Origin of the sequence: Microvirga vignae, assembly GCF_001017175.1 — a bacterium.
Classification (GTDB): Bacteria; Pseudomonadota; Alphaproteobacteria; order Rhizobiales; family Beijerinckiaceae; genus Microvirga; species Microvirga vignae.
Map to the genome: position 1 here is coordinate 1 of NZ_LCYG01000018.1, position 55,757 is coordinate 55,757.

The following is a 55,757-nucleotide window of genomic DNA, read 5'->3' on the forward strand; positions in this document are numbered from 1 at the left end:
CTGGACCCCTGAGATCCGTCAGAGCGTGTTCGGTTCGTATGCGAGCGTCGAGTACGGCGCTGGCATCACCGACGCGGACTTCAATGAGTGGCGCGTCGGCACGAACGTGATCTGGTCGCCGGTCTCCGGTCTCGACATCGGTGTTGAGGTTCTCTACTCGAACGTCGACCTGGATGTTGCCGGGACGGACAACGACGACGCTTGGGAAGGCCGTCTGCGCGTTCAGCGCGACTTCTAATCGGCTCATCCCGATCGGATAAGGAAACCCCGGTGGAAAAACCGGGGTTTTCTTTTGTCAGGTGCATGGCCCAGGCACATCATCCCCAGCTTGATGAAGGCTCCGCGGCTGGCATGCCGTCAAATTGCCAAGCTGACTGGCTTATCTTTCAGGTATATCGGGGCGTCGCCCTGGAAACCGTCATCACCCGGGGCTGAGCGATGCCTAAGTGTCTTGCCCATAAGTGTCTTGCCCATCTGTCGAAATCCGGTCTGAAGATTGGGGTTCTGGGGCTCGGATTGAGTGCCGGGCTCGCCGGGTGCTCGACCTCGGCTGATGTGTCTTACGGCGAATATCGCTTCGGCCCTGGCTACGAAGCTGGGCACGTCTATGAGAACCGCGTCCATGGCGATACGCAACGAGGCTTTGGAAGCGAGAACTGCCGGACGGTTCTCAGGAGGGAAGTGGATGCCTATGGGCGAGCTTCTTCCGTAGAGGAGACGGTCTGCGACTAGAGCATCGTGCGCTGCCGCTCCTACGAAGCCGATCGCAGCCCAAGGGAACGAACGCTCACCGTGGCGGTTGCCATAGCGTGAATGCTTCGTCAGGAGAACATTATCATGAACAACATCATTTGGCTCATCGGCGCTATCGTCGTCGTCATCGCGATCCTGTCTTTCCTGGGTCTTCGCTAAGACGGGCCCCTTGCGCTTGCAGGGCAGTCTGATGCTGCCCTGCAGCCTTTCCCATTTCCAGTCATTCCCGTCATCGCTTGAGGTCTGATCGCAGCATCTTATTGGATCAGGGCCATAACGGCGGATGCAACATTCACCAGGGCCAGTGCACCGACCAAAGCCGGAACGAGCGGCAGGTGCAGGCGGGGACGCCGGTCATCCTCTCGGAAATTCTTGCCGTGCAATGAAAAGTGAGAGCGCCGGGCAACCATTGCTCTACTCCTTACTAGCTCCTTCAAGAATGGCTGAACCATGAACTTAAAAGCCCCTAACGGGAGGTGCGCTTTCGCACACCGCGCCTTCAAAGCCCTAAATTTCAGCCATTTAATGCCGTGTCGCGGTCTTCTGAATCTGGAGAAGTTGACCTTCGATCGCACGCATTCTCGTCATTAAGCGATCGAGTTCGCCGAGAAGGAGCTTCTCATCCTGCTTGGCCTTTTCCACGAGGTCGGCGGAGGTGCCGTGGCGGATCCGGTGCAGAGCATCGGCCAGTTGCATGTCCAGGACCCGCATGGCTTTCTCCAGATCCAGGAACTCCTGGTGTAACTGACTCTCCTTGAACACGACAGGGCCCCTGCATGCGAAGCAGACAATGTTGAGTTTAGGCTACAGGCTATAAGCCGGTTCCTCTAGGTAGAAATTAGGCGAGACAGCGATTTTATCAGCGGCCAAGCTGAAACAGTCCGTCTTCATCCTCGTTCTGCAACGAGGGTCCTCAGTGCAGGCGGCGCATCGTTTTGCCTGAGGATCTTTCGTGCTGCCTCCGCCAGTGATGCGTAAGGGGAGAAGCGGCAATCGGCTGTAGCAAACTTGCCTGTTCCAAACGCGCTGTCCGCTGGGCGGGGCTGAATGGAATTTGCGGCCTCGCAAAAAGGCTGAGTTGCTGCGGGTACCAAAAACGGAGCGGACAGAGGAGACGCCGCATGGGACAAAAGATCGAGCCGAGTCGCATTGCATTGATCGTCGAGGATGATTTCGAGGTGAGGGGCTTGGCCGCCGCTCTTCTGGAAGAAACGGATCTGCGAGTGGTCGAGACAGCCAGTGCCGAAGAAGCCTTGGATTATCTGCGCAGTCATGCGGAGGATGTTGCTTTTCTCTTTGCCGATGTTCGGTTGCCATGCCTCATGAATGGTGTTGACCTTGCCCGGACCGTTCGTCTCAAATGGCCCTGGGTTCGCACGGTTCTGACCTCGGGACTTTCCCCAGAAGACGAGCTCAGAGACGTGCCGCGGGATGTGCGCTTCATGCCCAAGCCATGGAGAGCCCTCGAGGTGTTGATAGAGGCCGAAAGAGCGGTGCAGGCGCCCCGACCACACTAAAGGGTGCTCAGTTCCTCGGAACCTTGGCGCTCGTCGAGAATTGCCGTCAGCAGATCAAGGAGGATTTTGCTGATGCCGCAGACGACCGTCGCTACCGGAACATTCCCGTCCCGCAAGGCCGCCGATCAGGCTGTCCAGCGGCTCGTTTCCAGCGGCTTCGCCCGCAACAGCATCGAGCTTCATCGCCATGATGAAGACGAGGGTTACGATCTGGAGATTCATACCCGCGCCGAGAACGTCAAGCGGGCTCAGCGCCTCATCCGTGCGTCCGTGCCGATGTCTGCGATGAGCATGCGAAGCATGGGCCAAATGGCATCGGGTGCGGTTCAGACGGCTCGGTCTCATCCCCTCATTCTGCTGGGCGCAGGTTTCCTCGCAGGATTTGTGATCTACAATCTGATCCCTCGCGCCTCGCAGGAACAGGCGCGAGGGAATTCGCCGTCACGCTCCGGACAGCGGTCGAAACGTGCACGCCATCGCTAAGGAGGGGAGATTGGGCTGGATCAGGATAGGCGCGAGCGAGTGAAAGCCTACAGATCCTCTTGGTCGTCGGCAGCCTGATTGCTGCGCGCTTCAAGCCTTTCAAGCAACTCTCTGATCCGGTCAGGGGCTGGCTCTTTCAGGACATCCTGATAATCGGACTGGAGCTGCCGTCCGATCTGCTTGAGCAGTTCATTTTGGCCAGCCGCAGTCAGCCCGTTGGCATTGATGCTCCAACTGGCATGTCTACCCATGGAATAGGGCGGTCCATCAGCTTGCTGGAACCGCTTTGGCATTCTTGCCTCCCATCTTGTTGACGCGTCTCGAGCCAAAGAACGGTCAAAGGCGTCAGGAGTTGCAGCTAAGTTTTTGGAAAAAATGCTATTTTTGACTACTCGGAGGTAGCCGAATTGTCTCAGGTTGAAAGGCCTCGCAAGGACCGGGGACAGCTTGATGCCTCCTGACGTGAGGCAAGGCGACCGCCGGTCGCATTGGTTTCATCTCGCCCCTGGTTCACAAGCTCGACTTTAACAACAAGGGCTGGGGCTCGAAGAGTGCGCGAAGTAATAATGGTCTATTTGTGCGGGGTCATCCTGCTTCTGGCCGTGTCCACTACCATCGACAGCGAGGAGGAGGTCGGGTTCGACCACATCATGATTGCTGCGTTCGGATGGCCTGTCTTTACATCGATCCTTGCACTGAAGGCCTGGAACAACCGCTGATCCCGTGAACGTTGACTGAGAGGGGCTTTTCTCGCTCCTTGAGCCTCTTTTCCAAGGAGAAGACGCTCTCCATAACTCGCCAACGGATATCGGCTCGCGGTGACGGGGAGCTTGCGGAGGCTTGCAAACGGGACAGGCTCAACAGGGGTTTCATGAATAGCACCGCGCCAGTGCCTGAAGGAAAATCTCTCGCACCAAGCCGATCGCCAGGATATCGAAAGCGCCTATCGCTGCGCTCCCATCTGGCTCTCATGTGTGTGGGCTTGGCGCTGCCGATTCTCGTCTTTGTCGGCTACATTCTCTGGCAGTTCGCTAGTGCTGAACGAGCGCGGTTGGAGGAAAATGCTCTTGATACCGCCCATGTCATCGCAGCGGATGTCGACCGAGAACTGACCGGTCTGCGTTCGGCTTTGAGCGTTCTCGTCTATTCGCAATTCCTGCAAAACGGCGATATCGACAACTTCAATCATCAGGTAACGCGAGCCAACCTGTCGAACGGCGTCAATATCGTGTTGCGCACGCCAGATGGGCAGCAACTGGTGAACACGCGCGTGCCACGCGGCGAGCCCTTGCCTAGAACCTTCCTACCCAGCGATCAGGCTGCCATCGATCTCAAGAAGCCTGTCGTGACGGACTTATTCACAGGGAGCGTATCGGGAACACCGCTCTTCGGCATCACGATGCCGGTGATCCGCAACGGCCAGATCGTTTATCTGCTCTCTGTCAGCGGCCCCGTTGAACGACTTCAGAAGCTCACCAGTCGCGAAGGTGTTCCGAAGGGATGGACGGTTGCCGTGATCGACCGCGGGGGCCGCATTCTGGCACGCAACACGCGGCATGAAGAGTTCGTCGGCAAGCCCGCAACACGCGACCTGCAAGAGAACACCGTTGGTCCTGCAGGAACATGGAATGGCTTCACGATCGATGGCCAGCCCGTTCTAGGTGCTTACGCCCGCTCTCAATTGTCGGATTGGCGCGTTGCAGTCGGAGTGCGAGATGCAGAACTCGCAGCTCCGTTGCGGCAATCGCTCTGGTATCTAGGCTGGCTCGGAGCAGGACTTGCCGCATTGTCGGCGTGTATGGCTTGGCTCTTCGGACGGCATATTACGGCCCCAATGGAGATGCTTGCCGCTCAGGCGATGGCGCTTGGTCGTGGCCAGACGGTCGCGCGATCGCACCTTCCAGTCCGTGAGGTCGCTAAAGTTAGCGATGCCCTTGCGGTTGCCTCGGCGGATTTGCGTCAGCGTGAACGGGAGCGAGATGCGGCTGAAGCGGCTTTGCGCGAGAGCGAGGAGCGTTTACGTTTTGCCTTCGAAGCTGCCGGTGGAGCTGGCAGTTGGGACTGGGATGTCGCGAACGATCGTATCTATGCGAACGAAACCTTTGCTTCGTTCTTCGGGGTTGACCCCGAACGCACAGCTGATGGTGCGCCTCTGTCGGCGTTCGTTGCTGGCATGCATCCAGAGGATCGAGTGACTGCTGGTGCCGAGATCGAGAATGCTATCGCCAAGGGAACGGATTTTTCTGCCGAGTACCGGGTAATCGGCTCCGATGGCGTGACGCGCTGGATCGCTGCCCGCGGCCGCTGTTATCACGACGAAACGGGCAAGCCCTTGCGTTTCCCCGGCATTGCCATCGACATCACCGAGCGCAAGCGCACGGAGGAGGCGCTTGCGGCGAGCGAGCGTCGCCTACAGGCCATTCTCGATACGATTCCCGTAGGCATCGTCATCGCCGAGGCGCCTTCGGGGCGCGTCATCGGTGGGAATGCTCAGGTCGAGCGTATCTTCGGGCATCCGATTCTGCCGTCTCAGGATGTGGAGAGCTATCGTGATTGGATCGGCTTCCATCCTGATGGGCGTCAGGTCCGGGCTGCGGAATACCCTATGGCGCGCGTGCTGCGTGGCGAGGAAGAGCGCGCCGAACTGGAGCTGCTCTACCAGCACGGCGATGGTCGCAATGCTTGGCTCCGTCTGATGGCAGCGCCGATCCGCGATGAGGTGGGCCGGATCGTTGCCGGTGTCGTGGCCTGTCTCGATGTGGATCGCGAGAAGCAGGCGGAGGCGGCTCTACGCTCGCTCAACGCCACGCTCGAGCAGCGTATCGCTGAAGCAATCGCCGAGCGCGAGAAGGCAGAGGCGCAGCTGCGGCAGGCGCAGAAGATGGAGGCGGTAGGACGTCTCACCGGCGGTGTCGCCCATGACTTCAATAATCTGCTCACGGTCATCACCGGCAATCTCGACATGCTCCGCCGCAAGGTGGAAAACTCAGGCGACCCGCGCCTCGTGCGCAATGTCGACAACGCAGTGGAGGGTGCCAAACGGGCCGCGCAGCTTACGCATCGTTTGCTCGCCTTCTCGCGCCAGTCACCGCTCCAGCCTGAAGTCGTGGATCTCAACAGGATCGTCACGGGCATGTCTGAGCTGTTCCGGCGCACCATCGGCGAAAACATTGCCATTGAGACTGTGCTCGCCGGCGGCCTTTGGCGTACGGAAGCCGATCCGAACCAGCTCGAGAGCGCAATTCTCAACCTTGCCGTCAACGCGCGCGATGCGATGCCGGAAGGCGGCAAGCTGACACTCGAGACAGCCAACACCTATTTGGACGAGGCATATTCCGTAAGCACAGGCGGTGAGATCAAAGCCGGGCAATATGTGATGGTGAGCGTGTCCGACACAGGGTCGGGCATGACGCCGGATGTGCAGGCGAAGGTGTTCGAGCCTTTCTTCACCACCAAGCCGGTTGGAAAGGGCACGGGCTTAGGATTGGCCCAAGTCTACGGTTTCACACGTCAGTCGGGCGGTCATGCTGCGATCTATTCCGAACCGGGCCAAGGCACGACGGTTAAACTCTATTTCCCACGCATGACGCAGCCTGGGGACAGGATGCGGTCTATCGAGGAAATACCCGCACCTGCACCAGCGCTTGTGGATGGCGAGACGATCCTCGTCGTCGAAGACGAGGATATGGTGCGGGATTTCTCCGTGTCAGTGCTGGAGGATGCCGGTTATCGCGTGCTTGCAGCAGAAGATGGGCAGGCAGCTCTGAGGCTCCTCCAGGTCCATCGGGACGAGATTGCCCTTCTCTTTACGGATGTCGTCCTGACCGGCCCAATGAACGGCCGTAAAGTTGCCGACGAGGCGCTGAAGATCCGCCCTGATCTGAAGGTGCTCTTCACCACAGGCTACACGCGTAACGCCATCGTTCACCACGGGCGGCTCGATGAGGGCATTCAGCTGATTACTAAGCCCTTTGCGGCGGTTAGCCTCGTGGAGCGGGTCAGGAAAATCCTGGACGAGGAGGGCTCTCGAGGATGAAAGCTATGCTTCTCTGGGCTGTGAAGAATGTAGCAGTAGACAACGCCGTGTCCTCCGGTGGATGATGATGCTATGTCAATTGTTCTGCCCCTCGGGAGCGATGGGAACTCTCATCCGGTCGATCTCGCTAGCCTGATTATTGAGAATGCGGCAGACTCCATTTTCGTGATGGATCTTGAAGGGCGCACGGTGCTGGCCAACGCCGCCGCAGAGCAGACCTTCGGCTGGACGAAGGAGGAACTGTTCGGGAAGGTTCTGCACGACATCGTGCATCACCAGCATCCGGATGGACGGCCCTTTCCTATTGCGGAATGCCCGCTCGGACACGTCTTCGAGTCACGCCGGGTTGTGAAGAAGCATGAGGACGTCTTCTTTCATCGGGACGGCACACCCGTTCATGTTGCCTGCTCCAATGCTCCCGTGATGCGAAACGGCGAGATGGTCGGCGCAGTGCTGATTGCGGTCGATATCACGGAGCGCAAGCGCGCGGAGGAGCATCAGCGGCTCCTGATGCATGAGCTCAATCACCGGGTGAAGAATACACTGGCGACCGTCCAGGCGCTTGTCGCCCAAACGCTGCGCACGTCATCGTCCAATTCGGAGGCCAGGGCAGCAATCGATGCACGCCTGACGGCTTTGTCGCGGGCGCACGATGTACTCACCCGTGAGCGTTGGGACGGTGCGGACCTGCATGAGATCTTGGCGCGAACCGTCGAGCCTTTTGCCTTTGCCAGATTTCACCTCGCGGGCCCCGAAGTTCGGCTTGCTCCCAGCAAGGCTCTTGCAATGGCCATGGCGCTGCAGGAGCTTGCGACGAATGCAACGAAGTATGGCAGCCTCTCCACTACCTCAGGACAGATCTTTCTGTCGTGGAGAATCGAGGGGGCACCAAGCGTTCCATGCCTTCATTTTTCCTGGCAGGAGAAGGGAGGTCCGCCCGTCGTCCCGCCATCCAGACGTGGCTTCGGGACACGTTTGATCGAGCGCAGCCTGGCTCAGGAACTCGAAGGTAAGGTGGCGATCACCTTCGAGCCAGATGGGGTGATCTGTTCCATTGAGGTGCCACTAGGGTGAGCAGCCCTAAAGAAAAGCGCCCTGTAAGAGGGCGCTCAAGTTGCGATCCGTAGGGGCAAAGATTGGATCGGTCCTTGTAGGTAATAATTCTAGGGAAGAATATCTACAGGATACTTCAATATCAGAAGTATTACTCCCAAAGTTCAATCTCTTTCGGATATTTGGATCATGTTTCAGAGTTGATCACAAAGGGCCAAATCAGATACTGCTGCGTTTGCCGTAGGGGCACTACGGACTGGAGGGGCCGCGACCTGGACCATAAACAAACTCAGGCGCGGCTCCCTTTTCTTCAAGTATTATTATGGCAACGTTGCTCATTCTAAATCTTCGGCCACTCTTGATACGAGAAAAGCCGCACTCAAACCTGATTTGACTGCGGCATTATCCATGTCTTATTGCGACGCCGAAGGTCTCGTTGAACGATAACTATGTAATGGAAATTATAGATGCCTCTACGAACAGAATCTGTTTAGATTCCCTCCGCCGGAGGGGCAATTAGACTAAATGGTCTATTTCGCTAAACTGCTCTTTCAACGAGATGCAAACGGCGCTCCTAGTCCTTCACGGCTTGAAATCAGGTTCAGGAAAACCGCTCTACAAAAATTTGCCCAAATCATTGCAAACAAAAGGACTAGCTCGGAAGAAGAGTTAGCCGCCAAGCGCTCCTAACGGAGAGTTCTCGTGATGGAGGGCGTCTCAACCTCTCTAAGCTCAGAAACAGAGATGAGTGATTCTTAGCGGGACATTGAGCGCAGATGGCAGGGGACCCTCTGTGACCTGGCGTACACAGAGGGCTAGGCCTCCCGGGGTGCTCGTGTCTGAACGGAAATGTTAGTGCCTTGGGCTCTTCCCAGCGGCGAGAATGAACGGACTACCCGTTTTTGAAGCCGCACCGGCTTCGCTACCTCTTCGCCCGGGTCGCAGGCAAAGCTGCTGTTGAGTGGATGTGGATTCCAGGTTTCTTCAGGTGAGGGAACTGCTTTGAGCGTTCCCGACCAGCGCAACTTGAAATGCTCGGCGGTTTGTCGATCCTTGAGGCCGACAAGGCCCCAACCGCCAAGCAGATGATAGAAATCCCAGGCAGTATCCTGTTTGTTAAGCCAATTGTAGACGCTAGGCTTCAAGTCTTTCCTGTTCTCATTCCAGACATCCCAATCATTGACGAAGAAAACGAAGGGCCAAAGTCTGGAATAAGCCTCGACACCCCAGCAGGCCGATGACGACAGTTCCTCGTCACGCCATGTGTCGGCGATAAGCTGTTTCAGCTCTTCCATGTCCGTCATGATGCACCCCACGTTGTGCGCCCAGGCGCGTGACCGTCGTTTCATCGACAGCGCGGCACGCCGAATCTGCGACTTCGCCGGTACCACGAAGGTGAGTTAACCCCTTAGTGGCAACGCAATCACCAACAGATGGGTTTTCTGTTTGGCAATCTAGGCTTGGCACATTTCAGGCTATACCGGGGCTCTAATGCCATTGGATAGGACATATGGGCCTTTGTGGGTAGGGTTTAAAGCGTCGCGCCAGTTGGTTCTGCAACGGATCAAGCCAAAAAGCTCCTATGCTCAGCGCCAAGGAGTTGACGGGGCTCCACCTGCAACGGAGGCGGCTGGCGAGCGCGTCCGATCGGACTGACTGCAGGGCCGACGAGGAACTTGACCAAGCGAGGTGAGGTGAGGGCGGTAGTTCAAGGCTGGAATGGTGCGGGCGGCGGGGAACCGCCACTGCACTAAGTACCAATTGAAAATACTAAGGTTTCTCTGTGGCCAATCCGCGCCTTTGTAGGGTCTTTGTAGCGGCTGGCAAGTGACCGATCTATTCACCTGTTTTAGGGAAGGTGACGCCGCTTTAATGCCAAGGTTTCCAATCAGCTTTCAATCGCTGACCCTTGGGAACCCTGCGCCATGCGGTTACTCAACCTCACACTCGCGTTCCTGCTAGCAGCCATTGTTCTGGTTCCGGCCGTAACCCTGCTAGTCTATCGAGCAACAGTGTTGATACCCGCACTGATCGAGTTGTGAGTCCTACTGACAGCCTTATCGCCTTGGCCGAGATAGCTCAGTAGTCAGCTTTGGAAGGTCTTGGGTCAACCACGCGACCACCTCATCGTTCGTCCTGAGGTGATCCGGCATGGGGATAAATGACGTATCAATGTCGTGGATAGCAGCTTGGTCCTTGACCCCCAAGATCGGATCAACACGGCTCATGATCGTCGGATCGGTGGTTCTGCGGCTGACCCAGAAGGGCACAAGGAAGAGCCCAGCGGCACCGAGACAGGCCAGCAGCACGGCCGCGGTAAAGTCCATGAGAACGGTCTCTCTGAAACAAATCACTGCTGTCAGCTTGCCACGCTGAGCTGCTTAATCAACGCAATATGAAGCTAGGCAGCAGACAACTAATGTCTGAAGCCAAACATAACAGCCAATCTGGAACTCTGCTCAAGCTGGAGATTGCTGGTCAAAAACAAACGCCCTAGCCAGGGAGGGGGCTTCCCTCGGCTAGGGCGCTGCGGTGTCTGAGCATACCGCGCCGAGCTGATACGCAACTCGCTCGTGGGGGTGATCTGAAACTGCCAAGGTTAATATTCAGTTCCGAGGATTGTGATCACTCATTGACGTCTGAAGATGCAGTGCGGTGCTGGGCACGTAGCTCCTCAACGGCATTTTGGAGAGGCAGTCGCCTTTCCTGGTGGCGAGACAGGATGTCCTGCCTGACGAACTCTTTGAGGTCCTCCTCAGCGCCACTCCTGTCGAGCACTTCTAGTTCGCGAGCGGTTCGCGCATTCATGCATTCAAGAGCGTCCAAGAGCGTGTGCAATCTCGTCTCAGTCTCCGGTCTAATCATGGACGGATACGTACCCGCCTCGCTTTTCGCTCGCAGCTTAGCATTAAACTTCATGGCGTTCCCCTTGGTATTATAGGGTGTTGGAACACGCCTATATTGATCATTGATCATTAGGGCACGCTTCATGATCGGCGGCAATACTGATAGAAAACGCTACTACTTCAGAGTTATTCTAATAGCGGGTGGCTTGCTGCGCCGCACCATTAGCCAAAGCGTCCACCCGCTCGTTCTCAGGATGCCCCGCATGGCCCTTCACCCATTTTCTAGTGATCTTCCGGCCAACCATCAGGGTGTCCATCTGCATCCATAGGTCTTGGTTCAAGACCTCTTTTCTGAAATGACGGTGGTATCGCGGGAGCAGGTCATGCCGGAGGTATGGCATGAAGGGGTGGAAGGAGGATTACGGGGCCTAAGCTCCCGCTATTATGCTCCACGGCTTTCGAGATAGGCCCGGGCCGTTTTGATGGCACTCTCGCACCGTGGCGATGTGCTTAGCACATCCTCTGGGGTTGCCCTGCCAGTCCAAACGTCGAGGGCGGTTGTCACCACCCAGACGGGCTCAGCCATGGCTCGTTCCGCAAGTCTTGGCAGCGAACCCTCGGCACATGCTCTCACGTCTGCAATGATAGCCTGAGGCGCTCGGACTTCAGCGAGCCGTTTGTTCATCTCATCTTGGAGAGGATCAACAACCAGCAGGTTGATAACGAAAACGAGAATGTCCTGGATCATGTCTACCTCTTTGCTGGCCGTCAGATCAGTTGGGATCCGACATCACGTAAGTGCCAGCTGGCTCACGTCAGAGGGGCCCGGATCAAGGGTCTCCCGTGAGGTAAGCGTAAACCGGATGCGTTCAAGACCTCCGACTGCTCTGAGGTGGTGGTAGTGTCGCGGAAGTAGGTCATGCTGCGGGTTGTCACCCAAAGCCATGAACAAAGCGCCAAGGGGTGACCTCGATGGGCTTCTGTGGGTGATTAGGAGTGGTTGTTTTTAGAGAGTGAATCTCATGAGTAATATCTTCAGATCACACAGGGTGACTTGAAGGGACGCCGATGGACGAGGACGAACTAGACGGGTTGCGTAAGCTGATTAACCAACTTCGCCCGGTCCAAGGCGCTCGCTCGACCAAACGCGAGTACCGCAACCTGGACGAACTCAACGATGCCCGAGTGGTTCTGGAGACTGCTGTTATCGAGTTTAAGAACCTACGGCACAGAGGCGAGGGAAGGGACCCGCCTGACTGTGAGGTCGAAATCAATGGTGTTCGTTGTGGGATCGAATTGACGGAGTTCGTGCACCGCCGTGCGCTGGAGAAATCAATCAAAGCCCACAAGGCTGGGAGCCAGCAGCGTTACTATTTTGAGTGGAGCCGAGAGGAGTTTCTGGATCAACTCCGAGAAGAGATCACGAAGAAGGATCAGCCTAGGGACCTAAAGGATGGCCCGTGGGAGCGGTACTTCCTTATCTTCTGGACTGGGGAGATCCGTCTAGGAGTGGAGGAACTAACCAAGTTCCTTGATGACGTTGTGATCGAGTGCGAACTAATCACAGACGCTTTCATTGGGTTGGATTATCACCCGGGTCAGGGCTACCCGGCTATTCGCATTCCGGTGGTAACGAAGACAGTCGCCTCCCTATGAGGATGGATGGTTATCCCAGAAGGTCCGAGCACAGGAGCGTTGAGGGCCCGTGCGAAGGTCGTGAGCTATCCTGAACATGTCTGTGAATGGCTATTAGCACCTAGGAAAGCTAAGCCATACAGTTCCCTCCTATTCCTAATCTGGGGGACTGAAATGCTATCTCGCCTTGCTTTACTTGCGTCTATCGCCGTGGTCATGAGTGGCTGCTCCATGACGTTGCCTGTAACTGGACTCGTTGAAGGGACAGGAGAGACCTTCACTGGAACCGCAACAGGTTACGCTGATGGAGCTGGAACCCTGGAGATCCGTTCCGCCAAGACCAGCTGTCAGGGCAACTTCGTCTACACTACAGGTCGTCAAGGTAAGGGCACCTTCAACTGTGCCGATGGTCGGAGTGGACCTTTCGAGTTTGTCTCGACTGGATCACGTGGAACCGGAACAGGTGACTTCTCAGGTCGCCGGTTTACGTTCACCTTCGGGTGAGAACTGCGGGAGGGCATCGATCGGGTGACACCCTCCCAACCTTTTACGGTATCAGGCAGCCTTCCGTCTTTGGTGGAAGCCTCGTTGCTTCTCCTGGGTCATATCCTCCATCACCCATCCCAGGTTCTCGGCAATGACCTTCTGACCCAGAGGACCGATGACATCGAAGGGGTGCTTGATCTTCTTAGGATTGTCGTGGCGCTTACCGCAGCCCAAGGCCACAGCCTTAGGGGTCAGACGAAGACGCTTCTTCTCGGTCTGGAGCATCCCAAGGTGGTGAAGGACAGAACGGATTTCCTCGATCCTAGTCCATGCTGCTTCCCAAGCTCTGTAATGGTGATCCAATTTCCAAGAGTGATAATTTTCAGATCACCAGTGGTCCGGTCGAGAACCTCAGAGGTGTATTCCATGGGGCTATCCTTGAAATAGAAAAAGCCCCAACTCCGCAGGGGAGACAGGGCCTTTATGGGGGATGATAGGTGACTGTTTTTAGAAAGTGATAATCATCAGTTATATCCTCGGATCACCCAGGATGACCTTGAGGCTGACCAATCAGCCCGCGTTGAGCTTCTTATGCTGGCTATAGGCGTTGACGGCTGAGGCTCCGATCTTCAACCCCGTTCCCAAGAATGATGACTTCTTAGCTCTGGGAGCCTGATTGATCCGGTCTAGGGCTTCGTAGCTCTGATCACGCTTTTCTGCCTCAAGTCTGGTCATCGTCCAATCCTGCTGGGTATCCATGCGAGAACTGAAACGAGCTTCCTTGGCGGCAAAGTCACGGGCTAGTGCGTCAATGCTCAATCCACTAACGCCACTCTCTCCGGCTGCTACGTCATTGGTCGCCTGTGCTGCTCTGGATTCCAAGGCAACGTCAAAGCGTTCCTGAGCAGCAGACTCACGTTCTTGGATGATCTGCTCATTCATAGAGCGTTGCTTGTCTTCAAAGCTCTGAAGGGCAGCTAGTCTGTTGGCTTCATATCGCCTGTTAGCGTCATCAGCTTCCGTACTCTGTTGAGCGAACTCAGCGACAGAGGAGGCAGCACCGATAGCCAGCGACATCAGGGGTAGTGCTGTCATACACATGATTAAGCTCCTGTGACTCTAACTAGACCGGCCTTAACGGCAGAGCGGAACGTCATCCGGCCATGTCCAGGGATGTCTAGGATCACCTGACTGTCGATCATCTGGGCCTTGATGCCATCGCCAAAGGAAGCGTTGAGGACATCCTCTGCTGAGTGGTCTGCAAGGCTTTCCACGTACTGATTGAAGAGAGGGGCGTATCCCTTCGTGGTCCGCTCCATGACGTGATCGGTCATTGCCTTGCGGAGTTCCTGAGGGTGGTTCTCTTGAGCCCATTCGTAAAAGCGGGAGGTGTCATCAGCTCCCGGGCCCTTCAGCATGGAGTCAGTCTGTGTCTGGAATCCCTGAGCGACCGCGTTGATGCGTTCATTGAGAACACCTGGCTCTTGGCTGCTCTCTCCTGCTGCTCTCGCGAGGGTGTTGGCATTGATCGAACCTTCGGCAATCATCTGCTGGGCTAGTGCGACCTGTGTTCCTGAGCTGATGGAGGCAGCAAGATCAGCTAGATCGGCTTCCACGTTAGCATCGGGCAGGGCTTCACCGGCATCCTCAGGGGTCTCCTGTGGCTGCTCACTTGCGAGAACCCTTGCTTCACCATCGGGGACCAAGATCCAACGTCCATTTTGGTTCTGTTCCACCAACCCAAGTGCAGCGGCATTCTGCAATGTGGTCTGAGTAACCAGCCACACTGATGATATCGGTCGGCTGAAGGGCACCCTGCCGGGGAGACCCTGTAGGAGTGCGAGCTTGGAGACCACCTGACGGATCAAGATCCGCAGTGTTGACGCTCGCGTAGGTATCCCGCTCAGTGGCTTCATTACCGCTGTAGGTAGTTACCGCATTGCCAGAGCGAACGGTGATGGAGCGATCCTCAGAGGAGATGAGGTTTGATGTATCAGTAGGGTCGCCATCAGTAGCGACTTGGTATTGAGCGAATGACATTAGGTGGCTTTCTTTGGCTTAGGATCGAATTTGTGAAGAGAGTCGAAGAGGCGTTGACGTTGCTCTTCGATGAACGAGCGGCGGATACCGACTAGGCGACTGAATTGCTTTCCATTCATGCTCACCCTGAGCCCATCAGGTTGAGTGTCATCCAGCCGAATACAGCACTTGAGGATGTGAGAGAGGATGCGGATATCCCGTTCATCGAAGGTGCCTTCCTCAAGCAATCTCTTCGATGTCTCCCTTCAGGTTTGATCCACTGTGGCCCTCAACGTGAAGCCAAGGGCGAACCAGTCGGGTGATCTTCCGTGTGAAGTACGGTGTCCCGTTTCGATCAACGTAGTGGGGTTCCTGAGGGTCAGTCATTGGAGGCCCTCACAGGAATATGGAGGCCGGACCCAAGAGGCTGAAACTTCGGCTTCTTGGAGGTCTTGGGCTTCTTCCTCACTCCACCTCCACCATGATCCAGCCAGAGATTGGATTGCCTTAAATTCAAGGTATTCTTATCTTTGTGCTTCACGGCTGTTCTGGCAGGGGCATCTAGGATTAGACGAGCTACCGTGATGAGCTTCCCTTGGTGCTTGAAGCGTACATAGGCTGGCTTCCCTTCACCGGCTGAGTTCAGCACCCAAGATGCCAACTCGTAGTTAGCGATTATCGCCTCATAGTCTTCGGCATAGAGCCAGCAGGTCTTACATGTGCTTGCTAGTAGGACACCAACAACGGCCTTCCGATCTTCATCGATGCGTACGATTATTTCATGATACTGTTTGTTTTTCATAGGTTCGGTACAATCGAAAATAGAAGTAGATACGTCCCCCCTCAGACCAACACATGGTCATCACTGAAGGCGTTCTCTGTCTGGAAAGGAATTGCATCAAGGCGACTAGCCATCGCCGTCTGTGAAGCCACCGCGACACTTGCAGGGGCATCCTGGGAGGGATGAGGACGGTAGTTCTCGAATGTCAGTCCACGGTCATCCCGCTCGACCACAGTGAGGGCAGCAGCCTTACCCACGGTAATGACCATGGAAGTGATGGGGCTTCCCTCATGGGCGACTGTGAGGATCACATCGTCACTGACACCTTCCCGCTTGAGTTGTCTTGCAGCGGAGAAGATGGGGGTATGACCCTGAGCTAGGACACGTCCATTCAGAAGGGCAGCATAACGCCCTCCACGGCCAATGGGTCGGAGAGTGATATTCATTGATTTTCTCGGTCTGGTTGGTTGGGCCTGGTTTCTTAGAAAAGGGACCACCTACCCGCCGTTGATTATGAGCGAGGAACGAGATGCTTCGCTTGGATATGGAACCAGCGGGTAGGTGGTCAGTGAGCCACTCCAGGTGAAACCATCGAAGACCTGAAGGGGATACGAAAAGAGCGCCGCTTAAGGACGCTCCTGGAAACTCTTGATTGTGAGGGAGGCTTACGCCTGGGTCAGTATCCGGTGGATTTGCATACGGGAGACACCAAGGGCCTTAGCGATGGCTGATGGTCCGTGACCCTCTACCTTCATCTGTATGACAGTCTCACGGTCGATACGGGTCTTACCGCCTTTGTAAACACCAGCCTTCTTCGCCTTAGCGATGCCATCCATCTGACGCTCTTTGCGGAGGTTGGTCTCGAATTCAGCGAAGACACCAAGCATGTCCAGGAAGGCTTTACCGGCTGCTGTGGAGGTATCGACAGATTGATCAGTAGCTTTGAGGGCTGCACCCTTGGCCCTGATAGCCTTAACGATGTCTTGGAGGTCACCAACGGATCGGGCCAAGCGGTCAATCTTAGTGACCATCAACACATCGCCAGGATGAAGGAATGCCAGAAGGGTATCAAGCTCCTTACGTCCTTCACGGGTGGTCCCGCTCATCTTCTCCTCACGGACGATAGTGCATCCTGCCTGGGTCAGCTTCTCAACCTGAGTGGTCAGATCCTGATCCGTGGTGCTGACCCGTGCGTATCCGTAAGTAGCCATCTGTAGGTCCCCTTGCTGTAACATCAGCCTCTAGACCTACGTAACATGGCGTAACATCAATCCAAGTCGATCCTGATGTTACACTCTTAAGCGTAACATTTAAGTGTCACCCTGAGGTATACTGTGATGTGACAACAGACCTAATGACAGAGACCATTGAAGCAGTCAGGATCTTCTGGCTTGACCTGGGTGGTTGGGCAGTTCCCTGAGACGAAGACCGTTCGTCACCTTGAGAGGATCAGGAGGCAACCCCTCCCGGTCCTCTTCCTTTGAGGCGGGGGGTGGCACGGGGGGAACCTCCCGCAGCGTATTTATTGATACCTTCTCATAAATTTTTAGCAGATATTTTGAGGTCCCCTCAGGGGCACCCTCAGGTCAGCCTATAGCTTACCCTAAGGTCATCTCTCTTATATGAAGACCATACTATCATTCATAATCTAGGATACCTTAGATGATATCTATATGATGATTATACCCTTATGGTCTTATCCTACGGTTAGACCCTTAGGTCGCCCTTAGGTTACCTATATGTATAATCTATATATCATCCCTAGGGGTAGGGTCTCTCTCCTATTACTCGGGATTTGTCTTATCTGGTGGGATCTAGTGGGAGTGTTTTTAAAAACACCATCCAGCTCAATGACTTAGGCCATGGGCCTTCATCAAGACCACAGCCCTCATGGCTGCACATGCCACAGCCTTCCTCTGGAGGTCATCCATAGGCTGGCCTGTACCCCTTCAGTCTATTGAACTGAGAACGCCGGTGGGCTGTTAGCTCAATGCCTAGTGTGCAACCTGCCCCAGCCCGCTAGGTGCCTTACTTGGCCCCTAAGTGAGAGCCTCAGGTCCAATCCCTGGGGCTCTTTGCTTTGAGGAGGTCCGTGTCACAGACAGGCATTCTTGGTCAGATAGAGCTAGTACCTACCGAGACAGGATCACCGTCAATGACGTGAGGACGACACTGGAATGGCCTCCAGAAGTGAGAAAGGCGACCCTCAGGGAGAGAGCCGCCTTAGAAAATTGCTGGAGGATTCGAGGGGTCTGGCGGACCGTAAGCCCGGGAGTGGCGTTATCCCTGCGCCTATAACTTTTTTAGGTGTTCGTGAGATTAGGCATCGAGAGCCTCAGGTCGCGACCTCCTGGGGCTCTCTTTCGTTCGACAAGGGGAATGTCAGTCCCGCTTCTCCTTCAGCCTGTCGAAAATCCAGCCATCTCCAGGCCCCAAGAGCACCGCCAAGCGTCCTTCCAGCCAGCCAGAAGACCGAGCCTGTCGAAGGTGAAAGAGAATGAGCGAACGCTAATCGTGAATTCCATGATAACCCACAAAGGTTGTTCGCGTGTTTGTTCATGAAGAACGTCATAATCCAGTCACGTTTCTGGGTAGCTTGGCGAGACGTTAGTCGAGACCATTACTGTCCACCCCTGCAGATATTCTCACGTAATCATTCACCTATGCAGGGGTGGATACTTTTATTTACCTGATATGACTCATGAAAAATTCTGTGTGATTCTAAAGACGCACAGGGAATTGTTCTGACTGAGCCTCTATGGCTCTACCCCCTTTGGACGTTTGATAGCTCTCTGCCTTACGGGCACGATCAGATGCGAGAAGAAATCTCCTTGAGCCCTCTAGCGGGGCTCTTTCTTTTTGTGATTGATCGGGGATTGGTCCTCAATCCCCACTCTCCACAGCCCTCATTGCAGCCTAGAACCCTCCCATCGACTCCTTCGTTGAACACATGAAAAGTTCTCATTCTGTTCACGTTGAGTCGGTCATGGAAAGCGGTAGGCGCAAGCTGACGGTTGAGCAGGTCCTTGAGGCCCGGTTGCGCTATGCGTCAGGAGAGCGGGATTTCAGCAGGTTCGCTCGTGACTACGGAGTGAGCCGTGAGGCCATCAAGGCTGCTGTCCTAGGGATGACATTCAAGGAACTGCCGATGCCACCCAAGAGGCCAGGACTGTTGGGGAGGTGACTATCGCAGACGGGCATTCTTGGTCGGCTAGGGGCGAAGACTTTACGAGGCAAGATCGCCGTGTGTGACGTGAGGGCGCGACCGGAAAGCGTCATCGAGAAACGATGAAGCCCCACCGATGAAGGCAGACCTGCTGGGTTAGTTAATCATCCCTCCTGCGATCATCACGCCACTTCCTCAGTTCAGAGATGATGTGAGGTGAGGCAGTGATCAGGGCAACGATGATTGACGAGAGCCAAGGGTCCAAGGCTGGGGTCTCCAAGAGATTCGTTAAAGACCCCTCTTACTAATACCGGTTTCACTGCCCTTCCGAGTCAGATTTCACACAGAACCCCTGACCACGGGCCTGAGGAGCCCGGTTCCAGATCCGGCCGTCAGCCTTGTTCCATGAGGCTTTCCACTTGCGGGTTCCGAAGTGGAGCCCAAGGCCATCAAGGATGAAGAATTTGGAACGAGTACGGATTTCGATAGACATGGTGTCGGCCCCCATAGGCGTTGATAGTTATCGCGTAATTGCGATGTCATGGTTACGCCATGAACCAACTGACCGCACAAAAAGGCCCCCGCAGGATTTGCCTGAAGGAGCCAGTGGTAAAACAGGGGGAGGAAACAGCTTTGAGGATATCACCGCCCGTCGGTGTTGATGTGCGGACGCGCACCTGAGGCACGGGCACTTTTCTTGGGGCACCCAAGAGTAGACCAAGACATGAGAAAGGGCCGCGCCTGAACTCTGATCCAGGTCTGCGGCCCTTGGCCCGTATACCCCTACGGATTACCTTAGCCGTATCTGATTTGGTTCAGTGCTGAACAGGTATCCACAAGTGGTACTGCCCTTGGCTTGTGCCAATTCATCAATCGTTCGTTTATTGTTGCTTATCAGCCATGATTTGCCCCTACGGCTGACCACTTGGGAGCGCCTTCGGGCGCTTTTCTTTTGCCCAGTAGGTCCTTTGACCCTGAAGTGCAACCGCGCAGGAAAGCTCTGTTTCCGCCAGATCAGTCTGCATCCTTTCTGAAGCTAGGGAGTTATTCTTCTACTTAGTTCGAAGTACCTCTGAGTTTGTAGTTACGGATGGGGACGGATGACCGAAGAAGAAATTGAAATGGTTGCGAACGAACTCGCCAAAATCGGAGGAGTTTCCTGGTATCCAGGGCGCAGCCGTGGCCTCCTCCTGAGGGTAGTGAGCGACCGATATCGGGACCGCGCCCGGATTGCAATTGCGGCCCTCGACCGCCTGAGGGCGAGGAAGGAGGCGGATGCACCACAACGCCTAACCTCTGAAACTCACATTTCCAGTGACCCCGCAAGATTCGGTTTCGACGATCAAGTCCGGGTTGGCTCCATTGTTGTGTACCGCCCTCCGGGCGATCAGAGAGCAATCCGGTGCCGCGTTGAGAAACTGGAGGATGGTCGGGCCTACTTGGTGCCGTGCCCGCATCCTGATGTTGGCTGGGTGCCTGTCGACAGCTTCGCCTTAAAGGTTGCAGATGATGACAGGAAGTGAACAATCGGCTGCCAAGGGGCGGACATGCGCTGTTTCTTTCACCTCGTGAACGGCCACGAGACCATCCTGGATGACACAGGCGTTGAAGTCCCGGACTTGGAGACGGCAAAGGCTGAAGCACAGAAGGCCATCAGCGAATTACAACAGGAGTACGATGGCGTAATCGATGACTGGATCGGTTGGCGGCTCGATATAGTATGCCCTGAGGGAACTCTTCTTTACTCGTTTCTCCTCAGCAAGTCCCTCCACTGATAAAGATCACATGCGAGAGCCTCCCGGCTCCGATGTCTTCTGGAGTTACTCGGTCTCGCGCGAGGATTTCAGGCGTGAGACTTGAGCCGGTTGAGGATGGCGCGAACATGCTCTCTGACTCGGGCGGCTTGTGCATCCTGGACCAAGCTCCCAGCGCTCTGAATGTCGAGCCGACGCCTGTCCTTGTCCTCCATCACGACTGCTCTTGGTTTGCGAGAACCAGTAAAAGGTGCGGGCAGGAGGTTCAGCTTGGCTTCACTCGTGGAGTACGTCCCGTTAGCACCATCGGATGCTGGCCGTTAGCGTCGGGCTCATCTGGCATGATCAGAATGGACACAGCATGTCCTTGAGAGGCCAAGGCATCTGCGGCATCAAAGGCCGAAGTCTCAGCTTCCTCTCGCGTGGAGTAGGAGATTTGTGTCCGATCTCTGTATGTGACCAACCACTCATTCTGCACCTGGAACACAACGAAACGCTCTACGGGCGTTAAGTGCATTGTTGCCTCCAGTGTTGCCTCCGGTTCGGAGCGTGATTGCGACAGTACCATGCCACTCCACCAAGGCGGGTGGCTGAATGGGATAGCCTGCTGACTACTAATATCAGGGTGGTTGTCCTGAAGGAGGTAGTTTTCCTACCGTTGCAAGCGCCTCTCGGCTGCTCCCGGTCCCGTAAGGTCACTTCCGCGAAGGCAGCGTCCAGGCACCTTGCTTGATGTCGCGCAAATTTCAGATCTCGGGACAGATGAGGCGGTCAAACCCTTACGGCATCAGGCATTGAGCTCGATTGTGCCTTGGTTCACGCGGGGTGGTTGGGACTCCAGTGCTTGGGCCATACCCGCAGGGGTTAGGTCCTGCCTCCCATGTTCCACAATGCCGCTAAACGGCTTGTTGTTGATGTTGGACTTGGGGCTGCAGTGAACGCTCCTGGAAATCTCACAGTACGTGTTATGAGCTACGCTCTTAAAGAGGAGGGAGACTCGACTGCGATGAAGAGCTCCCTTCGACCGACAACTCGCATGTGGAGATCCTACAGGCCAGCTTAACAGCAACGGCTTCGGCAGCGGTCTATCATGTAGCCAAATACGGAGCATCAATGCTGACAAACTTCATGTTGTGGTACTCAGAGTTGAAGCTGCTCGACAGGTTAACCGTATCGGCGTTCATAGGGTTAGTCCTCACGGCTGTAGCGGTGCTGGTACCCAGAATAATTGGGATACTTGGCGGATGAGGTTTCAGCCAGCCATCGCTTCCTCTGGTGGATCCGGCAATGGCATCCAGTGGGTTGCCACGACTACTCCGTGGCTCTGGTCGATCCAAATCCCTCGATGTGGAGACCAGTAGCCCACCGTGCGGTCTGACCATGCTGTGAAGATCAGGACAGGCGATCCATCCCGAGGCGCTGTTTCGATCGGCATCCACCGACCAAAGGTGTGCAGATTAGTCGATCTCAAGATCCAGTTGCGCGCTTCTCACCCGTTCCTGCTTCTCCAGTCGCCCCAACAGCGCAGCGAGCCGCTCTGGCAGGGGCTCCCTCATTGACTTCTCGTACTGGGCTCGCAGGTCCCGGCCGAGTTGAGTACGCAGTTTCAGATCCCAGAAACTGGGGTTCAGTGAACTACCTAAGTCTCCTCGCCACTGACGCTCGTCCTTGATCAGCATAACGTGCTCACCTCCGCTGAACGGTTTTCCTAGGTTCAGCGTGATCTTTGTTACCGTTGGGGAGGGGAACCCCTGGAAACGATTGAAGTTTCAGCGTGACGTTAACACAAGTTAGTCTCTACTGGTGCCATCTGCTGTTTGTCGCTCAAGGTTTTCTGCGAAGTCGCCGATTAGTCGCTAAGCCTTGTATCGAGGGAACCGCTTCAACGCCTCTGCCATATCGATCAGCGTTGGTTGCCCATATGACCGCGCCACGTTGAGCGGAGCGTGTCCGGTGATTTCGTCCGAGACCCTCTCACTGATCCCACTGCGGTCAGCGATCTGCTTGAACGTGTGACGCCAAGCGTGATTCGGCCTTAATTCAGGGTCATCAACTCCGATCTCACGGACCCACTCTGCAAGGTGATTACGAGTCTTAACCGATTGAGACTGTCCCGGTTTGGTTGGATCGCTTGGCTCAGACTTCCTACGAGCAGACGGCTGATAGAATAGGGGGCTGTTCCAACGGCTTTTACAAAGTCGATGAAGCCCTGTTCGATCAGATGCGCATGGAGTGGCGCTGTGCGAGCTTCCCCGGTCTTGATCGTGCCAGCTTCAGGAGCAAGGCGGATTGCCCACACACCATCCCGTTCAATCACATCAGATCCACGAAGTTGGGTGATCTCACCGGCACGGGCTCCGGTGTAGGCACAGATCCAAGGCACCCATCGCCGTGTGGCTCGGTAGTGAGCCGAGAGGCGGGCAGGAGGCTCTTGTAGGGTTGCCTTGAGGATCGTCTGGATCTCCTCAGAGGTGAACGCCTTGGTTTCCCGGTGCCTGACCTTGTTGGGGACGGTAACCTTCACCGTCTCGAACGGATTATGGTCGAGGTGTTTGGTTTCCTTGCCCCGCCGGAAGACTGTCTTAGCGGCGTTAAGCCATACTTCTTGAACCGTCTGGGCTGATCGGTCTTCCGTAATCGAGCCCTTTGCCCACTGGCGAGCGTCATCCTCAGTGATGTTGTTGGCATCCTTATCGCTGAAGTTCCCCTGCAAGTTCAGGAAGACCGCTCTCCACCGATCCACAGTCTGAGGACGGGGCTTCTTCTCCTTTACCCATGCCTCAAAGAGAGCCCATACGGTCATGCCAGAGGCTTTCCGATGCTCGAATTGAGGAAACTTCAAAGGAGTCTTATCAGGTGAATAGTCCCCGATGCTCCTTCGCCTGAGCGTTCCGATAGCTGTTACGAAGTCACCATGTAAGGCGTCGAGGAATTGAGCAGAAGCCTCATCAGTGAGAGTGATCCCCTTGAACGTTAGGAACTGGGGGACTTCCGCCAATGATGAAAGGGTTTCACGTATCCGCCGCTTGACCACTGGGGTAGGTTCCCAGTCCGGGTCATAGACCTCTTCCTCCGTTAGGGAGAAACGAGTGTAGATATCCCTCGTGATTTCGTCGTGGATCCGGTCCCAGTCTCCAGACGACAGAGGGTCTTCCTCATACTCCCTGATGAACCAGCCATACCCATTCACCAACGAGTGCAACAGCTTGACGGAAGGTTAGCGATTGGCCAGCACCATTAGTCTTGGCTCTTAAAGCTTCGATGCAGCTCGTGATGGTGGCGTCCCAGTCCCGAAGCTCTTGCTTGGCTCGGCCCATCGACATAGAAGCAGGACGCCTGAAGCCTGAAACGCTCCTCCTGGCACACCCCAAAGGCAGTTTTATAGGAATCGCGGATGTCCTTCGGGGTGTCTTTACGGGCAAACCAGTCACCGTTCGGAGCACGTTTGAGGGTAGTCATTGGAATTGCCATTTGTAGCGCCCTTTGTAGCGGTGGGGCGACCGAACCCTTTGAAGCACAAGAACTTCTTATGGGGCAAGCATTTCCAAGGAGGTTGGTGCGGACGGCGGGGGTCGAACCCGCACGGGCAAGGCCCGAGGGATTTTAAGTCCCTTGCGTCTACCGGTTTCGCCACGTCCGCATTGAGGATGAGGGTTACCGGGCTCTTGCGAGGAGCGCAAGTCTGCTGCGCTCCCCAGATCATTACTCCGGTGTCCGGAATCCGTAGATCCAGTCGTACCGGTTGGACATGCTCTCAGGTCCAATCATCTGCATGATCTTGTCGCGGCCCAGGGCCACGAGAGAGCCTGAATGATAAATGCGCCCGTTCCGCCGTCCTTCGGCCTGGATGCGGGTGACACGTTCAAAACGATGCTCTTGATAATCCGACAGCGCCTGCACGACGTTCTGCGGATTCCGGGCCAGAAGAGCGCTGAGGGTTGCTGCATCCTCGATGGCCAGCGCCGCGCCTTGCGCCAGGAACGGCAGAACCGGATGGGCGGCATCGCCCATGAGCGCGATGCGGCCCTGAGAGAGTCGCTTGATGGGATGGCGGAACAGCGACCATCGCAGCCATTCCTGCGGCTTCTTCAGGAGCTCGCGCAGGGCAGGGGTTGCGGCGCTGTAATAGGCGAGAAGATCCTCGGCTCGGCCAGGCGCGGCCCAGCCCTCGACGGGCTCATCGGTCTTCACAATAGCGACCACATTGATGAGGTGGCCGCTGAAGATCGGATAGTGCACAACATGGCCTTTGGTGCCGAGCCAGAGGCCGGTCTCATTGCCGGCCAGTTCCGGTGGCGCGATCTTGCGATCGAAAGTGGAGCGCCAGGCGACATAGCCGTGAAATGTCGGGAGAGCCTTGTCGCCGATGGCCCGTCGGACCTTCGACCAGACACCGTCGGCACCGATCACCACGTCAGCCGTCATGCCCTCGCGCGAGCCGTTGGAAGAAGTCCAGATGAGTTCGGCGCGATCGAGCCCGTCGCGCACCTCTTCGACCTTGCGCCCTGTGATGATGCGGATCGAGGGCTCGGAGCGAACGGCGTCGAGCAGGATGGTCTGCAGGTCCGCTCGGTGAATGACCCAGTAGGGCCCACCGTAGCGCTGCTGCATGTAGGCACCGAGGGCAATTTCCCCGATGCGCTTGCCGGATGAGAGGCCGCGCACGACCACGCGGTCCGGCATCGTCGCGACACGGCGCAGGGCGGGGCTCAAGCCCAGCCTGGCCAAGATGCGGCTGGCATTGGGCGAGAGCTGAAGGCCCGCTCCCACTTCGCTGAAGCCTGTGCGACGCTCGATGAGCGTCACGGAATGGCCCTGGCGGGCAAAGCTCAAAGCTGCCGTCAGGCCGCCGATCCCGGCGCCGACAATGGCGATGGTGAGGCCGGACACCTTAGCGCGAGGAAGCGTCGGTGGCGAAGTCAGGCTCCCAGACGCACTCCGCCGGGCGAGCTTCATCGGGCTTCAGGGAAGGATCGTACTTGAAGAGAGTCGAGCAGTAGGAGCAGATCGTCTCGTTGTCATAGCCCATATCGATGAAGATATGGGGATGATCGAAAGGAGGCGTGGCTCCGATGCACATGAACTCCTTCGAGCCCACGTGAATGACGGGAACGCCCGGATCGTTGTGGAAGTGGGGTGTGCCTTTGTCAGCCATTGCCGTTGCTCTGAAGCGGTGAAATTTGCGCGCACCATAATGGCCGGATGGCCATGCGCCTAGAGCAAAAATTTGCTCCTATCGCAGGTGTGCATGGCTGGCCCGCGAGGCATCGAACGTCTGCTGGGCGGTCAGCACCGCATCGATGTTCTCCTCGGCCCAATGGGCCAGGGCGGCCACGGTCCTGGTCAGCGTCTGGCCTAAGGGCGTCAGGGAATATTCCACCGTTACCGGCACCGTGGGGAAGATTTGCCGGCGGATCAGCCCGTCCCGTTCGAGGTTCCTCAGGGTCTGTGTCAGAACCTTCTGAGAGACGCCCTCGATGTCCCGGCGCAGCTGGTTGAAGCGCACGGGCTCCTCCCGCAGGCGGTTGAGCACCAGAAGGGCCCATTTGTCGGCAAGCCGGTCGAGAACCAAGCGGGTCGGGCAGTTCTTCGCATAGACGTCGTAGGTGGTCATCTCCGTCTCCGGTCTCACACCCACCTGGTTTCCTCCAGGTGACCATGGCACTTTAAGGTGCGTTCTTTACAGCAACATATCCGAATGTCAGTCAATATTCCGGATAGGCACCTAGTACCTATTGGAAACCAACCTATCAGGAGATGACGATGGCAGGAAAGATTTTGGTTCTTGGCGCAACGGGCAATGTTGGCAAGCCGCTGATAGCCGAGCTGGTAGCCAAAGGCGAGCCGGTGAAGGCGGCCTCCCGCTCGGGCAACCCGGTGAGCGGCGCCGAGGGCGTTAAGTTCGATTTCGCCGATCAGGCAACCTATGCCCCAGCCCTGGAGGGCGTCGATCGCGCCTACGTTCTGGCACCCACCGGTACGCTCGACATTCCGGGTACCCTGTTACCGTTCCTGAAGCTCGCGATCGAGCGCAAGGTGAAGATCGTGCTGCAATCGGTCTTCGGCGTCGATGCGGATGACAGCATCCCGTACCGCCAAGTCGAGCTCTTCCTCGAGCGTTCCGGTACGCCTTATGTGATCCTGCGTCCGAACTGGTTCACCGACAATTTCCAGATCTTTTGGCTCGAGGGCATCAAGCACGGCGTGATTGCGGTTCCGGCCGGGCAGGGCAAGTCGAGCTTCATCGACGTACGCGATATTGCTTCATCCGCCGCTGCCGCGCTGACCTCGAACAAGTTCGATGGTCAGGCCTTCAATCTCACCGGTCCGGAGGCGCTGAGCTATGGCGATGCGGCTGCGGTCCTCTCGAAGGCGTCGGGCCGATCGATTGCCTACAAGGCTTCGTCCGATGCCGAGTTCGTCACGATGCTGGTCAATGCCGGCGTGCCGAATGCTTATGCGGAGTTCCTCGCCTCGATCTTCCATCCGGTTCGCGAAGGCTGGACGGCTGCCGTGTCGAACGCGGTCCAGACTCTCACGGGCAAGGCTCCGCGCTCCGTCGAGGCCTATGCCCAGGAACATGCGGCCATCTTTGCGGCCTGATGACCCAGGACTTCGGCGTCCGGCAGACCTGTTGCCGCGAGCGTTGCATTCGGGAGGGCGGGTGCTTAGGTTGCGCCGCAATCGACACCAGCTCTCCAGATTGTCCATGCGCTATTTCAACTCCGACGGCGTCAGCATCGCTTACATCGACGTTCCTCCCCACGAGGGGCAGGGCGATCCGATCCTGCTCATTCACGGCTTCGCATCGAACCATGCGGTGAACTGGGTCAACACGCTGTGGGTGAAGACTTTGACGCGCGAGGGCTATCGCGTGATCGCCCTCGACAATCGCGGACATGGCGAGAGCGAGAAGCTCTACGACCCCGAAGCCTACCATTCCTACCGCATGGCGGAAGATGCGCGTCGCCTGCTCGATCATCTCGAGATCGAGCGCGCGGATGTGATGGGCTATTCCATGGGAGCGCGCATCACGGCGCATATGGCGCTGGCGTCGCCGGAACGGATGCGCTCCGCCCTTCTGGGCGGCCTCGGCATTCACTTGATCGACGGCGTCGGTCTGCCGCTCGGCATCGCCCATGCCATGGAGGTGCGCTCCCTCGACGATCTGACCGATCCCATGCAGCGCATGTTCCGTGCCTTCGCGGAGCAGACCGGCAGTGACCTGAAGGCGCTCGCGGCCTGCATTCGCGGCTCGCGTCAGGCGCTGACGAAGGAGGAAGTGGCCTCCATCACGCTTCCGACGCTGGTGGCTGTCGGCACCAACGATGACGTGGCAGGCTCCGGGCCCGAACTCGTGAAGTTCTTGCCGAACGCAACCGCGCTCGACATTCGGGGCCGCGATCACAACCTCGCCGTCGGCGACAAGGTGCACAAGCAGGGCGTGCTGGAGTTTTTGAGCAAGAGGCCTTGAGCGTAGCACTCCACTTGCCCTTGCCCTTGTGGGCGGGGTGGTGCGACCGGGTGAGAAATTGAACGCGGTCGCTCCCCGTCGTCCCCGGACTTGTCCCGGGGATCCACGTCTTGTTGGCGCAACGTTTCTGAAGACGTGGATGGCCGGGACGAGCCCGGCCAGGACGCAATCTTGCTATCGCGCTTACCGGATTACGTGGAGCGCTCCGACTTTCCGCCCCTACCCTTAGTTTCCCACAAGGCACAGGGAAGAGCGACGGGCCGTTGATTTGAGGTCTCGTTCTCCCACCTTCCTCACGAAGGAGAGGTGGATGACCAGACTCGATAGCGCCATCCGACGACTGACGGCTCAGCGCGATCTCTTGGATTGGGCGACGAGCAGGATCAGCCCTCAAGGACTGGTGCTCGAACTCGGCCTTGGCAACGGGCGCACCTACGATCACCTGCGCAGTCGGCTGCCGGGACGCGAGATTTATGTGTTCGAGCGCTCGCCCGCAGCTCATCCCGACTGCATTCCGCCCGATCCATATCTGCTCGTCGGCGACGTGTTCGAGGCCTTGCCGCGTTTCATCGAGCGCTTCGGCTCAGGCTGCGCGGCGCTCGTTCATACCGATATCGGCTCAGGCGATGAAGAGGCCAATCGCCAACTCGCGAGGCGACTCGCGCCGCTGCTCGAAAACCTGCTGCAGCCGGGCGGTCTTCTTCTCGCCGACCGCGCCTTCGAGCTTGCCTGCTGCAAAGACATTTCATCTGAAACAGGCGTCGCCGAGGGCCGCTACTTCGTCTATCGCCGCTAGATTTTTTCGGTGCAGTGGATCAGGTTCACCTTCAAAAATGCGGCCCAGCAAACAAGACAGCTGATTCCATGCCGAGGGAAACAGCTCTAAGGATCAGCGCCCCGTGAAAACGGGCTGACGTTTCTTGAGAAACGCTGTGCGTCCTTCGACGGCGTCGGCGCTGTCGAAACATTGATCGGCCAAGGCGACGGGATCAATGTTCGGGTGCCCGATGCCCATGGCGGCGTCGATAGCGGCTTTCGCGGCGCGGATCGTGAGCGGCGCGTTCCTCGCAATGTCATGCGCAAGAGCGAGAACGGCATTCTCCAGGCTGCTATCGGGCACCACGCGCTGGACGACACCAAGGCGCTGCGCCTCGTCCGCGCCGATGCGGCGGGCCGTGTAGAACAGGTCCTTGGCCGCCGGTGCGCCGACCGTGGCCGTGATCAGCTTCATCGCTCCTGGCGGATAACCGACGCCGAGGCGCGCAGCCGGAATGCCGAAGGTGGCATTCTCGGAAGCGATGCGAAGATCGCAGGAGAGCGCGAGTCCGAAGCCTCCGCCGAGGCAGAAGCCGCGAATCATGGCAATCACCGGCTTCGAGCAATGGGCAACGGCCCAGAAGGCCGCCTCGTTGATGGCTTCATAAGCTCGTCCTCCCTCGGCATCGGCCCGCACGGTCTCGAATTCCGCGATGTCGGCACCGGAGGCAAAGGACTCCGTTCCTGCGCCGCGCAGGATGACCACCCGCACACGCTCATCCTGATCCAGGCTCGAGATGATTCCCGGAAGGGCCTGCCACATTCCGAGGTCAACGGCATTGTGCTTGGCCGGATTGTTGATGGCGAGCATTGCGACGGGGCCGTCGATGGAGGTGGTGAGCTTGGGCGAGACAGGCGAAAAAGAGGCGTTCATGATGTGAGCGGATCTATGGTAAGGGGCTGAGGCTTCTTATGTATGCGGTTTGGATGCTTATGCCGGCAGGGAGATTATCATGACGCAGACCCGCTTGAAGTCCGGGAACCCGGATTTTCTTGCCGGCAAGGTCGATCCGATCTGGAATCGTCTCCGCACCGAGGCCGACGCCATCGTTCAGCGCGAGCCCGCTTTGGCTGGACTTATCCTGAGCGCCATCCTTCATCAGCCGAGCCTTGAAGCGGCGGTGATCCACCGCGTCGCATCGCGCTTGGGGCACACGGCCTTGCCTGCGGACATCATCGAGCAGGTCTTCCTGGAGGCTGTGGAGCAGGACAAAAGCATCGGCCAGGCCTTCCGCGCGGATATCAACGCCGTGCTCGACCGTGATCCGGTCGTCACCCGGGCTATCGAGCCCGTGCTCTATTTCAAGGGCTTTCACGCCATTCAGACGCACCGTCTGGCCCATTGGCTCTGGACCAAGGGACGGGAGGATTTCGCGCTCTATCTCCAAAGCCGCTCGTCTGACACCTTTCAGACCGATATCCATCCGGCGGCCCGGATCGGGCATGGCATTTTCCTCGATCACGCCACTGGCCTCGTGGTCGGCGCCACCGCCGTCATTGAGGACAACGTCTCCATGCTCCAGAACGTGACTCTCGGTGGCACCGGTAAGGAGCGGGGCGACCGCCATCCCAAGATCCGGCACGGCGTGCTGATCGGGGCCGGGGCCAAGATCCTCGGCAATATCGAAGTCGGCCATTGTGCGAGAATCGCCGCCGGGTCCGTGGTTCTGAAGCCCGTGCCCCACAATGCGACGGTGGCGGGTGTACCGGCCAAGGTCGTCGGCACGGCCGGATGTGACGAGCCCGCCCGCGCCATGGATCACCTTCTCTCGGAGGCGGATGGCATCTGACGGGGAAAGGACCCAACTCCGCTTGCCCGCGTTGGCCCGGCATGGCAATGGCTGAGGCCGGAAACGAAAGAAAGGACCTGTAGTGGATAAAACGGAGATGGCGAAAGTCGAACGCTACCTGCGTCAGACCTTTGCGAACCACTCGATCCGAGTTGTCGGTCGCCCCAAGAAGACCGACTCGGCGGAGGTTTATATCGGTGAGGAATTCGTCGGCGTTCTCTTCGTCGATGACGAGGATGGAGACCGCTCCTACAACTTCACCATGGCTATCCTCGATACGGACCTCGAGGACTAAGCGGCATCATTCGCGGCAGAACCCCCAGGTTCTGCCGTTTTCAGTTAAGGCGAGCCATGCCGATCTACAGCCTCGATGATGTTTCTCCGATCCTACCTGAAGCGGGCCGTTTCTGGATCGCTCCCGATGCCCATGTGATCGGCAAGGTGCAGCTTGGCAACGACGTGGGCATCTGGTTCGGAGCCGTGCTGCGCGGCGACAATGAGCTCATCGATATCGGGGAGGCCACCAATATTCAGGAAGGGGCCTTGCTCCACACGGATATGGGCGCGCCGCTCACGGTCGGTGCCGGTTGCACCATCGGGCACAAGGCGATCCTCCATGGCTGCACCATTGGCGAGAACTCCCTGATCGGCATGGGGGCAACCGTGCTCAACTATGCGCGGGTCGGCGCGAACTGCCTCGTGGGAGCCAATGCGCTTCTCACAGAGGGAAAGGAGTTCCCGGACAATTCCCTGATCGTCGGCGCACCGGCCAAGGCGATCCGTGTGCTGGACGATGCCGCTATCGAGAAGCTGCGCTGGTCGGCGCAGAACTATGTCTCGAACTGGAAGCGCTTCGCAAAAGGAATGAGGCGGATCGACTGACCCGCCTCATGCTTTGAATTCGGAAGATGGTAACCGGCGTTCAAGCGCTGGTTTTTTGTTTTAGCGGTTCGCGGTGGTGGTTGGCGAGGTGGCGATGCCGCCCAGCGAAACCCAGCCAACCGTGTCCTGGCTCTCGCGCTTGATGTAGACGTAGCCCGTACGGCTCCAGGGAAGGACTGAGGAGGTCTTATTGTCGAGCACGTAATCGCCGCGATTGGTGCGAATCACCAGCACCGCATGGCCTTCGCCGAGCTCGTCGATCACGACGGTCATGCGCATGGCGCGGCGGGGAAGGCCGTTCTCGGAGAGGATTTTGCGCTTGAGGAGCTGGAAGTCCTCGCAGTCGCCACGACCGTCATCTGGAAAGCCCCAGATATCGATGGTGCCCCAGTGGTCCGCATCGGTCACGGCCTTGACGCTGGAGTTCACGCGCTGGTTCACGGACACGATGGTCTTCCAGACCTGCGGGGTCAGGTCGACGACTTCCGGCTCCGTCACATCGACGGCGCATTCTCGAGGATTGCTGTCGCAGAACTTCGACCACGCCACGAGAGGCTTGGCCGCACCAATGCTCGCGATCGGGTTGCTGGAGGCGGGCAGGGAGGCGAGGGTCTGAGCCTGGGCTGCGCCACCTGCGAAAACAACGAAAGCCGAAACGAAAGCTGCTTTGATGAAATTAGTTGAGAAGGAAAACTTCCCATTAAGGCCGCTGAAAAAGCCGTCTTTGAAATAATCCTGCCGCATGCCCCACCAGCCGGTTAATGTTCTTTTAACCAAACTGACATGGTTGCATTTCAGGCTCAAGCGGAAAGTAAAAGGTGAGTTAACGCGTCGCGCTCGAACGTGGTTCCTTTATAGTTAACAAAAAGTATGAGTCCCGGCTGCGATGAGGAAAGCATTCCTCTGGGTTATCGGAAGATACGGCTAAGCATATGGTTTTGCTTGCGCTGCAGACCACATAGAAGGCTTAAGTTAGAAAGATCGTCGCCCGCTGTCCGCTCCGATTCCTTCATGCTGACAGCCCATGAAAAAGTTGTCCATGCCCATGCGTCAGCTCCGTGCCCGCGAGCCGATTTTTAATCTGCCGTCGGTCGTGACCTTCAGCATTCTCGCTCTGGTGGCAATCCATGCGCTCCGCATGTTCTTCTTCTCCGAAGAAACCGATTTCCAGACGATCATCGATTGGTCCGTGATCCCCGCCCGCTGGGCAGTCGCCTACGGAGGCGTGGAGAGCCAGGACATCGTGCGGCTTATGCAGGACGGGGCATCGGAAGACGCTCTGGAGCCCCTGGCCGGTCTTGCTCAGTACATCCTGGGCGACGGCGAGGGACGCCCCTGGACGGCGCTGACCTATGCGTTCCTGCACGGCTCCTGGGCGCACGTGCTCCTCAACAGCATCTGGCTTGCGGCCTTCGGCACGCCCGTTGCGCGGCGCTGTGGGAATGGACGGTTCTTTCTTCTCTCGGCGCTCTCCGCGATCGGCGGCGGCGTGCTTTACGCAGCGATGAACCCGATGCAGGTCATCCCTATGATCGGGGCTTCCGGGGCTGTTTCCGGCCTGATGGCTGCCGCTTCCTGGTTCATCTTCGCGCCTGCGAGCTGGCATTGGGAGGGACGGCTCGCCGAACCGCATGAGCGGCCGCGCCAAGCTTTGGCCGACCTGGTCCGCAACAGGCCGTTCCTGATCTTCCTCATCGTCTGGTTCGGCACCAACTATCTCTTTGCTTTCATTCAGCCGATCGGCCTCGCCGAGGGGAGCGTTGCCTGGGAGGCCCATGTGGGCGGGTTCCTGGTGGGGCTGCTCATTTTCCCTTGGCTTGATCCCATCCCCGCACGTGGGAGGCGTATCTCGGCTTGAAAGTGCTGGGGTTTCGCTCAATCATCCTATGACTGACGCAGGGTCATCCCTCGTTCATGGGAGAGCCCCTCTGAAAGCCGAGCGGTTGCGAAGGCTCACGGTTCTTCGCCCCGCACAACGGGAGGAAAAGCATGAACGTCGATCGAATCCTTTCTGTGAAAGGACGCAATGTCGTCTCCATCGAAGCCGACCGCTCTCTGGGCGAAGCAGTGCGGCTTTTGGCAGAGCGCAGGATCGGTGCCGTTGTCGTGGTGGATGGTAGGCAGCCCGTGTCCGGCATTCTTTCCGAACGCGATATCGTCAAGGCTGTTGCCGCTCACGGGGCCCGGGCGCTCGATGAGCCCGTTTCCCGCTTCATGACAGGGCAGGTCGTCACCTGCACGAGCCGGAGTTCCGTCAACGATCTGATGGAGCTGATGACGCAGCAAAAGTTCCGGCACGTGCCCGTCGTCGAGGGAGGGCAGCTTGTCGGCATCATTTCCATCGGCGACGTGGTGAAGCAACGTGTCGAGGAGATCGAGGCCGAAAGTCAGGCGATCAAGGAATACATTGCGACCGCCTGATCACGCTCCTTGCGATTCCTGAATCAGCTCCAGAATATCCGGCAGGGCGCGTTCCGTGGCCTGTCGCCCCAGCGCGATGCATTCCTGTGCGCGATGGAACTCGAACAGCCCCATCTTCGCGAGCTTCGGCGCAACCATGACGTCCGGCGGGTCGCCGGCCAGGCGTGAGCGGGCGATGCGATCCTGCGTGATGTTGAAGGCATCCACCATCACGGTTGCCATGCCGGGAGCATTGGGGAGCTTGCGCTGCTTTTCTGCACGCGAAGCCGAGAAGAGGCTCCATTTGCGTGGCGCGTCCTCGATGACCTCCTCGATCTCCTGCTCGTCGGTGGTCGGCTCCGCATCGTAGGACTGGATCACCGTCCCCCGCACGCGCACTTCACCGTTGAGGTTCACACAGATCACGAGATCTGCGCCGAGAGCGCGGGCAGCGGTGATCGGAATCGGATTCACGAGCGCGCCGTCCATGAGCCACCGCCCCTTGATCAGAACGGGATCGAACACACCAGGCAGGGCATAGGAAGCCCGCATCGCTGGCACGAGCGGACCACGGGTCAGCCAGATCTCGTGGCCGCTCGTGAGTTCGGTGGCGATGGTGCAGAATTTGATGGGCAGCGCCTCGACGCGACGGTCCGTCAGATCCTGGTCGAGGAGGCGCTGCAGGCGTCCACCTGCAATCAAGCCCGCTCCGCTGAAGTGAAAATCGAGCAGGCCCATGACCCGCCGCTTCGTGAGGGACAGGGCGAAGGCTTCGAGTTCATCGAGCTTGCCGGCCGCATAGCAGCCGCCGACCACGGCGCCGATGGAGCAGCCGGCGATCACATCGGGGATAATGCCCGCCTCTTCGAGAACGCGCAGGACGCCGATATGGGACCAGCCCCTCGCTGCGCCGCCGCCAAGGGCCAAGCCGATCCTCACCTTTGCGCGCGGGCTGCGCTCGACGGGCTGCCTGATCTCTTCAATGCTCCCGCCGCCGCCTCCTGACCCGGCGCTGCGCCGGGCAATCCCGTCCCACAACATCGCTCAACTCCAAGGCCGTTCGTCCCATTCATGCGCCAAGCTGGTGAAGATCGTATGAATGGTGCCCTTAAGTTTCACTTAGGTCGCGTTTCGGAAATCTGAACAGTGGTGGCGAGCAGGGCCCGTTGCGACAAAATGCTGATGGTGAGGGAGAAGAGGATCAGCACGCCCAGCATGGATCGCAGGCCAAAAAGATCGCCGCCGAAGCCGATGAGCGGCGGCCCCATGAGGTAGCCGCCATAGCCCAGCGTTGCCACCATCGCGACGCCCACGCTCGGGGCGATGCCCGGCATCTGTCCTGCCGTGCTGAAGAGGACCGGCACCAGATTGGCGAGCCCGAACCCGACCAGCGCGAAACCGAGAGTGGCGGGGATCGGCTCCGATAGAAGGATGGCGAGGAGCAGGCCGGACGCTGCCAGCAAGCCGCCAAGCTGCACAGTACGAATGCGGCCCAATCTGCGCACGACGGAGTCGCCCAGGAAACGGCAGATGGTCATGGCAAGCGAGAAGGCGGCGAAGCCGCTCACCGCAGTTTGCAGGTCCGCGCCCGTGACGGTCTGCAGGTAGATCGCCGTCCAATCGACCATGGCGCCTTCCACGACGAAGCAGAACATGGCGAGCACGGCAACAATCACGACGGGTCCACGAGGCCAGGCGAAGCCATGGCCCTCGGCGTCTCCTGCCGGTTCAGTCTCTGTCATCATGCCGAAGGCTGCGGCTAGGAAGAGGGCGCCCATGCTGAGACAGGCGACCAGCAGGGTCGAGAAGATGGAGAGTTCGAGGGCGATCAGCAGTCCTGACAGCGCTGCGCCTGCCAAGCCGCCGAGGCTGAAAAAGGCGTGAAATGACGACATGATCGCCTTGCCCCAGGCTTTCTCCACAACCGTGGCATTGGTGTTCATCGAGATGTCGAGAGAGCCGTTGAATGCGCCAGCCAGGAAGGACGTGGCGACGAAGAGGCTCAAAGAAGGCGCAAGCCCGATCAGCAAAAGGCCCATCGTGAAGGCAAGAGCCGCAACGAGAGTCGCGAGCCTGCTGCCGATGATCGTGATCACCCAGCCGATGATCGGCATGAGCAACACCGCTCCAATGGAAAAGGCCAGAAGGCCGAGGCTGAGCTGTCCGTCAGACAGGCCAAGCTCGGCCTTGAAGCGGGGCAGCTGCGCGGCCCAGATGCCGATGCCGAAGCCATTGCCGAAGAAGGTGGCGCTGACGGCCGCGCGGGCCGGGAGAAGATCGCGTTGTGTCATGTAAAGGCTTTTAGCGGGCGCCGCCTGATTTGAAACCCACTGAGGATGGGAGAGAGCCCCTCATACCTGAGAGGCTAGCCTTCAAGCCTGAACGAGGCTCGCCTTTCCGTCGGTGGTGTCCACCTTCCTGTAGAAGCAGGAGCGGCGGCCCGTGTGGCAGCAGCCGCCGTCACCAGCGACATTCACCTTGAGCCACAGGGCGTCCTGGTCGCAATCGATCCGCATCTCGACGACGGTCTGGATCTGGCCGCTGGTCGCGCCTTTGTGCCAGAGCTCGCCGCGCGAGCGGGACCAGTACCAAGCCTCTCCGGTCTCGAGGGTCTTGGCGAGGGATTCGGCATTCATATGCGCGACCATCAACAGCTCGCCGCTCGCCGCATCCGTCGTCACGCAGGTGACGAGCCCATCCGCGTTGAAGCGCGGAGTGAGGACCGTTCCTTCTTCAAGGTCAGTCTTCGAGCCTGGAGCGGGAAAGGAGCTGGAGCAGGACGCGCACATGGGTTTCTCAAAAGAAGAGGCGGTTCACCTCAAGCCTTACCGTGTCTCACGAGCGTGAGGAAGCGCACCTGCTCAGCGGCGTCGTTGAAGGCGCCGGTGAACTGTGTCGTGAGGGTCATCGCGCCTGCCTTCTGCACGCCGCGCATGGACATGCACATGTGCTCGGCCTCGATCATCACCGCCACGCCGCGAGGCTCGAGATACTGCTCTATGGCTGAGGCGATCTGCGCCGTCATGGTCTCCTGGGTCTGGAGACGGCGGGCATAGACCTCCACGAGGCGGGCGAGCTTGGACAGCCCCACGACGCCCTTCGTCGGGTAATAGGCGATATGCGCCATGCCGTAGAAGGGCACCATGTGGTGCTCGCAATGGGAGTAGAAGGGGATGTCGCGCACGAGCACGATATCGTCGTAGCCTTCGACTTCGGCGAAGATTTTATTCAGGACGTCCTTCGGATCGTCCTGGTAGCCCGAATAGAATTCCTTGAACGCCTTCGCGACGCGCTTCGGGGTATCCTGCAGGCCTTCGCGCTGCGGATCGTCACCCGCCCAACGGATCAGGGTACGAACAGCTGCTTCGGCTTCCTCCCGGGTCGGGCGGTCGGCAGGCTTGTCGGCGGCTGAAATCAGACGCGGTGACAAGGACTTAACCACATCGTTCACGTGGAGCCTCTTTCTTAAACTAACACTGTGCGGAAGCGAGATGCTTCCGGCGCTCCTCATACCCGTCTTCCGTACCAAGCCAACATCTAGCCCTATCGCGGAGTTCGGTCATGCTCTCTATATAGGATGATGGAAACGTGGAGAACGTTCCCATCTATAATGTCATAGACCGGAATGCTGAACGATATCTATAGTCGCCGTATCCTCGAGCTTGCGGCCAATATTCCCCATCTCGGGCGGTTGCCCGAGCCGGACGCGTCGGCGACGGCTCGTTCGAAGCTTTGCGGCTCTACCGTGACGGTTGATCTGAAGCTGGATGGCAACGTCGTGACGGCTTTCGCCCATGACGTGAAGGCCTGTGCCCTTGGCCAGGCCTCCTCCGCCATCATGGGGCAGTATGTGATCGGCTCGACGACCGAGGAGCTTCGGGAGGTGAGGGAGGTCGCGACCCGGGTGCTCAAGGCCAATGCCGAGGCACCCGAGGGTAAGTGGGAGGACCTGAAGGTCCTGGAGCCCCTGCGAGACTACAAGGCCCGCCATGCGTCGATTCTTCTCACCTTCGATGCAGTGGTGGCCGCCCTCGACCAGATCGAGGCGCGACGGGCGAGAGGCAGGGAATAATGCCAAGTCCGGTCCAGCGGGCGGCCCATTGGGCGATCCGGGGCTATCAGCTGAGCTTGTCAGGTCTGATCGGCCGCCAGTGCCGACACCTGCCGTCGTGCTCGGACTACACGGACGAGGCGATCCAGAGGCACGGATTCTGGGCGGGTGGCTGGATGGGTTTTTCCCGTATCTGCCGCTGCGGGCCATTCGGTACCCATGGCATCGACCTTGTTCCTGAAACATTGCCCGAAGGCTCGGCCTGGTATAAGCCGTGGGCCTATGGTCGCTGGAGAGGCGTGAACGCTCCCCCGATCACCTGCGATTCGGTCGAACCTGACGGCGGCTGAGTTCGCCTTGTCCTAACAAACCGTCGGCCCCCGCTTACCTGCTCCGTTGGCAGGAGTGAGCCAGGAGAAGTTTTGATGATTACCCTGACATTCCCCGATGGCGCCCAGCGCCAGTATGCCCCCGGCACCACCGGCCGCGAGATCGTGGAGGGCATTGCCAAGTCGCTCGCCAAGCGCACCGTCGCCATGGCTCTCGACGGCACGGTCACCGATCTCGCCGATCCGATCACGAAAGATGCCAAGATCGAGTTTCTCAACCGCGAGGACCCGCGCGCGCTGGAGCTGATCCGGCACGATTGTGCGCACGTGCTCGCGGAAGCGGTGCAGGAGCTTTTCCCGGGAACGCAGGTGACCATCGGTCCCGTGATCGAGAACGGCTTCTATTACGACTTCGCCCGCAACGAGCCCTTCACCCCGGAGGACTTTCCGGCGATCGAGGCGAAGATGCGCGAGATCATCGCGCGCGATAAGCCTTTCACGAAGGAGGTCTGGGACCGCGACAAGGCCAAGAAGGTCTTCGCCGAGAAGGGCGAGGCCTACAAGGTCGAGCTCGTCGATGCGATCCCGGAGGGTCAGGATCTCAAGATCTACTTCCAGGGCGACTGGTTCGATCTTTGCCGCGGTCCGCACATGACTTCCACGGGCAAGATCGGCAACGCCTTCAAGCTCATGAAGGTGGCGGGTGCCTATTGGCGCGGTGACTCGAACAACGCGATGCTCACCCGCATCTACGCGACCGCATGGGCCTCTCAGGAAGACCTCGACAACTACATCAGGCAGCTCGAGGAAGCCGAGAAGCGTGATCACCGTCGCTTGGGGCGCGAGATGGACCTGTTCCACTTCCAGGAGGAAGGGCCGGGCGTCGTCTTCTGGCACCCCAAGGGCTGGACAGTGTTCCAGGAGCTGATCTCCTACATGCGTCGCCGCCTGAAGGGCGACTACAAGGAGGTCAACGCGCCGCAGATCCTCGACAAGGCCCTGTGGGAGACCTCCGGCCACTGGGGCTGGTATCGCGAGAATATGTTCGCGACCCAGACCGAGGACGACCGCATCTTTGCGATCAAGCCGATGAATTGCCCGGGCCACGTGCAGATCTTCAAGCACGGCCTGAAGTCGTACCGCGACCTGCCGTTGCGCCTCGCCGAGTTCGGCAACGTGCATCGCTACGAGCCGTCGGGTGCGCTGCACGGCCTCATGCGCGTGCGCGGCTTCACGCAGGACGACGCGCATATCTTCTGCACGGAAGACCAACTCGCCGAAGAGTGCCTGAAAATCAACGACCTGATCCTCTCCACTTACGCCGATTTCGGCTTCGAGGAGATCGTCGTGAAGCTCTCGACCCGTCCAGAGAAGCGCGTCGGCACCGACGAGATGTGGGATCACGCCGAGGAGGTGATGACCCGCGTGCTCAAGCAGATCGAGGACCAGTCCGGCGGGCGCATCAAGACCGCGATCAACCCGGGCGAGGGCGCGTTCTACGGGCCCAAGTTCGAATACGTGCTGCGTGATGCCATCGGTCGCGACTGGCAGTGCGGCACCACGCAGGTGGACTTCAACCTGCCGGAGCGTTTCGGCGCGTTCTACGTCGACCACGACGGCCAGAAGAAGACGCCCGTCATGGTGCACCGCGCGATCTGCGGCTCCATGGAGCGCTTCACCGGCATCCTGATCGAGCACTTCGCCGGTCACTTCCCGCTCTGGCTCGCGCCGGTGCAGGCGGTTGTCGCCACCATCACCTCCGAGGGCGACGAATACGCCATGGAAGTGGTGAAGGCGGCTGAAGCGATGGGCCTGCGCGTCGAGGCTGATCTCCGCAACGAGAAGATCAACTACAAGGTCCGCGAGCATTCGATGGTGAAGGTGCCGGTGCTTCTCGTTGTGGGCAAGAAAGAGGCCGCCGAGCGCACGGTGTCGATCCGCCGTCTCGGCAGCCCCGACCAGAAGACCATGTCGCTCGACGAGGCATTGAGGGCGCTCGCGGTGGAGGCGATCACGCCGGACCGCAGGCGCGCTGCGCAGGCCGTGTCGGAGCCTGAAGCTAACGCCACGCTCGACGGCCATCACGTGGTTGCACGCACGGTCGCATAAAAGCCAATCACACGAAAGAAGGCGGCGCTTCTGATAAGGAGGCGCCGCCTTTTTATGTCCAGAGGTCAGGTCGACTGCCGCTGCCGTCCGCTCGTGCGCCCGCCGGGCGCCGTGCCGGCCGTCGTGCCCGCCGGGCCGCTGCCCGGATTGCCGCTTGCGGCGGCCGCATCGCCCGCTTCAGTGCCCGTCCTGTGACCGCCCTGCCTCTGGCCGACGCGCAGGTTGTTCTGCACATGCGTGACGCCCGATACGGACTCGGCGATGTCCTCGGCCCAGCGCTTCTCGTTGCGGTCGCGCACCGTGCCGGTGAGCGTCACCTCGCGGTTCTGCACTGCGACTTCGATCTCAGACGCGTCGACACGCACATCGTCGCTGAGCCGCTCGCTCACATCCTCACGAATGCGATCATCGGAGCGCTGATAGTTGCGCGGGCCGCGTCCGCGATGATCTTCGCGGCGCACCTCGCCACGGCTGGCCGTGGCATCATTGCCGAAGCGCGTGTTGCCGGGGCCCATGCCGTAATTGCTGTGATCGCGCCGCTCGTTCACCAAAGACCAGGTGCGCTCGCGATCCTGCATGAGACGATCATTCTCGCTGCTGTCGTCACCGGGACGCGCTCGCTCGCCGGTGACCGTCGAGACGCCGTAGTGCCTCGGCTGATAGCCGCGCCCGGCGGAGCCGCGTCCAGCGTAAGGGTCACCGTAGCTCTGATAGCCTTCGCCGCCGAAGCCGCCGCGCATCCGTGCGTCGCGCATACCTTCTTCGCCCGGATAGCCGAAACTGCCGAAGGCCGCGCGCACGTCATCCTCGTCGCGGAAGCGGAACTCGACGCCGCCACGCCTTTCATCGCGCTCTGCATATCTGCGGCCGCGTTCACGATAATCGTGCGGGCGATGGCACCAGTCGTCGTCCTCCCGGCTCAAGCGACGATCCAATTCCTGTCGCTCGTCACCCGTCAGAGGTGCCTGTCCGCCTCTTCGTGTCTGATCGGCGCGGGCGCTTGTCGGTGTCCCGCTGCGATCAGGCTCGGAGGGCATGGAAATGCGGTGCAGGGCGCGGCCGGCATCCTGCTCGTCGTCGGTCGCGAGATCTCCGAGCGCGACGATGCCGACGAGGTGCTTGTCGTGATCGACGACGGGCAGGCGCCGGATCTGGTGATCGCTCATCAGCTGCACGATGTGGCCCACATCGTCGTCGTCGAAGCACCACCAGACCTCCTCAGACATGACATCGCGCACTCGGGTGGTGTCGGGCGGAAGGCCGGCGGCGGTGGCGCGCGTGGTGATATCTCTATCCGTGATCATGCCGCGCAGGCGTCGTCCGTCACAGACGGGCAGCACGCCGACATTCATTTCATCCATCAGCCGCGCGGCCTCCTGAATGGTTCTGTCGGGCGAGACCACGCGCACGTTACGGGTCATGATGTCTGAAATTCTCATGAGCTTCATCCCTCTCAAAGCCGCGCCTTGAAAGGTTGAGGCATGCCCGGCGCGACCGATGACTAGCGTTCGGTCAATGCGGCGAGGGCGGAAAAGGTTCAGGGAGCGGCCCTGGCGAGCACTTCGATATCGCGATCGAGGCCGCTCTCGACCTTGAATTCCTTCGTGTAGACCTTGCCCTCGTGACGGGCGATCAGAACATATTCGCCTTCCGCCAGAGTAACGGAGGGGAAGGCGCCGATGGCTTCGCGGATCACGTCGCCGCCGGGGGTCAACACGCTGAAGGCCGTGCCGGCGAAAGCCTCGCCGCCCTCGGAAGCCACGAGCTTGAGCGTGACGGTCGCTGCGCGGTGGTTCAGGGTCGCTTCCGTGACCTTGCCGGATTCCACCTTCAGGTCGCTGCGCATGATGGCGTTGGCGTCTCCGTAGGTTGAAACCACGTGATAGGTGCCCTCGGGGAGGCGGATCACGTCGTTCGGCTTGGCATTAGCAATGACGAGCCGTCCTTCCGAGTTCTGGGCTTCCGGCACATAAACGGAGAAGGTCACACGGTTCTGGCCGATCGGGCTTTCGCCAACTGCGCCTTTCAGCCTGAGCGCTCCTGCGCTCACGACGAGGCGCTCGTTGAGGTTTCCGGATTGCACGGTGATGCGCTTGGAGGCGCTGGCAAAGCCATAGGCCACATGCACGATGTAGTTGCCCGGAGCCAATGTGAAGCTCGGCGTCGGGCTGCTGGACCGGGCGACGATGTTCGGCTGGGAGGTGTCGCCTCTATCCTCGAAGACTCGCCAGACGAGACCGGAGCGGATCGGCTCGTTGCTCTCGGCAAAGATTGCGCCCGCATTGACCACCACCTGTTTCAGAGCCAGCGGAGGCGGAGGGCTCTGCGACAGAGAGGGCACACCAAGAGGGGGCGGCGGGCCGAAGGGCTGGGGAGCCCCTCCGAGGGGCTGCGTGAGCGTCTGCGCCGAGGCGGCAGAGGCCGTCAGGCAAACCAGCAGGCTCAAGGCAGAGAGGCGTGGGTTCAGGAACGTCATCAGAAGAGAACAAATGTCCTGCTATCGCACAGGCGTGGCGACGGCGGTTTGGATCGGCTTGTCCTCTGTGTCCACGAGATCGGAAGCCGCCGCAACCAAATTCTCAAGGGACAGGGGCCGGAACTCGAACTCGACCTTGTGCTTGCCCGCCGGCACTTCCACCCCGCGGAACAGCAGGTTGGCGCGGAGCACCGGGCGGCGCTCGCCGTCGACGCTCGCCTCCCAGCCCGGATAATAGATGTCGTGCAGCACGAGAACGCCGTGTTCGGAGGCCTCAACTTCGAGAGTGACGGAGTTCCTCATGTAGCTGACGATCCGCACCTTGCTCTCGGACTTATCGGCAACAGGACGGACAGGAGCATAGTGAGCCTTGAGCAGGGGCATGCTCTCCTGGTCGATCAGCGCTTCCGTCTCACGGTTGAAGTCGGGTAGTTCCTCCTGACCAAGGACCATTTCCGAATCCACGGCTTGGACATGATGGGCCACATAGGCGCGCCGGCCGGCCGAGTTGAGTCGATAGATCCACATCTTGCCCGTGCCATAGACGACTTCGGCGTCGGTCAGGCGCGGGAAGTGGCGAGGCAGTTTCTGAACGGGCCGGTCGAGGACGAGGTAGTCGAGGCCGAGCAGGCCCGCGAGCTCGCATTCATAACCCCGGAACGAGGTCGGGAACTGGCGCAGGTTCGGATCCTCGGCATTCTCGCCTGGCCCGATGGCTCGCTCGTAATCGGCCAAGCGCAGGGGATTGTAGCCGATGATGTCCTCGATCTCGAGGACCATGGAGGCGTTCTGCCAGGAGCCTTTCAGCCCTAAAATCTCCACGCGGGGATACTCACCCTGCCTGTGGCGCTCCGCCAGCTCTCGCTTGAGGATCTGCAGGCCCTGCAATTGTTCGGGCGGCAATTGGGTGAAGACCGTATAGCGTCCTGCGGGCTCTGCATTGAGAGCCGAGGCGGCATGGCGGCTGATGAGCTCGGCACCGGTCAGAGCCACGAGTGCGAACGCAACGGCCTCGCGCCTGTAGGCCGAGCCGCCCAGCTTGATCACAAGTCCCATGACGAGAATGGCTGCCAAGAGGCCGCCACCAGCCTCGGTCAGGGTCGACGGAACTTGCCCGCCTTTGACGGCGAAGGCGAGAGCGCTCGCCAAGGCGGCAATAACGAGGGCCACCGCCAGGGCCGGCAGTGCGATGCGGAGCTGGCCGAGGGCCGCCTTGCTCCAGCTCGGCAGCCCCTCTGTCGCATAGCGATGGACAAGGTAACCGGACGAGAAGGCGAGCGCGATGTTGATCAGGAAAGTGGCGTCCGCCGGACGGCGGTAGAGGTTCACGCCCGGCATATGATCGAAGATCACTTCGAAACCGGGGGTGTAGCGACCAAGCGCATAGAGGATCGCCAGCAGGCCAACCACGAGGAAGAACCGGAATTCGCGTGCGAAAAGCCGTCCACCCGCGATGCCGTGCCAGAGAATGAAGAGGGCCGGGATCGTGCCGATGAAGAGGTAATTGGTGGCCCGGTCGGTCCAAGTGCCTTCGGACAGGCTATGCCAGTCAGGTCCCCAGTAATCGTAGGTCCAGCGCAGCGACCCGAAGATGTTCCCGAAGAGAATCGTCGCAAGACTCTCGGGAGGCAGGGAGCCCATGGCCGCCACGCCGAACCCGAAGGAGGGTCGGGTCGAGGTGGCAAGGAACTGCATGGTCAGGATGACCGGCACCGTCAGCAGCGCGCCGCCAATCAGAGCCATCGTCATCAGAAGGCCCAGACGCGAGCGCAGATAGGCGAAGGGCTTCTGAGCGGTCCAGAGGCGGTGCGCGGCCACGCCGATCAGGGTCAGAGCGCAGAGAAAGGCCACCTGATCGCGCCCGATCACCATCAGGGCGGCGCTGACGGCGAAAAGCACGCCATAGAGATAGGAGAGCCGGTCCAGGGCCTCTTCGAGCAGCCAGAAGGCGAGCGGAAAGAAGCCGTAGCTGAGGATCATGCCCGTGTGCTGCAGACGGGCGGTTGCCGAGCCGCCGAGCATGAACACGATCGCCGCCGCCACTGCTCCCGACCAATGCCAGCCGCGCCGGCGAAAGATCGGCAGGAAGGCCAGAGCACCGGGCAGGAAATGGGCAAAGACCACCAGGTCGAACAGCTCCATGGAAGGGTGAGGCTTGAGCCAGCCGAACAGGAGCATGGTGGGCGTGAACAGAAGCGATTGCGGATCGGCGGCGGAGGGGTGGCCGCCGAAATGGTAAGGGTTCCAGAGGGGCAGTTCGCCGTGGGCGAGGGCCGCGCCGAGATAGCGCAGGGTGGGGTAGAACTGGTTCTTGGAGTCCCAGGGGACCACGGAGCCGGTCAGGGGCCAGATGGCGGCTGCTAGCGCCCAGGCAATCAGGATGAGGCCAAGGGCCAGAAAGGTCTGGCGTCTGGACCATTCCAGGCTTGGGGTGGGATCATCGGATCCGAGCAAGGATGTCTGCATGTCTTTAACAAACGGCGCTGCGCAAATAGATCATTTCTCCCTCCAGCCAGCCGTCGGGCTCGCTGCAGGAAGGAGCCTGCTTGGCGGATCACCGCACTCCCCCTATACATCCGTTGCCGTTTGTTGACTGTGCAACGGCATTACGTCCTGGAACGCCCGTGTTTCTCAACAGCAGCAAGACGGCGAGACCAAGGCAAAACCCGAGCCCCCACCTGCACCCTTGCGGGAATTCACGAGCATTGTTCCACATTATCCGAGTTGGATGAAGACCCCATGAATGAAAGCCTTTCCCTCCTTATGAGCCGCCGCTCCGTGCCGCCGCGCTGGCTGGGGGAGCCGGGTCCGAGCGCTCAAGACGTCGAGACCATGCTCACTGTGGCGGCCCGGGTGCCGGACCATGGCAAGCTGGTGCCCTGGCGTTTCATCCTCATCGAAGGCGAAGCCCGGCAGCGGCTGGGGGAGGTTCTCGCCAAGGCCTTTCAGGCCGATAACCCCGACACCGATGCTACGATGATCGCTGCCGAGCGGGGGCGCTTCTCCCAAGCTCCGCTCGTGGTGGCGGTGGTCTCACGCGTCGTGCCGCATGTGAAGATCCCAGAATGGGAGCAGGTGCTCTCCGCCGGTGCCGTCTGCATGAACCTTCTGAATGTGGCCAATGTCCTGGGCTACGGCGCGTCCTGGCTGACAGGCTGGGCGGCGTTCGACCGCCGGGTGCTCGATGCCTTGGGCCTTGCCCCAAGCGAGCGTATCGCAGGGTATGTCCATATCGGCACGGCTACGGAAAACCCCACCGATCGCGACCGTCCGAACCTCACCGATATCGTCACGCGGTTTTAAGCGCATGTTCTACGAGACATCGAGTAACGCCCACGGCCTGCCGCACGATCCCTTCAAGGCCATCGTGACACCCCGTCCCATCGGCTGGATTACCACCATGAGCGCGAAGGGAGAGATCAATCTGTCTCCCTATTCCTTCTTCAACGCGATTGGTGAGCGCCCGCCGATGGTGGCGTTCTCGTCGGCAGGCAAGAAGGATGCGCTTACCTTCATCGCGGAGACGAAGGAGTTCGTCTGCAATCTCGCGACCTACGATCTGCGCGAGCAGATGAATGCCACCTCGGCCGTCTTGCCGCGCGGCGTGAACGAGATGGAGCATGCGGGCCTCAAAGCCGCTCCATCTCGGCTGGTGAAGCCGCCGCGTGTGGCGGATGCTCTCGCGGCGCTCGAATGCAAGTGGATGCAGACCGTGCCGCTCGTGCCGTTGGAGGGTGGCGAGCCGTCCTACTATCTCGTGATCGGGCAGGTGGTCGGCGTCTATATCGACGACCGCTACATCGTGAACGGCCTAGTGGACACGGCCGCCATGCGTCCCATCGCGCGCTCAGGGTATCGCGATTATTTCGTCGCGACGCCGGAGACGAAGTTCTCGATCACGCGACCGGGTGGTTAGGTCCGCCCGGCCCGCCTCAACAGCCTCTCGGCGCGCAGCAGATGCGGGCGGTCGAGCATCTCGCCATTGACGCCGACAACGCCTGCGCCCGGGTTGGCCTTGAAAGCCTCGATCACCGCTTTCGCGCGTTCAATCGCTTCAGGCGACGGCGTGAAGGCCTCGTTGATGACGGGCACTTGTGCCGGGTGGATCGCCATCTTCGCCACGAAACCGTCGCGGCGCGCGGCGTGACACTCCGTAGCGAGACCTTCCATGTCGCGGAAATTCGTGAACACGGTATCGATGGCGTCGACACCCGCTGCTGTTGCTCCAAGGAGTGTCAGCGAGCGGACGAGGCGGTAGGGATCGGTGTAGACACCGTTCTCGTCGCGATTGGCTTCCGCGCCGAGGTCTGCGGACAGATCCTCGCCGCCCCAGGTGAGGCCCATGAGGCGGTGGCTCGCACCCCCGAAGGTGCCGAGTGCGAAGACGCCCGATGCATTTTCCGTCGCGATGGCGAGAATGCGAGTTCCGCCATCCTCCAATCCGAATTCCGCTTCGCGCACGGCGAGCTTCGCGCCGAGATGCGCGACATCCGCGCCGCCGATGGTCTTGGGCAGAACAATGCCGTCAGGCGCGGCTTTCATGATGCCGTCGAGATCCGCATCGATCATGCCCGTGGTGAGGCCGTTCACGCGCACATAGAAGCGCGGGCGCCCGGACTTGGAGTGATGCTCGGCGACGAATTCCGAAGTGATGCGTCGCGCTTCTTCCTTGGCATTCAGATCGACGGAATCTTCCAGGTCGATGAGGAGTGCATCGGCTCCTGAAGTGAGGGCCTTTTCGAGCTTCTTCTGGCTGTCGCCGGGGACGAAAAGCAGAGAGCGCATCACGCATTCCTCTTGCGCATGAAAGCCTGACGGCGGCACTCGGCAACGAGCGTGCCATCCTGCTTGTAGGCGCGGTGGATGAACTCGACGATGCCCGCATTCGGGCGCGACTTCGATTCACGCTTGTCGGCGATTTCCGTCGTCACGTGGACGGTGTCGCCCTCGAAGAGCGGCGCGGGAAATTTCACGTCCGTCATGCCCAGATTGGCGATGGTGGTGCCGACCGTCGTGTCGTTGACGGAGATGCCGATCATGAGGCCCAGCGTGAACAGCGAGTTCATGAGCGGCTTGCCCCACTCGGTTTCGGTCGCGCAGAAATGCGCGTCGATGTGGAGCGGCTGCGGGTTCAGCGTCATGTTGGAGAACAGCATGTTGTCCATCTGCGTCACCGTCCTTGTCAGACGGTGCTTGATGGTGGTCCCCACCACGAAGTCCTCGAAATAGAGGCCGCCGCGCGGGTGTCTATTCTCATCGTTCATAACGCTGTCCTCCTTGTTACGGAAAGGGCATGTTGTTCACGCCTCTTCGAAATCAATAACCGAACTGCTCCCGCAGAATCCGCTCGTCCAGGCTGTGGCCGGGATCGTGCAGCATGACGAGGTCGACGCTTCTGTCCATGGAAACCTGCACGCGGGACACGTTGCGGAACTCCGTGTGGTCCGCCACCGCACTCACTGGGCGGTTTTCCGCCTCCAGCACTTCGACCTCGATCCTGGCGTGATCCGGCAGCAGCGCACCGCGCCAACGGCGGGGGCGAAAGGCGGAGATCGGCGTGAGCGCGAGAAGGGGTGAGTTCAGCGGCAGGATCGGGCCGCCCACGGAGAGATTATAAGCCGTCGACCCGGCTGGCGTGGCGACGAGAATGCCGTCCGCAATGAGTTCGGGAATGCGCACCTTGCTGTCGATGCTCACGCGAAGTTTGCCCGCCTGGTAGGTCTGGCGCAGCATGGAGACCTCATTGATGGCACGGGCCGTATGCGCCACGCCGTGGACGTCCCAGGTGACCATGAGGAGCGGGTGCACGACGCTGCGCTCCGCATTCTCCAGGCGTTCGAACAACTCGTCTTCCCGGAACTCGTTCATCAGGAAGCCGACCGTGCCCTTGTTCATGCCGTAGATGGGCTTCCCCGCGCCCATGGTGGCATGCAAGGTCTGCAGCATCAGGCCATCGCCGCCGAGCGCCACGATCACGTCTGCTTCCTCCGGGGGGACGTTCTCATAGCGGCTCATCAGGGCATGAAGCGCGCTCTGCGCATCAGGCGCGGCGCTGGCCACCAATGCAATCTTGTTGAAACGACGGGCCATGCCCAGATACCCTCGCTGCGCCTGAAAAAAGGCTACGAAGCACAGGCATAGCATGGATCGGCCACTTCTCGTCTATACGACCTTTCCCGATGTGGACACCGCCCTTTCGATTGGGGAAACCCTCGTTCGTGACGGCCTGATCGCCTGCATCAACGTGCTGCCGGGGATGCGCTCGGTCTATGCCTGGAAAGAGGCGGTCGAGCATGGGGAGGAAGCGGTCGGCATCCTCAAAACCCGAAAGGGCCTGCAGGACAAGGTCCATCAGGCCTTGAAGGACCGGCACCCTTACGAGACGCCGGTCATCTTTTTCATCGAGCCCTCGGGGGCGGATGCCGCCACCCTGGACTGGCTGATCGGAGAGACGTCGGGCGGCTGAGCCGTCGCCCGTTAAATCGATGGGCTCCACTGCACCGGCACGAACCGGAAGCCGCTGCCCTCCTTCGCGATATGGCCCGTGGCCGGGAAGGGGGCGTGATAGAACGCCACCTGCGCCCTCTCCGTGGCCGCCATGTCGAGCATGCGACGGCGAGTGGCACGGGCTTGGTCCGCATCCATATCGAAGATCGCCGACCAATCGGGATTGCGTACGAACAGGGCAGGGTGGTTCGTGACATCCGACATGATCATCAGCTTGGCCGAGCCGGAGGAGAGCATGTAGGCCGTGTGGCCGGGCGTATGGCCAGGGGCGGCGATGCTCGTGAGGCCTGGCACGACCTCCTTGTCCATTTCGTAGCGCTTCACGTCCTGAGCGATGGGGCCGAACACACGGCGCGCGCCCTGGAAAGCGCCCTGCATGGCCTCGGGCGCCTGGTTCATGCGGGCATCGTCCATCCAGAACGCCCATTCGGCGGCAGGGACCATCACCTCGGCATTCGGGAATACCGCCGTGCCGTCCTTCAGGCGAAGGCCATTGATGTGGTCGCCGTGGAAATGGCTGATGACAACCGTGTTCACCTGGGCGGGATCGAAGCCGGCGGCGCGTAAATTCGCCATCCAGCGCCCGGAAGTCGGTGCGCCCATGTCGCCGTTGCCGGTATCGATCAGGGTGATCTTGCCGCCGTGATTCAGGACGAGGGTGTTGAAGGTGATAGGGAAGGCATCCGTCGGCAGGAAGGCCTCCTGTAAGGCGGCTTGTACGTCTTTGAGCTCTGCGTTTTTGATGAAGCCTTCGACCGGGCGGCGGGCGAAGCCGTCGTTGATGGCCGTCACTTCAATGTCCCCGACCTTGTAGCGGTAGAAGCCGGGAGCCTGTTGGGATCGAGAGCCAGAAGAGGCGGTGCTCGGCATGGCTGGGCTGTTCTGGGCCAAGGCGGCGGATCCTCCAAGGGGAGCGGCGGCAAAAGCGGTGCCCGCAAGAGCGGTACGGCGTGTGATTGTCATCTGTTTCCTCTCCAACATCGATGCCAGGAGCCTAGAACGGCCCAGCTTCGAAGCAAGAGAATGACCCTTCACAACTCGGCGAGGAGCCTGCTGTTCCTCAGGATCGTTGAGACTTCAGATGGTGCAAGGCAATGCCGCTCGTGGTAGCGACGTTGAGGGAATCGAAGCCGCCACTCATGGGGATGGACACGGTGCGGGTCTGGGCAAGCAGATCAGGCGGCAGTCCCGGTCCCTCCGCTCCCAACAGCAATGCCGTTCGACGCGCAGGCTTCACCTGTGAGAGGATCTCTTGGCCCGCCGGAGAGAACGCCAGGATTTCGAAGGATGCACCCTGCAAGGCCCGCACCATCGCATTAGCGGAGGCCACCCGCGTGAAAGGCACGATGAGGGCTCCGCCCACCGACACGCGCACCGCTTTCCGATATAGCGGATCGCAGCTTTCCTGATCGAGCAGAATGCCCTGCGCGCCGAAGGCAGCGGCGTTGCGGAAGATGCCCCCGACGTTGTCGTGGTTCGCCAATCCCACCAGACCGACGATCAGCGCCTCTTGCGGGAGTGTTGCCAAGAAGTCTTCGACCGGGGGCAGCGGCGCCCGCCGGGCCATGGCCAAGATGCCGCGATGGATCGGAAAGCCCACAATGGCGTCCATCACCTGCCGGTTCGCCGTGTAGACGGGCACATTCGGCGGTAGGTTCTCGAGTGCATTGCTCAAGCTATCGATGCGGTTCTCGGCCAGCAGGAGGGATTCGATGTCAAAGCGCGACTGCTGGAGCAGGACACGCAGGACGACCTCACCCTCGACGATGAAACGATGCTGTCGTCCGACCAGATCCCGCTCGCGCACCGCGCGATAGGGCTCGATCCGAGGATCGTCAGGATCGGTAATGGCGATCGGCATCAGCTGTCCTTGTCTCCGACAGAAACGACGTGGTGCGCCTCTTCCTAGAGCCTCGAACCCAAGAGTGGAATGCACTTTTGCACTTGATCCGATGCTCCCTTCATAGAGCAGCGTATCGTCGGGGCGCGGAACAGGAGGTCCGCGTCAGCGAAAAACTGGGTCCACTTTTGAAGCACGATGCGCTCGGTTGGCGCTGCCGGCGGAACAACGACTTTGACTCCCGGTTAGCCTTCCAGCATTGGCGGGGCCTCTCGGTATGGTCCGCCGCAGGGAGATCGACAATGGAATGGGATATTGCAGACGGATGGGTGTGGGGCCTTGTTATCATCGGCGGACCGCTCCTGCTGGGGCTTTTCATGTATGTCTTCAGCGGTCGCCGCAACCGGCTGAACCGGGTCGAGCGGGAGACCTCAGAGAAGGGCACGCACGACAATTGGGGCAAGGAGCGGATTCACTAGGGCTCGTGCGGATCGTCTCGCGAGACTGCCTTGGCATGATGCTCGGTTGGACGAGAGGGGCTCGCACTTTGACCAAGCCGGTTGGCCACTCAGAGGGGGATGTGATAGGACGCATGCGCCTCATCATCTGCACCTCAGACATACTGTGCCAAGAACTGATGACAGGGTAACTTGTTGAAATAAAAGCAAATGCTAGGATTTTGCCGTGGCATAGAGTCCCCGGCCCGGTGCTGAGATTGCGTTGACAGGCGCAAAATGCCATAGACGGCCCACTTTTCGCCGTCCCGGCGCTCGTTTTTTGCCTCATCTCTTGGCTTGTATTCCTATGAATCAGACTGCGCCTACCGATATCCGGCAGCTTAGAGATGCTCGCATACGGCATGATGTGAGTTGCACGATCATCACCTTCAATGAAGCAGACCGGGTCCGGCGCTGCATCGAATCCGTTCACGGCATTGCGCGCGAGGTCATCGTGGTCGACTCGGGCAGCACGGACGGAACGCAGGACATCTGCCGATCCTTGGGCGCTCGCGTCATCCATAATCCGTGGCCGGGGTATGGTCCACAGAAGCGTTTTGCCGAGGATGCGGCCTCTCATGATTGGATCTTCAACCTCGACGCCGACGAGTGGTTGAGTGACAGGGTCCGTGCCGAGCTGATTTCAATTCTCAGCCAGCCGATCTCGTCGGATGTGCATGGCTTCCGCTTCCATATCAAAACGATCTATCCCGGTGCCGCCAAGCCACGCCTCTGGGCTGACGAGCACAACTATGTCCGCCTTTATAACAGGCGTGCCTGCCGCTTTCCGGACAGCCTGGTTCACGATGAGGTCAAGCTCGCGAGGTCCAACAGGGTACAGGTACGCCAGCCGATCTATCATGAGACGATCAGGTCGATCCCTCATCTCATCGAGAAGAACATTCGATACTTCAAGCTCCAGAAGAGAGAGATCCCGAAGAATCCTGCTTTGGTGCTCATCAGGCTTCCGTTCGAGTATATATTGACGCTGTTCAAGTATTATTTCATCAGGCGTCACTTCACAGGCGGTGTATATGGCTTTGCCTTGGCTTCCACGATCGCTTACCTGAGAACATATCGGTTGCTGATCCTCGGATTTGGTGGAAAAGGCGAAGGCAATCGTTGAAGCTGCCTGACGACACGGAAAACTGGATTGCTGAAGTATTTTCAATCTATCGAAACGCGCAATGCCCGTCGTATGGCGCGCGTCGTGCGTTGGGATCGTCCCATCCGCGGCACCCGTGATCGGATAGCTGCTTGGGTCAACATGCTCTTTGTTGATCACGGGGTATTTCGGCTTATCAATTCGAACCGACACCTTGTTACAGACAAGGTATGGCGCTCTGCGCAGCCTGCCCCGCATCAACTTGCGCGGTTGGCGAGGGCAGGGGTGCGAACCATCGTGAATCTGCGCGGACAGCGCGAGCATGGCTCTTGGCAGCTGCAAAGGGAGGCATGCGATAGGCATGGCATGGACCTTGTTGAGCTCACGATCCGCTCGAGAGCCGCGCCCTCGGTCGGAACGATTCGAGAAGCCAAGAAGGTGTTCGACGGCCTTCGATATCCGGCGCTCATTCACTGCAAGTCCGGTGCAGATCGCGCGGGATTTGCAGCAACCCTCTATCTCATCCTTCAGGAAGGGGCGTCCGTTGCCGATGCCCGAAAGCAGCTTTCCCTTCGTTATGGGCATATCCGATTTGGAAAGACCGGTATCCTCGACGCTTTCTTTGACCAGTATCAGAGTGAGGGCGAGGCCGTCGGCATGCCACTCCTTGAATGGGTCGAACAGAAATATTCTCCGGAAAAGCTAGAGCGTGATTTCCGTCCCTATGCTTTGGCGGATCTGTTGTTGGATAAGGTTCTGCGACGCGAATAGAACACAGGCCATATGGCAAGTGCAGTTATCTTGTGCGAGTTGAATTTTCTGATCTTTCACCGAGGAAGGAATGGTGCCGGTGGAGAGGATCGAACTCCCGACCTTCGGTTTACAAAACCGCTGCACTACCGCTGTGCTACACCGGCTCTCGCGTGGATGCTGAGGTAGCAGTACCCCGCATGGGATGCAAGTTCCATCGATACAGAAAAATTAAGTGCTCCAGCGCACCGAAACCATCCTCCCGTTGTGGAATTGTCAGGGAAACGATGGATACGGAGATGCTGCTGTGAGTGGCTTAAGTACTTCAAACAGAAACATAAAATTGCTCTTTGCGAGCAGGATTAAATTCGCTGTGTCCCTCGGGCTCGCGGCTGGCCTGATCGCCATGACGCTCTCGACCGAGGCTGCTCATGCAGCGCCAGCGGAGCGTCTTGCTGCAAAGACACTCAAGCAGAAGGCGACGGAAGTTGCTGCCAAGGATGTGGAGGAAACGGGCGCCATTCAGGCGAATGCGCCGGACACCTCGACCTGCGATCGGTCCCGCAAGCGGCTGTTTGTCGAGGGCGAGGGATGGATCGTTCGCAAGGTGACGACCTGCTACTGATTCTTCGCGCTGCTTCGGCTCAAAATGAAAAGCCCCGCCGTGAGCGGGGCTTTCCGTTTTTCAGCTCATGCGAGGCGCTTAGCGCGATCCCTCGTAGGTCATGATGTCGCGATCCTTCGTCTCCGGCACCAGCAGGAGGCCGACCACGAAGGTCACGAGAGCGATCACGATCGGATACCAGAGGCCGTAGTAGATGTCGCCGGTAGCCGCCACCATCGCGAAGGCGGTGGGAGGCAGCAGGCCGCCGAACCAGCCGTTGGCGATGTGGTAGGGCAGCGACATCGCGGTGTAGCGAATGCGGGTCGGGAAGAACTCGACCAGAGCCGCCGCGATCGGACCATACACCATCGTGACGTAGATCACGAAGAGGGTCAGGATGCCGATGGCCTTGAGAGCCTGGGCATTGCCGAGAGCCGAGAAGAAGCCGTTGACCTTCAGGATGCTCGGGTCGCCTGCCTTCGGATAGCCAGCTTCCACAGCGGCATTGGTGAAGCCCGTGATGTTGGCCGGAACGGCCGGAGCAAGCGGGGCTTCCTTGCCGTTGAAGGTCACCTTCGTGGGGGTGCCAGCCGCAGCCGGAGCCAGCTCGTACTTGATCGCGGCGCGGGCCAGGGCCACGCGGGCGACGTCGCACGGGGCGGTGAAGGTGCGGATGCCGACGGGGTCGAACACCGAGCCGCAGGTGGCAGGATCGGCCACGACCTGGACCTTCGCTGTCTCGAGGGCCTGCGTCAGGTTCGGGCTGACGACGTTGGTGAGAGCGCCGAAGAGCGGGAAGTAGGTAATCGCCGCAATCAGGCAGCCGCCGAGAATCACCGGCTTGCGGCCGATCTTGTCCGACAGCGCACCGAAGATGACGAAGCCCGCCGTACCGAAAATCAGCGACCAGGCGATCAGGACGTTCGAGGTGAGCAGGTCGACCTTAAGAATGCTCTGGATGAAGAACAGGGCGTAGAACTGGCCCGTGTACCACACCACGGCCTGGCCGATGGCGAGGCCGATGAGGGCGATGAGCACCATCTTCACGTTGCGCCACTGGCCGAACGCCTCTTTCAGAGGAGCCTTCGACTGGGTGCCTTCCTCCTTCATTTTCTTGAAGGCCGGCGATTCCTGCATCTGCAGACGAATCCAGACCGAGATGGCCAGCAGCAGCACGGAGAGGAGGAACGGAATGCGCCAGCCTGCAATGGCATAGCCTTCACCGGTCTGGAAGCCTGCCTCGCCCATCGACATGCGAAGCACGAGAATGACCGCGAGAGACAGCAGCAGGCCGACGGTCGCCGTCGTCTGAATGAAGCTGGTGTAGAAGCCGCGGCGTCCGACGGGAGCATGCTCCGCCACGTACACGGCAGCGCCGCCGTATTCGCCGCCGAGAGCCAGGCCCTGGAGCATGCGCAGCGCGATCAGGACGACCGGAGCAACCCAGCCGATCTGGTTGTAGCTGGGCAGCAGGCCGACCATGAAGGTCGAGAAGCCCATGATCAGGATGGTGACGAGGAAGGTGTACTTGCGGCCGACGAGGTCGCCGATTCGACCGAAAACCAGGGCGCCGAACGGGCGCACCAGGAAGCCAGCCG

General features: G+C 59.3%; 58 protein-coding genes, 2 tRNA genes and 1 pseudogene (1 of these 61 running past the window's edge). 28 read left to right on the top strand and 33 right to left on the bottom strand.

The annotated features are described in order from the left end of the window. Both AA309_RS07305 and AA309_RS34120 read left to right on the top strand, forming a co-directional pair. A pseudogene (locus tag AA309_RS07305) lies at positions 1–238 on the top strand (porin); the annotation flags it as partial. A gap of 200 nt (positions 239–438) precedes the next feature. After that, complete coding sequence (locus AA309_RS34120) at positions 439–732, top strand: hypothetical protein (RefSeq protein ID WP_150117426.1); 294 nt, start codon at positions 439–441, stop codon at positions 730–732. 278 nt (positions 733–1,010) lie between these two features. Here the strand turns inward: AA309_RS34120 and AA309_RS35085 are convergent, their stop codons facing one another. Continuing rightward, positions 1,011–1,163, bottom strand: coding sequence for a hypothetical protein (locus AA309_RS35085; protein WP_160310411.1), 153 nt, complete (start codon positions 1,161–1,163; stop codon positions 1,011–1,013). A 112-nt stretch (positions 1,164–1,275) separates the two neighbouring features. Next, complete coding sequence (locus AA309_RS07315; protein WP_150117427.1) at positions 1,276–1,464, bottom strand: hypothetical protein; 189 nt, start codon at positions 1,462–1,464, stop codon at positions 1,276–1,278. 410 nt (positions 1,465–1,874) lie between these two features. On the opposite strand from AA309_RS07315, the gene AA309_RS07320 reads away from it, so the two are divergent. Further along, the gene (locus tag AA309_RS07320; protein WP_047188362.1) at positions 1,875–2,270 is read left to right on the top strand and encodes a response regulator; all 396 of its coding nucleotides are present in this window, start codon (positions 1,875–1,877) and stop codon (positions 2,268–2,270) included. A 72-nt stretch (positions 2,271–2,342) separates the two neighbouring features. Next, the gene (locus AA309_RS07325; RefSeq protein ID WP_047188363.1) at positions 2,343–2,753 is read left to right on the top strand and encodes a hypothetical protein; all 411 of its coding nucleotides are present in this window, start codon (positions 2,343–2,345) and stop codon (positions 2,751–2,753) included. A 47-nt stretch (positions 2,754–2,800) separates the two neighbouring features. Here the strand turns inward: AA309_RS07325 and AA309_RS07330 are convergent, their stop codons facing one another. Next, positions 2,801–3,046, bottom strand: coding sequence for a NepR family anti-sigma factor (locus AA309_RS07330; RefSeq protein ID WP_047188364.1), 246 nt, complete (start codon positions 3,044–3,046; stop codon positions 2,801–2,803). A gap of 258 nt (positions 3,047–3,304) precedes the next feature. Between AA309_RS07330 and AA309_RS35090 the strand changes: the two genes are divergently transcribed. The 3 genes from AA309_RS35090 (at position 3,305) to AA309_RS07340 (ending at position 7,863) form a co-directional block, all read left to right on the top strand. Then, entirely contained in the window at positions 3,305–3,472 is a 168-nt protein-coding gene (locus AA309_RS35090) for a hypothetical protein (protein ID WP_160310412.1), read from the top strand. A gap of 263 nt (positions 3,473–3,735) precedes the next feature. Further along, entirely contained in the window at positions 3,736–6,789 is a 3,054-nt protein-coding gene (locus AA309_RS07335; protein ID WP_160310413.1) for a PAS domain S-box protein, read from the top strand. A gap of 72 nt (positions 6,790–6,861) precedes the next feature. Next, positions 6,862–7,863 carry a sensor histidine kinase gene (locus AA309_RS07340; protein WP_047188365.1) on the top strand — a complete coding sequence of 334 codons (1,002 nt, stop codon included), beginning with the start codon at positions 6,862–6,864 and terminating at the stop codon, positions 7,861–7,863. A gap of 794 nt (positions 7,864–8,657) precedes the next feature. Here the strand turns inward: AA309_RS07340 and AA309_RS07345 are convergent. From AA309_RS07345 to AA309_RS07360, 3 genes are all read right to left on the bottom strand, one after another. Beyond that, positions 8,658–9,146 carry a hypothetical protein gene (locus AA309_RS07345; protein ID WP_150117428.1) on the bottom strand — a complete coding sequence of 163 codons (489 nt, stop codon included), beginning with the start codon at positions 9,144–9,146 and terminating at the stop codon, positions 8,658–8,660. A gap of 753 nt (positions 9,147–9,899) precedes the next feature. Then, positions 9,900–10,169 (bottom strand): hypothetical protein, encoded by a 270-nt coding sequence (locus AA309_RS07350; protein WP_047188367.1) that lies wholly within the window; start codon positions 10,167–10,169, stop codon positions 9,900–9,902. A 710-nt stretch (positions 10,170–10,879) separates the two neighbouring features. Then, the gene (locus AA309_RS07360) at positions 10,880–11,089 is read right to left on the bottom strand and encodes an RNase H family protein (protein WP_047188369.1); all 210 of its coding nucleotides are present in this window, start codon (positions 11,087–11,089) and stop codon (positions 10,880–10,882) included. A 667-nt stretch (positions 11,090–11,756) separates the two neighbouring features. On the opposite strand from AA309_RS07360, the gene AA309_RS07370 reads away from it, so the two are divergent. Then, on the top strand, positions 11,757–12,344 hold the full coding sequence (locus AA309_RS07370) for a hypothetical protein (RefSeq protein ID WP_047188371.1): 588 nt from the start codon (positions 11,757–11,759) through the stop codon (positions 12,342–12,344). A 534-nt stretch (positions 12,345–12,878) separates the two neighbouring features. On the opposite strand, the gene AA309_RS07375 is transcribed toward AA309_RS07370, so the two are convergent. From AA309_RS07375 to AA309_RS07405, 5 genes are all read right to left on the bottom strand, one after another. Then, entirely contained in the window at positions 12,879–13,094 is a 216-nt protein-coding gene (locus AA309_RS07375) for a hypothetical protein (protein WP_047188372.1), read from the bottom strand. Between the two features lie 285 nt (positions 13,095–13,379). Next, positions 13,380–13,910 (bottom strand): virion core protein, T7 gp14 family, encoded by a 531-nt coding sequence (locus AA309_RS07380; protein WP_047188373.1) that lies wholly within the window; start codon positions 13,908–13,910, stop codon positions 13,380–13,382. Between the two features lie 2 nt (positions 13,911–13,912). Further along, entirely contained in the window at positions 13,913–14,515 is a 603-nt protein-coding gene (locus AA309_RS07385; protein WP_150117429.1) for a hypothetical protein, read from the bottom strand. A 1,156-nt stretch (positions 14,516–15,671) separates the two neighbouring features. Beyond that, positions 15,672–16,055: a hypothetical protein gene (locus AA309_RS07400; RefSeq protein ID WP_047188377.1), complete on the bottom strand. Its 384-nt coding sequence runs from the start codon at positions 16,053–16,055 to the stop codon at positions 15,672–15,674. Between the two features lie 219 nt (positions 16,056–16,274). After that, positions 16,275–16,820, bottom strand: a complete 546-nt coding sequence (locus tag AA309_RS07405) for a recombinase family protein (protein WP_047188415.1) — start codon at positions 16,818–16,820, stop codon at positions 16,275–16,277. Between the two features lie 3,055 nt (positions 16,821–19,875). Between AA309_RS07405 and AA309_RS07420 the strand changes: the two genes are divergently transcribed. Next, positions 19,876–20,298 (top strand): hypothetical protein, encoded by a 423-nt coding sequence (locus AA309_RS07420; RefSeq protein WP_047188380.1) that lies wholly within the window; start codon positions 19,876–19,878, stop codon positions 20,296–20,298. Between the two features lie 24 nt (positions 20,299–20,322). Further along, positions 20,323–20,550 (top strand): DUF6894 family protein, encoded by a 228-nt coding sequence (locus AA309_RS07425; RefSeq protein ID WP_047188381.1) that lies wholly within the window; start codon positions 20,323–20,325, stop codon positions 20,548–20,550. 1,436 nt (positions 20,551–21,986) lie between these two features. Here the strand turns inward: AA309_RS07425 and AA309_RS07435 are convergent. The 6 genes from AA309_RS07435 to AA309_RS07460 form a co-directional block, all read right to left on the bottom strand. After that, positions 21,987–22,208, bottom strand: coding sequence for a NepR family anti-sigma factor (locus tag AA309_RS07435; protein ID WP_047188383.1), 222 nt, complete (start codon positions 22,206–22,208; stop codon positions 21,987–21,989). Positions 22,209–22,564: 356 nt separating this feature from the next. Then, complete coding sequence (locus tag AA309_RS07440) at positions 22,565–23,719, bottom strand: site-specific integrase (RefSeq protein WP_160310414.1); 1,155 nt, start codon at positions 23,717–23,719, stop codon at positions 22,565–22,567. A 364-nt stretch (positions 23,720–24,083) separates the two neighbouring features. Continuing rightward, positions 24,084–24,169, bottom strand: a tRNA-Leu gene (locus AA309_RS07445). A gap of 62 nt (positions 24,170–24,231) precedes the next feature. Further along, positions 24,232–25,419 carry an FAD-dependent oxidoreductase gene (locus AA309_RS07450; RefSeq protein ID WP_047188384.1) on the bottom strand — a complete coding sequence of 396 codons (1,188 nt, stop codon included), beginning with the start codon at positions 25,417–25,419 and terminating at the stop codon, positions 24,232–24,234. A gap of 1 nt (position 25,420) precedes the next feature. Beyond that, a complete protein-coding gene (locus AA309_RS07455; RefSeq protein WP_047188385.1) occupies positions 25,421–25,684 on the bottom strand; it encodes a zinc-finger domain-containing protein in 264 nt (87 codons plus the stop codon). A gap of 78 nt (positions 25,685–25,762) precedes the next feature. Further along, positions 25,763–26,143: a winged helix-turn-helix transcriptional regulator gene (locus AA309_RS07460; RefSeq protein WP_047188386.1), complete on the bottom strand. Its 381-nt coding sequence runs from the start codon at positions 26,141–26,143 to the stop codon at positions 25,763–25,765. Between the two features lie 149 nt (positions 26,144–26,292). Here AA309_RS07460 and AA309_RS07465 point away from each other — a divergent pair, with 149 nt between their 5' ends. From AA309_RS07465 to AA309_RS07475, 3 genes are all read left to right on the top strand, one after another. Continuing rightward, positions 26,293–27,132, top strand: a complete 840-nt coding sequence (locus tag AA309_RS07465) for an SDR family oxidoreductase (RefSeq protein WP_047188387.1) — start codon at positions 26,293–26,295, stop codon at positions 27,130–27,132. Between the two features lie 106 nt (positions 27,133–27,238). Next, on the top strand, positions 27,239–28,003 hold the full coding sequence (locus AA309_RS07470; protein WP_047188388.1) for an alpha/beta fold hydrolase: 765 nt from the start codon (positions 27,239–27,241) through the stop codon (positions 28,001–28,003). Between the two features lie 310 nt (positions 28,004–28,313). Further along, positions 28,314–28,799 carry a class I SAM-dependent methyltransferase gene (locus AA309_RS07475; RefSeq protein WP_047188389.1) on the top strand — a complete coding sequence of 162 codons (486 nt, stop codon included), beginning with the start codon at positions 28,314–28,316 and terminating at the stop codon, positions 28,797–28,799. 93 nt (positions 28,800–28,892) lie between these two features. Here the strand turns inward: AA309_RS07475 and AA309_RS07480 are convergent, their stop codons facing one another. Beyond that, complete coding sequence (locus tag AA309_RS07480; RefSeq protein ID WP_047188390.1) at positions 28,893–29,693, bottom strand: enoyl-CoA hydratase; 801 nt, start codon at positions 29,691–29,693, stop codon at positions 28,893–28,895. A 79-nt stretch (positions 29,694–29,772) separates the two neighbouring features. Here AA309_RS07480 and cysE point away from each other — a divergent pair, with 79 nt between their 5' ends. From cysE to AA309_RS07495, 3 genes are all read left to right on the top strand, one after another. Further along, positions 29,773–30,609: a serine O-acetyltransferase gene (cysE, locus tag AA309_RS07485; RefSeq protein WP_047188391.1), complete on the top strand. Its 837-nt coding sequence runs from the start codon at positions 29,773–29,775 to the stop codon at positions 30,607–30,609. A gap of 82 nt (positions 30,610–30,691) precedes the next feature. After that, positions 30,692–30,904 carry a DUF3126 family protein gene (locus tag AA309_RS07490; RefSeq protein WP_047188392.1) on the top strand — a complete coding sequence of 71 codons (213 nt, stop codon included), beginning with the start codon at positions 30,692–30,694 and terminating at the stop codon, positions 30,902–30,904. A gap of 56 nt (positions 30,905–30,960) precedes the next feature. Continuing rightward, a complete protein-coding gene (locus AA309_RS07495) occupies positions 30,961–31,491 on the top strand; it encodes a gamma carbonic anhydrase family protein (RefSeq protein WP_047188393.1) in 531 nt (176 codons plus the stop codon). Positions 31,492–31,551: 60 nt separating this feature from the next. On the opposite strand, the gene AA309_RS07500 is transcribed toward AA309_RS07495, so the two are convergent. After that, positions 31,552–32,235, bottom strand: a complete 684-nt coding sequence (locus AA309_RS07500; protein ID WP_047188394.1) for a transglutaminase-like cysteine peptidase — start codon at positions 32,233–32,235, stop codon at positions 31,552–31,554. Between the two features lie 295 nt (positions 32,236–32,530). On the opposite strand from AA309_RS07500, the gene AA309_RS07505 reads away from it, so the two are divergent. Both AA309_RS07505 and AA309_RS07510 read left to right on the top strand, forming a co-directional pair. Continuing rightward, positions 32,531–33,349 carry a rhomboid family intramembrane serine protease gene (locus AA309_RS07505; RefSeq protein WP_047188395.1) on the top strand — a complete coding sequence of 273 codons (819 nt, stop codon included), beginning with the start codon at positions 32,531–32,533 and terminating at the stop codon, positions 33,347–33,349. A 131-nt stretch (positions 33,350–33,480) separates the two neighbouring features. Continuing rightward, a complete protein-coding gene (locus AA309_RS07510) occupies positions 33,481–33,912 on the top strand; it encodes a CBS domain-containing protein (RefSeq protein ID WP_047188396.1) in 432 nt (143 codons plus the stop codon). Here AA309_RS07510 and AA309_RS07515 read toward each other — a convergent pair whose 3' ends face one another. From AA309_RS07515 to folE, 4 genes are all read right to left on the bottom strand, one after another. Continuing rightward, on the bottom strand, positions 33,913–34,932 hold the full coding sequence (locus tag AA309_RS07515) for a patatin-like phospholipase family protein (protein WP_047188397.1): 1,020 nt from the start codon (positions 34,930–34,932) through the stop codon (positions 33,913–33,915). 74 nt (positions 34,933–35,006) lie between these two features. Further along, on the bottom strand, positions 35,007–36,182 hold the full coding sequence (locus AA309_RS07520; protein ID WP_047188398.1) for an MFS transporter: 1,176 nt from the start codon (positions 36,180–36,182) through the stop codon (positions 35,007–35,009). An 81-nt stretch (positions 36,183–36,263) separates the two neighbouring features. Continuing rightward, positions 36,264–36,680, bottom strand: a complete 417-nt coding sequence (gene hisI, locus AA309_RS07525; protein ID WP_047188399.1) for a phosphoribosyl-AMP cyclohydrolase — start codon at positions 36,678–36,680, stop codon at positions 36,264–36,266. Between the two features lie 29 nt (positions 36,681–36,709). Further along, entirely contained in the window at positions 36,710–37,342 is a 633-nt protein-coding gene (gene folE / locus AA309_RS07530; RefSeq protein ID WP_047188400.1) for a GTP cyclohydrolase I FolE, read from the bottom strand. A 174-nt stretch (positions 37,343–37,516) separates the two neighbouring features. Between folE and AA309_RS07535 the strand changes: the two genes are divergently transcribed. The 3 genes from AA309_RS07535 (at position 37,517) to thrS (ending at position 40,380) form a co-directional block, all read left to right on the top strand. After that, complete coding sequence (locus AA309_RS07535) at positions 37,517–37,963, top strand: iron-sulfur cluster assembly scaffold protein (protein WP_047188401.1); 447 nt, start codon at positions 37,517–37,519, stop codon at positions 37,961–37,963. Continuing rightward, positions 37,963–38,292 (top strand): membrane protein insertion efficiency factor YidD, encoded by a 330-nt coding sequence (yidD, locus tag AA309_RS07540; protein ID WP_047188402.1) that lies wholly within the window; start codon positions 37,963–37,965, stop codon positions 38,290–38,292. Before AA309_RS07535 ends, yidD begins: the two co-directional genes overlap by 1 nt. A gap of 75 nt (positions 38,293–38,367) precedes the next feature. Further along, positions 38,368–40,380, top strand: coding sequence for a threonine--tRNA ligase (thrS, locus tag AA309_RS07545; RefSeq protein WP_047188403.1), 2,013 nt, complete (start codon positions 38,368–38,370; stop codon positions 40,378–40,380). 65 nt (positions 40,381–40,445) lie between these two features. On the opposite strand, the gene AA309_RS36330 is transcribed toward thrS, so the two are convergent. The 3 genes from AA309_RS36330 to AA309_RS07565 form a co-directional block, all read right to left on the bottom strand. Beyond that, positions 40,446–41,819, bottom strand: coding sequence for a CBS domain-containing protein (locus AA309_RS36330; protein ID WP_244470291.1), 1,374 nt, complete (start codon positions 41,817–41,819; stop codon positions 40,446–40,448). Positions 41,820–41,917: 98 nt separating this feature from the next. Beyond that, positions 41,918–42,856 (bottom strand): hypothetical protein, encoded by a 939-nt coding sequence (locus tag AA309_RS07560; protein ID WP_052954532.1) that lies wholly within the window; start codon positions 42,854–42,856, stop codon positions 41,918–41,920. A 21-nt stretch (positions 42,857–42,877) separates the two neighbouring features. After that, positions 42,878–45,322: a YfhO family protein gene (locus AA309_RS07565; protein ID WP_047188404.1), complete on the bottom strand. Its 2,445-nt coding sequence runs from the start codon at positions 45,320–45,322 to the stop codon at positions 42,878–42,880. Between the two features lie 273 nt (positions 45,323–45,595). Here AA309_RS07565 and AA309_RS07570 point away from each other — a divergent pair, with 273 nt between their 5' ends. After that, positions 45,596–46,159: a nitroreductase family protein gene (locus tag AA309_RS07570; RefSeq protein WP_047188405.1), complete on the top strand. Its 564-nt coding sequence runs from the start codon at positions 45,596–45,598 to the stop codon at positions 46,157–46,159. A 4-nt stretch (positions 46,160–46,163) separates the two neighbouring features. Continuing rightward, on the top strand, positions 46,164–46,772 hold the full coding sequence (locus AA309_RS07575) for a flavin reductase family protein (RefSeq protein WP_047188406.1): 609 nt from the start codon (positions 46,164–46,166) through the stop codon (positions 46,770–46,772). Here the strand turns inward: AA309_RS07575 and AA309_RS07580 are convergent. The 3 genes from AA309_RS07580 to AA309_RS07590 are packed head-to-tail and all read right to left on the bottom strand — an operon-like array spanning position 46,769 to position 48,946. Continuing rightward, positions 46,769–47,641, bottom strand: coding sequence for an HpcH/HpaI aldolase/citrate lyase family protein (locus AA309_RS07580; RefSeq protein ID WP_047188407.1), 873 nt, complete (start codon positions 47,639–47,641; stop codon positions 46,769–46,771). The genes AA309_RS07575 and AA309_RS07580 overlap by 4 nt on opposite strands. Beyond that, positions 47,641–48,120 carry a MaoC family dehydratase gene (locus AA309_RS07585; RefSeq protein ID WP_047188408.1) on the bottom strand — a complete coding sequence of 160 codons (480 nt, stop codon included), beginning with the start codon at positions 48,118–48,120 and terminating at the stop codon, positions 47,641–47,643. The genes AA309_RS07580 and AA309_RS07585 overlap by 1 nt, the downstream gene beginning before the upstream one ends. 52 nt (positions 48,121–48,172) lie before the next feature. Then, positions 48,173–48,946 carry an NAD kinase gene (locus AA309_RS07590; RefSeq protein WP_047188419.1) on the bottom strand — a complete coding sequence of 258 codons (774 nt, stop codon included), beginning with the start codon at positions 48,944–48,946 and terminating at the stop codon, positions 48,173–48,175. A gap of 52 nt (positions 48,947–48,998) precedes the next feature. Here AA309_RS07590 and cutA point away from each other — a divergent pair, with 52 nt between their 5' ends. Continuing rightward, a complete protein-coding gene (cutA, locus tag AA309_RS07595; RefSeq protein ID WP_047188409.1) occupies positions 48,999–49,322 on the top strand; it encodes a divalent-cation tolerance protein CutA in 324 nt (107 codons plus the stop codon). Between the two features lie 11 nt (positions 49,323–49,333). On the opposite strand, the gene AA309_RS07600 is transcribed toward cutA, so the two are convergent. Together AA309_RS07600 and AA309_RS07605 are read right to left on the bottom strand one after the other, a co-directional pair. Then, positions 49,334–50,326, bottom strand: coding sequence for an MBL fold metallo-hydrolase (locus AA309_RS07600; protein ID WP_047188410.1), 993 nt, complete (start codon positions 50,324–50,326; stop codon positions 49,334–49,336). Positions 50,327–50,423: 97 nt separating this feature from the next. Then, positions 50,424–51,224 (bottom strand): TrmH family RNA methyltransferase, encoded by an 801-nt coding sequence (locus AA309_RS07605; RefSeq protein WP_200901959.1) that lies wholly within the window; start codon positions 51,222–51,224, stop codon positions 50,424–50,426. 281 nt (positions 51,225–51,505) lie between these two features. On the opposite strand from AA309_RS07605, the gene AA309_RS35095 reads away from it, so the two are divergent. The 3 genes from AA309_RS35095 (at position 51,506) to AA309_RS07615 (ending at position 53,576) form a co-directional block, all read left to right on the top strand. Continuing rightward, complete coding sequence (locus AA309_RS35095) at positions 51,506–51,682, top strand: hypothetical protein (protein ID WP_160310415.1); 177 nt, start codon at positions 51,506–51,508, stop codon at positions 51,680–51,682. 385 nt (positions 51,683–52,067) lie between these two features. Beyond that, positions 52,068–52,826 carry a glycosyltransferase family 2 protein gene (locus AA309_RS07610; protein ID WP_052954533.1) on the top strand — a complete coding sequence of 253 codons (759 nt, stop codon included), beginning with the start codon at positions 52,068–52,070 and terminating at the stop codon, positions 52,824–52,826. Between the two features lie 27 nt (positions 52,827–52,853). Continuing rightward, positions 52,854–53,576, top strand: coding sequence for a protein tyrosine phosphatase family protein (locus tag AA309_RS07615; RefSeq protein ID WP_425286855.1), 723 nt, complete (start codon positions 52,854–52,856; stop codon positions 53,574–53,576). A 71-nt stretch (positions 53,577–53,647) separates the two neighbouring features. Here the strand turns inward: AA309_RS07615 and AA309_RS07620 are convergent. Further along, positions 53,648–53,722, bottom strand: a tRNA-Thr gene (locus AA309_RS07620). A gap of 206 nt (positions 53,723–53,928) precedes the next feature. On the opposite strand from AA309_RS07620, the gene AA309_RS07625 reads away from it, so the two are divergent. Next, entirely contained in the window at positions 53,929–54,180 is a 252-nt protein-coding gene (locus AA309_RS07625; RefSeq protein ID WP_052954534.1) for a hypothetical protein, read from the top strand. A 78-nt stretch (positions 54,181–54,258) separates the two neighbouring features. Here AA309_RS07625 and AA309_RS07630 read toward each other — a convergent pair whose 3' ends face one another. Further along, on the bottom strand, positions 54,259–55,757 hold the 3' portion of the coding sequence (locus tag AA309_RS07630; RefSeq protein WP_047188412.1) for an MFS transporter. 211 nt of this gene lie beyond the right edge of the window; the window shows 1,499 of its 1,710 coding nt (coding positions 212–1,710); its start codon lies off the right edge, out of view — the gene reads right to left on this strand; it ends in the stop codon at positions 54,259–54,261.

Bases quoted from the DNA above. Each gene is read 5' to 3' on its own strand.
- AA309_RS07315 (WP_150117427.1), bottom strand. From the start codon at position 1,464: ATGCGGGTCCTGGACATGCAACTGGCCGATGCTCTGCACCGGATCCGC.
- AA309_RS07560 (WP_052954532.1), bottom strand. From the start codon at position 42,856: ATGACGTTCCTGAACCCACGCCTCTCTGCCTTGAGCCTGCTGGTTTGC.
- AA309_RS07420 (WP_047188380.1), top strand. From the start codon at position 19,876: ATGACCGAAGAAGAAATTGAAATGGTTGCGAACGAACTCGCCAAAATC.
- AA309_RS07465 (WP_047188387.1), top strand. From the start codon at position 26,293: ATGGCAGGAAAGATTTTGGTTCTTGGCGCAACGGGCAATGTTGGCAAG.
- AA309_RS34120 (WP_150117426.1), top strand. From the start codon at position 439: ATGCCTAAGTGTCTTGCCCATAAGTGTCTTGCCCATCTGTCGAAATCC.
- AA309_RS07565 (WP_047188404.1), bottom strand. From the start codon at position 45,322: ATGCAGACATCCTTGCTCGGATCCGATGATCCCACCCCAAGCCTGGAA.
- AA309_RS35085 (WP_160310411.1), bottom strand. From the start codon at position 1,163: ATGGTTGCCCGGCGCTCTCACTTTTCATTGCACGGCAAGAATTTCCGA.
- AA309_RS07520 (WP_047188398.1), bottom strand. From the start codon at position 36,182: ATGACACAACGCGATCTTCTCCCGGCCCGCGCGGCCGTCAGCGCCACC.
- AA309_RS07400 (WP_047188377.1), bottom strand. From the start codon at position 16,055: ATGAATATCACTCTCCGACCCATTGGCCGTGGAGGGCGTTATGCTGCC.
- AA309_RS07360 (WP_047188369.1), bottom strand. From the start codon at position 11,089: ATGCCATACCTCCGGCATGACCTGCTCCCGCGATACCACCGTCATTTC.
- thrS (WP_047188403.1), top strand. From the start codon at position 38,368: ATGATTACCCTGACATTCCCCGATGGCGCCCAGCGCCAGTATGCCCCC.
- AA309_RS07495 (WP_047188393.1), top strand. From the start codon at position 30,961: ATGCCGATCTACAGCCTCGATGATGTTTCTCCGATCCTACCTGAAGCG.
- AA309_RS07505 (WP_047188395.1), top strand. From the start codon at position 32,531: ATGCCCATGCGTCAGCTCCGTGCCCGCGAGCCGATTTTTAATCTGCCG.
- AA309_RS07460 (WP_047188386.1), bottom strand. From the start codon at position 26,143: ATGACCACCTACGACGTCTATGCGAAGAACTGCCCGACCCGCTTGGTT.
- AA309_RS07405 (WP_047188415.1), bottom strand. From the start codon at position 16,820: ATGGCTACTTACGGATACGCACGGGTCAGCACCACGGATCAGGATCTG.
- AA309_RS07590 (WP_047188419.1), bottom strand. From the start codon at position 48,946: ATGGCCCGTCGTTTCAACAAGATTGCATTGGTGGCCAGCGCCGCGCCT.
- AA309_RS07435 (WP_047188383.1), bottom strand. From the start codon at position 22,208: ATGCTGATCAAGGACGAGCGTCAGTGGCGAGGAGACTTAGGTAGTTCA.
- AA309_RS07535 (WP_047188401.1), top strand. From the start codon at position 37,517: ATGCTGAACGATATCTATAGTCGCCGTATCCTCGAGCTTGCGGCCAAT.
- AA309_RS07425 (WP_047188381.1), top strand. From the start codon at position 20,323: ATGCGCTGTTTCTTTCACCTCGTGAACGGCCACGAGACCATCCTGGAT.
- AA309_RS07605 (WP_200901959.1), bottom strand. From the start codon at position 51,224: ATGCCGATCGCCATTACCGATCCTGACGATCCTCGGATCGAGCCCTAT.
- AA309_RS07320 (WP_047188362.1), top strand. From the start codon at position 1,875: ATGGGACAAAAGATCGAGCCGAGTCGCATTGCATTGATCGTCGAGGAT.
- AA309_RS07570 (WP_047188405.1), top strand. From the start codon at position 45,596: ATGAATGAAAGCCTTTCCCTCCTTATGAGCCGCCGCTCCGTGCCGCCG.
- AA309_RS07575 (WP_047188406.1), top strand. From the start codon at position 46,164: ATGTTCTACGAGACATCGAGTAACGCCCACGGCCTGCCGCACGATCCC.
- AA309_RS07325 (WP_047188363.1), top strand. From the start codon at position 2,343: ATGCCGCAGACGACCGTCGCTACCGGAACATTCCCGTCCCGCAAGGCC.
- hisI (WP_047188399.1), bottom strand. From the start codon at position 36,680: ATGTGCGCGTCCTGCTCCAGCTCCTTTCCCGCTCCAGGCTCGAAGACT.
- AA309_RS07380 (WP_047188373.1), bottom strand. From the start codon at position 13,910: ATGTGTATGACAGCACTACCCCTGATGTCGCTGGCTATCGGTGCTGCC.
- cutA (WP_047188409.1), top strand. From the start codon at position 48,999: ATGGATCGGCCACTTCTCGTCTATACGACCTTTCCCGATGTGGACACC.
- AA309_RS07580 (WP_047188407.1), bottom strand. From the start codon at position 47,641: ATGCGCTCTCTGCTTTTCGTCCCCGGCGACAGCCAGAAGAAGCTCGAA.
- AA309_RS07470 (WP_047188388.1), top strand. From the start codon at position 27,239: ATGCGCTATTTCAACTCCGACGGCGTCAGCATCGCTTACATCGACGTT.
- AA309_RS07480 (WP_047188390.1), bottom strand. From the start codon at position 29,693: ATGAACGCCTCTTTTTCGCCTGTCTCGCCCAAGCTCACCACCTCCATC.
- AA309_RS07455 (WP_047188385.1), bottom strand. From the start codon at position 25,684: ATGGCTGACAAAGGCACACCCCACTTCCACAACGATCCGGGCGTTCCC.
- AA309_RS07340 (WP_047188365.1), top strand. From the start codon at position 6,862: ATGTCAATTGTTCTGCCCCTCGGGAGCGATGGGAACTCTCATCCGGTC.
- AA309_RS07600 (WP_047188410.1), bottom strand. From the start codon at position 50,326: ATGACAATCACACGCCGTACCGCTCTTGCGGGCACCGCTTTTGCCGCC.
- AA309_RS07585 (WP_047188408.1), bottom strand. From the start codon at position 48,120: ATGAACGATGAGAATAGACACCCGCGCGGCGGCCTCTATTTCGAGGAC.
- AA309_RS07370 (WP_047188371.1), top strand. From the start codon at position 11,757: ATGGACGAGGACGAACTAGACGGGTTGCGTAAGCTGATTAACCAACTT.
- AA309_RS07330 (WP_047188364.1), bottom strand. From the start codon at position 3,046: ATGCCAAAGCGGTTCCAGCAAGCTGATGGACCGCCCTATTCCATGGGT.
- AA309_RS07350 (WP_047188367.1), bottom strand. From the start codon at position 10,169: ATGGACTTTACCGCGGCCGTGCTGCTGGCCTGTCTCGGTGCCGCTGGG.
- AA309_RS07510 (WP_047188396.1), top strand. From the start codon at position 33,481: ATGAACGTCGATCGAATCCTTTCTGTGAAAGGACGCAATGTCGTCTCC.
- AA309_RS07500 (WP_047188394.1), bottom strand. From the start codon at position 32,235: ATGCGGCAGGATTATTTCAAAGACGGCTTTTTCAGCGGCCTTAATGGG.
- AA309_RS07345 (WP_150117428.1), bottom strand. From the start codon at position 9,146: ATGACGGACATGGAAGAGCTGAAACAGCTTATCGCCGACACATGGCGT.
- AA309_RS07515 (WP_047188397.1), bottom strand. From the start codon at position 34,932: ATGTTGTGGGACGGGATTGCCCGGCGCAGCGCCGGGTCAGGAGGCGGC.
- AA309_RS36330 (WP_244470291.1), bottom strand. From the start codon at position 41,819: ATGAGAATTTCAGACATCATGACCCGTAACGTGCGCGTGGTCTCGCCC.
- AA309_RS35095 (WP_160310415.1), top strand. From the start codon at position 51,506: ATGGAATGGGATATTGCAGACGGATGGGTGTGGGGCCTTGTTATCATC.
- AA309_RS07375 (WP_047188372.1), bottom strand. From the start codon at position 13,094: ATGCTCCAGACCGAGAAGAAGCGTCTTCGTCTGACCCCTAAGGCTGTG.
- cysE (WP_047188391.1), top strand. From the start codon at position 29,773: ATGACGCAGACCCGCTTGAAGTCCGGGAACCCGGATTTTCTTGCCGGC.
- yidD (WP_047188402.1), top strand. From the start codon at position 37,963: ATGCCAAGTCCGGTCCAGCGGGCGGCCCATTGGGCGATCCGGGGCTAT.
- AA309_RS07475 (WP_047188389.1), top strand. From the start codon at position 28,314: ATGACCAGACTCGATAGCGCCATCCGACGACTGACGGCTCAGCGCGAT.